Source organism: Bradyrhizobium sp. Kon69, assembly GCF_055807515.1.
Genome location: NZ_JBVVOS010000018.1, coordinates 56,682 through 114,204 on the forward strand (window position 1 = coordinate 56,682; position 57,523 = coordinate 114,204).

Genomic DNA, 57,523 nt, shown 5'->3' on the forward strand with positions numbered 1-57,523 from the left:
GCCAAGGTGAAGGACAAAAACTCTGAAGTCCGCCTGATGGGCTTCGGTCACCGCGTCTACAAGAACTATGATCCGCGCGCCAAGATCATGCAGAAGATGTGTCACGCCGTGCTCAAGGAGACCGGCCATGGCGACGATCCGATGCTGAAGGTGGCGCTCGAGCTCGAGAAGATCGCGCTCAGCGACCAGTACTTCATCGACCGCAAGCTCTACCCGAACGTCGACTTCTATTCGGGTATCACGCTGAAGGCGATGGGATTCCCGGTCTCGATGTTCACCGTGCTGTTCGCGGTCGCCCGCACCGTCGGCTGGATCAGCCAGTGGAGCGAGATGATCGAGGATCCGCAGCAGAAGATCGGCCGTCCGCGCCAGCTCTATACCGGCGTCACCAAGCGCGACTACGTCGCGATCAACAACCGGAAGTAAGGTCGAGCCATCACGGCCTTCGAAGCGGCGCCATCACAAGATGGCGCCGTTTTTGTTTTGCGCTGATACAATCTTGCTGCCGCGCACAACAACAAGTCGGCGCAATGCGTCGGCGATCGCTTGACAGCCGAAATGGTCCGCGCGCATTCTTACTCTAAGTAAGAATGACGACAGGGATGGAAATGCCGGAGCAGCCGAGAAGTCGGCGGCAGACGCGTGCTGCCATTTTGACTCATCTGCTTCAGTCAGGCGGGTCGTTTCGCCCGCCGCTGGCCAAGGCCGTGCGCCTGTCGGAAGCGAGCCTGTCGCGCATCCTGTTCGACCTGAAGGCTGAAGGCCTGATCGAGGAAGTACGGCGCCCTGCCCCCTATGTCGGTGGCCCGACCGGCCTCGTCTCGCTCGACGGGACGTTGGCGCTCGCGGCCTTCGAGCTAACCACCCAGCGGCTCAGCGTCGGCATCGGGGGCCTGTCGGGCGAACTGCACGACACCGGGCATGTGCCGCTGCCGAAGGCGCCGACCGCAGCGACCGTCGGCCGGGCGTTTCGCGAGGCGATGACATTGCTGCGCGACTGGACGCAGCGCCGGCGCATCTCCCTCGCGCAGATCGGCGTCTCCATTCCGGGCCTCGGCCGCTCGGGCGCGTCAAGCAATCCGATCATTCCCTGCGATGTCGGGCGGATCAGCGAGATGTTCGGCGGGACGTTTGCAGGCGTGCCGGTCGAGTTCACCAATTCGGTCGTCGCGCACGCCATTTTTCATCGCTGCCGCACGGAGAACTATCCGTTCAGCGGCGCGCATCTCTTCGTCTTCGTCGGTCAGGGCGTCGCGGGCACCTGGATGGATGATCCGGTCGAGGACGACGCCCTCCAGCCGGTCGAGCTCGGCCACATGGTGTTCGAAGCCGACGGTCCAATTTGCCGCTGCGGTCATCATGGTTGCGTCGAGGCCTATACGTCGCTTCCCGCCCTGGCCGACCTTCTTGGCGTCGCCGAAGCCGAGTTGCTTGAACTCGGCAGCGAATGGGTCGCCGCGATACCGCTCTCGTCGCGCGTGCGGCAGGAATTGCGCCGGCGGCTGTTCCGGCTGGGCCTTGCGATCGGCAACACGCTGAACGTGAAGCCTTGCAAGGGCGTCGCGATCAGCGGCTGGCCTTCGCTTCTCTCCGAGGACGATCGCAACGCGCTCGTCGCGGGGATCGACGCCTGCCTGTTGGGCGGCCGCAAGCACGCGCAAGTGTCGCTCGCTTTCGTGCCGCCATCGAATGGCAACGATCCGCGAGCGGCGCTGGCGTTCGCGGCTTTCTGCCTCGCTTGCCGCGGCGGCATGCCGACCGCATCGGCCGAGGCCGCCTGAGAAACCTGATGCCGCGCGGCTCTCGCGCGAAAGAGTTCACACCGGGAGGAACTTGCCATGCCGATCACGACAACAAGGCGCCAACTGCTCGCCGGATCTGCAGCCGCGCTCGCGCTGCCGGCATTTGCCCGCGCGCAAGGCGCGATCAAGCCGCGTCTGACTGCGATCTCGCAATGGTCCGCAGGCAGCGATGGTGCCGCCATCACGGCGCTCGGCAAGAAATTCGAGGAGAAAGGCGGGGTTTGGCAGCACTCCCCCGTCCCCGGCTTCACCACCGAGATGATGAACAAGCTGCGTGCCCAGATCATGGCCGGCGATCCACCGGCCTGCTCGCAGCTCAAGGGCCCCGAGATCGCGGCCTGGTCGAAGATTGCCCCAACCGTCGATCTCGATGCCGTCGTCGCTGCCGCCGGCTACGAAAAGGTTGTCGCGCCAGACCTTGCAAAATTGCACAAGCCGGGGGGCAAGTGGATTGCACTGCCGTTGCAGATCTACAGCACCAACATGCTGTTTCTCTCCAAACGCGCGATGGACAAGGCCAAGGCCGACAAGATCCCCGTCACATGGGCTGAATTCAACGACCTCGCCGAGAAGATGAAAGCAGGCGGCGTCCCCTATCCCATCGCCAACGGTGGCACCCGCGCGGACGACGGCCAAAAATTCGAGGCCGCTTTGGCAGGCATCAGTCCCACCGCATACCGCGCAGCCATCATGGACCTCGACAAGAAGGCCCTGGAAGGCCCCGAGATAAAGGCGGCCTTCGTACAGGTGCGCAAGATTGCCGACTGGATGGACCCCAACGTCGGCGCCCAGCACTTTTCGACCAACCTGAAGCGTTTCGTCGACGGCGACATGGGGATGATGATCATGGGCGGCTGGGCGCAGGGCGTCTTGCGCAACGCCGGCTTCAAGTTCGAGGACTTCATCATCGCCCCGGGCCCGAGCGACAATAGCAAGCCGGTCTTCCTGTTGAATGCCGATGCCTTCATATTCTGGCAGCGCAAGGAGCCCGACCTGCAAGCCGGCCAGACGCTGATGGCCCAGCTCGTCATGGATCCAGCGATCCAGACCATGTATTCGCAGATCACGGGATCGATCCCCGTGCGCACCGACGTCGATCTCTCCGGCGAAGGCTGGTCGGACGGTCAACGGCGGACCGCAGCAGCCCTGAAAGACGCGATCGCCAGCAATCAGGCCGTCCTCAGTCTTGCGCACAATATGGCGCAGGAAAACGGCATGACCGCAGCGATCATCGACGCGATCACGGAGTACGTGAAGAACAAGACGATCAAGCCGGAGCAAGCGGCCATACGCCTCGCCGACGCTGTCGAGAGCTCACGTTGACGATCGCCGTCTCGACAACACCGGGCCGGCCGGCGGCCCCTGACTGGGTACGCCGGCTGCCCGAATATTTGACGATCTGGGTGCCGCTGCTGTTGTCCGCCGCGCACCTCATTGCGTTTACGCTGTGGACGATCTGGATATCGTTCACGCCGTCCACTCTGGTCCCGGTCGCGGGGTGGGTCGGCTTGCGCAACTATTCTGCGGTTGCAGCATCGCGGAATTGGCAGATTGCCTTGGATAATCTGCTGCTGTTTGGCTGCGCCTTCGTGTTGCTGAGTTTAGCGGCCGGCCTCATCCTTGCAATCCTGCTCGATCAGCGCATTCGCGGCGAGAACCTGCTGCGGTCCATCTTCCTCTATCCCTTAGCGGTGTCATTCGTGGTCACCGGCACGGTCTGGAGTTGGCTGCTCAATCCTGGCCTCGGGATCCAGAAGCTGGTCCGCGACCTCGGCTGGATCTCCTTCCGGTTCGACTGGCTGATCGATCGCGACATGGCGATTTGGACCATTGTCATCGCTGCGATCTGGCAGTCCTCCGGTTTCGCCATGGCGCTGTTCCTCGCCGGCCTCCGCTCCGTCGACGCCGACCTGATCAAGGCCGCGCAGATCGACGGCGCCGGACCGATCCGAATGTACCGGCGGGTCATCCTGCCGACCCTTTGGCCGATCACCATCACCGTCATCGTCATCCAGCTGCAGTTCGCGATTTCGACCTTCGACCTCGTCCGCGCGCTCACCAATGGTGGGCCCGGGATCGCCACCCAGCTGCCTGCCCTCGTCGTCTATGATTTGATGTTCCAGCGCAGCCTGCTCGGACGGGGAGCGGCGGCGGCAGTGCTCATGTTGCTCATTCTTCTCGCGGTTCTGCTGCCCTATGCAGCGTGGCGTTATGTCCAGCGGCGGCGGGCGATCCATGCGTGAGCGAACATTCACGCCAGGCCGGATTCTGATCTATCTCGTCGTCTCGCTGGTCGCTGCAGCGTGGCTCGCGCCATTGGCTGTTGTCGTGCTGAACTCGCTGCGCACCAACGAGGAGATCGCGCAGGCCTCGATGATCGGCTGGCCGAAGCAATGGGCGTGGAGCAATTACGCTGCGGCCTGGAGCGGTTTCTGCGTCGCCGAGACCTGCGCCGGCATCCGGCCGTACATGCTGAACTCCGCGCTGGTCACCATCCCCGCGACGATTTTCTCGACCCTGCTCGGTGCTGTCGCCGGCTACGCCGTGTCGCTCTGGCGTTTTCGCGGCGATAGCTGGATCTACGGCATCGTGACCCTTGGCCTCTTCCTTCCCCAGCAGATGCGCTTGCTTCCCTGGACCATCGTGTTGCGCGATACGGGCCTGATGAACACGCTAACCGGCCTGGTCGTGATCCACACGATCCAGGGGCTCTCCTTTACCGTCTTGTTCTGCCGAAACTACTACACTGCCATCCCGCAGGATTTGATAAGAGCTGCGCGCATCGATGGTGCAGGGTTCTTTCGTATTTTCTGGCGCATTATCCTGCCGCTCTCGCCGCCTATTCTGGTCGTCACCGTGATCTGGCAGTTCACGCATATCTGGAACGAGTTTCTCTATGGCGTGACATTCACGACCGGTCAGCAGCAGCCGGTCACCGCCGCGCTGATCGCGCTATCCGCCGCGGTCGCCGACATCCCGCAGCATGGCGTGCAAAGCGCGGCGGTGATGATCGCCGCGCTGCCAACCCTGCTGATCTATCTGATCGGCGGCAAGTATTTCGTGCGCGGCCTCACCGCCGGGGCCGTGAAATGATCGGATCGTCATGGCAGCCCTAAGCATTCGTTCCCTGTCCAAGCGCTACGCCAATCTGGAGGTGCTGAAGGGCATCGATCTCGACATCGAGAGCGGTGAATTCACCGTGCTCGTCGGCCCATCCGGCTGCGGCAAGTCCACGCTGCTCAACATCATCGCCGGGCTCGACCTCCCGAGCGCCGGCACCGTGGAAATCGGCGGACGTGTCGTCAACGACATTCCGCCGAAAGACCGCGACATCGCCATGGTGTTCCAGTCCTACGCGCTCTATCCGTCGATGACGGTGCGCCAGAACATCACCTTCGGCATGGAATGCCGCCACGTACCAAAGGCGGAGCAGGAGAAGGCGCTGACGAATGTGGCCAGGCTGCTCCAGATCGAGCCGCTGCTCGGCCGCAAGCCGTCGCAGCTCTCCGGCGGCCAGCGCCAGCGTGTGGCGATGGGCCGGGCGCTGGTGCGCGATCCCCTGCTCTTCCTGTTCGACGAGCCGCTCTCCAATCTCGACGCCAAGCTGCGCGTCGAGATGCGGATGGAGATCAAGCGGCTGCACCAGCGCATCGGCGCCACCATCGTCTATGTCACCCACGACCAGATCGAGGCGATGACGATGGCGACGCGCATCGCCGTGATGCATCGGGGCGTGGTGCAGCAGTTTGCCGACCCTGACACCGTGTATCGCTATCCCGCCAATCTGTTCGTGGCCCGTTTCATGGGCTCGCCGCCGATGAACACGATGCCGGCACGGCTCGAGGCCGATGCCGGCGGCCCGGTGGTCGTGATCGGCGCGGGGCGGCCGGACGAGGTCCGCCTCCGCCTTGGCCAATACGACGCGGCGGCACCCTTCGTCGGCCGTGACGTGGTGGTCGGGATCAGGCCGGAATGCATTGCCGAGGGCAGCCGCGTATTTTCCGCGGACCCGCCCGTCGTCGTCAACGCGCCGGTGGAGATGGTCGAGCCGACGGGGGCCGAAACGATCGTGCTGCTGCGGCTTGGCGGCGAGCCTGCGCTGGCGCGCATCACGCCGGATATCCGCCCCACACCGGGTGCCGCCGCCCCGTTCGCGCTCGACACGCGCCGCATCTGCCTGTTCGACCCCGAGACGGAGCGACTGATCGCATGACAGCAACGAGCTATGCCGGTCTTAGGGACCGCGTGGTGTTGATCACCGGTGGCGCCAGCGGCATCGGTGCCGCCTTCGTGCGGGCGTTCGCGGCCCAAGGGGCGCGCGTCGCGTTCCTGGATCTCGATGAAGCAGCCGGCCGGGCGCTGGTCGCGGAAGTGAAGGCCGCGGCTGGAACCGCGCCCTTGTTCGTGCCCTGCGACCTGCTCGACATCGACGCCTTGCGCGGCGCCATGGCGCAGGTGCACAGATCGCTTGGCGATGCCGCGGTTCTCGTCAACAACGCCGCCAATGATCAGCGTCAGGTGCTGGCCGAGGTCACCCCGGCCGAGTTCGACTGGATGATCGGCGTCAACCTCAAGCACGTCTTCTTTGCCGCGCAAGCGGTGGTGCCGCAGATGCAGGCGCGCGGCGGCGGTTCGATCATCAACATGTCATCGATTGCCTGGATGCGCGGCGCGCCGGGGCTGCCGGTCTACGCCGCGGCGAAGGCCGCGATCGTCGGCTTCACCAACTCCCTGGCCCGGTCGCTCGGGCCCGACCGCATCCGCGTCAACGCGATCGCGCCGGGGATGGTGATCACGGAGCGTCAGCGCCGGCTGTGGTATCCAGACGACCAGGCGATCGCCGAGCTGCGCACGCGTCAGGCCATTCCCGACGCGGTGACGCCTGACGACATCGCCACCATGGCGCTGTTCCTCGCCTCCGATGAGAGCCAGCGCATCACACGCCAGTGCTTTCAGGTCGACGCTGGTCTCGGCTAGAGCGTGTACTCACACACCCGAGTGCCTCGCAGAGGTCCGCTCCTTATCCGCTAGCAGTCGGGTTGGCGTACCTGACCTTGGGTCCGAATTGGGCCAGTTGCGGAAGCCCCAAATTGGGCGCGGCACCGCACCGATCAGGGCGCGGCGGTGTCACTTCGTTTAATGATGCCGCGCTCAACGAAGTTCGCCGCATCCTGAGCAGTCATGTTCTGACCATAGAGCCGTCGCACTGCCGGGCTTAGCCGCTCGGCAAAGATAACGACCATCATGTTATCGCCGGTAACCTCCTGCTGGCCCATTTGCTCCGCGTGCGAGACAGCGCGCTGCATTACACGCTGAAACGCCGCCGTCGGGCGAGATTCGCCGGGGAACGTGCCGGTTTCGACCACGATGGCTATCAACTCATTGTCAATGTAGTCAGTCAGACTTCTCTGGAGCGCCGCAGGATCGACATCGCACGCTTGCATCACCTTCGAAGCATTCGCGTCATTTGTCAGCGCGAGCAGCAGGTGTTCTAGCGTCGTATACTGGTGTTTTCGCGCATCGGCATAGCCGAGGGCGCGCTGCAGAGTGATTTCAAGTTCAGTAGAAAACCGAGGTGCCCGAGGCCTAATCCCCGCATCGAGTGTGGTTGATGGCGTCGCATCCTTCATGCGCGGCGCGGTAACCTCGCCGCGAATTGCAGCCGCAAGTGTGTTCCAATCGGCAACGCCAAACGCCTTGGCAATCAGCTCAAGGCTTTGGCTATTGGTAATCTTCGCACCGTGGTCAGCGAGAAAGGCCCGAGCCGTTTGCGCCATGGCTTTGGCGTGGCGATAATCGCGCATCATCTTTCATCCCTTGCTTTGAACGAAACCGAGGTGTGCCAGGAGCTTGCGTTGCTGACCCGTTCGTTCGGGCAAAGGTCTATGAAAGACCTATGATACGTTTACCATCCCCACTGGGGCGCAAGCAGCAGGTCGTATCTACCTGAAGATAAAATGATCCAGATGAGAAACGCTGTCAACTGCCATGACCCGATAGATCATGTCCGGCTCGGGTCAAAATGCGAAGAACTCAACGTGAGAAAATCTGGTCCGCCATGCCTCACTGAGCGGACCTCACCCGGTGCGCTGCTACTTCGCCAATGGGCCATAAGCAGAAAGATTTTAATGGAAGTGGCGCATGAGGCTGGGCATCATTGGCTTTGCATGACCCGGCTCTTTTGCAACATATGGTCCAGAATTGTGATCGTCGAAGGGATCATGGGGTCCGGCAAGTCGACGACCGTGCTGCGACTTGCTGATCGCTTGAGGGCTTCCGGTGTGTCCGCCCTCGGCGTTACCGAGGGCATCAGGCCACATCCGATCCGCTTTGATTGGGACGCGCCATGGGAGGACATGCCAGCAACGCATCTGGCGAAGTCAGCCGCTGCGCGTTGGAGTGCCTACGCCAATTCTGCCGCGATGTCGGAGAGCATCACGGTTGTCGACGGACAGCTTTTCCACGGGAATTTAACGTCGCTGTTTCTACTTGATGCCGACATCGCCCTGATCCGCCGCTACCTTCGTGATGTGATAGCCACTATCAAGCCGCTACGTCCTTTGCTGATCTACTTTCACCAAGACGACGTTGATCGAGCGATCAGAACGGTTTCCGCAGAGCGAGGCGATTCATGGGTGACATATCAGGTCAATTGGAAGCTGACGTCGCCGTACGCCGTTAGGCATGGCTTCGCCGGTCTGGGGGGACTCATAGAGCTCTATCGTGATTACCGCCGGCTTACCGACCGGCTCTACGCGGAGCTCGATATCCCGAAGATCAGCATCGAGAACTCCCGAAAGGAATGGACGAAGTATGAAGAGACGATAGATTCCGTCTTGGTGAGCCAGGCGGGCGACGGAGGCAGCAATTCTTGATCGCTTTGTGACTGAGCTAGAGAAGATGCTTGCGTGCTGAGTCAGTGGCGACGGTCTGCGCTGGTCTGCTCCGGGTCATAAGCGGCCTTTCAGCACCCGGCTGCTTACTTCCGCTTGAGCACCGGGAGCGCGATCACCCGCGCCGGCACGGAGGTCTGAGATGGGCCAATAGGCGACATGGCCGGCTTGTTTGATATAAAAGGGTAACCAACTGAGGCTGTCTGAACCGTGGTTTCAATATGCACACGATTGGCATCGCAATTTGGATAGCTTGCGCCGTCGCGTTTGCGTATGGCGGGTACCACTACTGGGCTTTCCTCCAAAAGCTTGAGCAGGCCCAGATGGACGGAAGAATTCCGGTCAGTCTACAGGCGCCGCGCATGGATATTGTTTGGATGATTGCTAGCCCCGGCGTGGTGCCCGATGGGGCTGCCCACCGACGACGGGCAATGTATGGATTGGGGGCTTTTGTCGGCTTGTGGTTCGTATTCGCGCTCATGCCAATTTTGATACGCGCGTGAAAAAGTTACCTGTGACGCCGGCAGTCCCTGCTACTTGCCCCACGTCCGCATTGGGTCACAAGCCGCCGAGCACGACTAGGTTAGGAGACTTCCGCTTTGCGCTGGCAAGCCGACGTTTGGGAGTACACGTCCTAGCTAGCCTGCCTGCCCTTGCGCATCGTCGCCAGCACGATGTCGGCGGCGAGCACGCTCGGCGACTTGTTGCCGGTCGACATAATGGTGTCGAGCTGCGCGAACGCTTCCACCTGCTGTCGGCGCAGTGGTGAATCGGTCAGAAGGTCCGACAGCGCGGGCGCCAGCTTCTCCGGCGTGCAGTCTTCCTGCAGGAATTCGGGGATGACATCCTTGCCGATCACGAGATTGGCGAGGATCACCGAGGAGACGCGGATCGCGCGGCGCAGGATGAAGGCTTCGATCGCGCCGACGCGATAGGCGGTCACCATCGGAATGCCCGACAGCGCGAGCTCCAGCGTCACCGTGCCGGATTTTGCCAATGCCGCGCGCGCGATGCGGAAGGCGGCGCGCTTCTCGTTCTCGCCGACCACAATTTGAGGCTTGACCGGCCAGTTCGCGATGCCTTCGCGAATGGTGGCTTCGAGATGCGGCATGGTCGGCAGCATCAGTTCGAACGTGCGGCCTTCGGTCTGCAATCGACCGAGCGTCGCGCCGAACACGTCGAGATGGTGCCTGATCTCGCTGCGGCGGCTGCCGGGCAATACCAGCAAGACCGGCGGCTCGCCGTCGCGGCGCGCCTGCTCCTCCGCGTTCGGCCGCAGCGAGGACAATTGCTCGATCAGGGGATGGCCGACATAGCTGCATGGTGGCCCGCCGAGCTTGCGGTATTCGTCCGGCTCGAACGGCAACAGGCCGAGCACATGGTCGACATAGCCGAGCATGGTCCGCGCCCGTCCCGGCCGCCAGGCCCAGAGCTGCGGCGAGACGTAGTCGACGATGGGAATCGCCGGATTTCGCGCCCGCACGCGGCGGGCGACACGGTGAGTGAAGTCGGGACTGTCGATGATGACGAGCGCGTCCGGCGCGGCTTCGGTCACGGCCTCCGCGGTCTCGCGGATCAGCCGCAGGATCTTCGGCAATTGCTGCACGACCGCGGCGAAGCCGACGATCGAGAGCTCCTCGATCGGAAACAGCGTCTCAAGGCCCTGGCGCGCCATGGTGTGGCCACCGACACCCACGAACTGCACGCCGTCGCCGAGGCGCTGGCGCAGCACCTTCATCAAGGCGCTGCCGAGCCGGTCGCCGGATTCCTCCGTCGCAATCAGGAATATCTTGCGCTTGGGATCGCGGCCTTGCATCACGCCGGCAGGCCGATGACGAAGATATATTTGGCATCGGCGAGCGCGATCATCGCCTGCGGCTCGGCCGCGATGGTGTTGCCGGCGACGACGGCAATGCCGGCGAGCCCTGCGGCGGCGACGCCCTCGAGGGTGCGCGGGCCGATCGTCGGCAGGTCAAAGCGCAAATCCTGCCCGCTCTTTGGGACCTTCACCAGCACGCCCCGCCCGGAGGCGGCGCGGATGCGGCCCTCTTCGCGCAGCCGTGCCACGCGCGCGAGCAGCGCATCGGTGCCCTCGATATCCTCGACCGCCACCACATGGCCGTCGATCACGACCGCAGCCTGGCCGATGTCGAACGGACCGAGGGCGGTCAGCACCGCGCGTCCGCGCTCGATGTCGGTCTTGCCGGTGTCGCTCGGCCAGGCGCGGCTGATGCAGCCCTCGGGCATCAAGAGGTCGGGCGCGACATCCTTGATGCCGACCATCCGAAAGCCGCCCTGCTCGAGAATGCGCCCGACGCCGGACAACAAATGATCGTCGCCGCCGCGGAAGGCGCGGATGACATTGCCGAGCAGCCGGAGCGTCGTGAAGTCGACCCGGACCTCCGAGAGCGAAGGCCGCACCAGCGTGCCGATGAAGATCAGGTCGCGGCAGCCTTCTTCGCGAAACAGCCGCATGGCCCGGCCGAGTTGGCCGACCGAGATCCAGCGATGACGGAATTTTTCCACCCGTGCCGGATCGCAGGCCCCCCGAAGGGGAAATAGCACTGGCGTGATGCCGCGGGCAGCGAGCGAGTCGGCAACCGCGAACGGCATCGCGCCGCCGCCCGCGACCACGCCGACCGGCGATGAAATCTCCGAAGCCGCCGATGTCATGCCCGGGGCCATCGCATCATCACTTCGCGATGGCGGGAAGACAGAGCGGGCGCTTGCCCTTGCCGATGAAGTCGAGGATTTCGCCGATCGCCGGATCGTCACTGGCGAGCGGCCGCGCCGCCTCCAGGCGTTCGGCAAAGGTAGCGGGGCCATGGAAGAGCTTCTGGTAGAACGCGCGCACGGTCGCAAGCCGCTGCTTTGTGAACTTGCGCCGCTTCATGCCGATCAGGTTGAGGCTCTCAAGCACCGCATATTGGCCGTTGACCAGCCCATACGGGATGACGTCGTCGCGCACGCCGCAGACACCGCCAACCATGACATAAGGGCCGATGCGGGTGAACTGATGCACTGCGGACAGGCCGCCGATATAGACGGCGTCACCGATCTCGCAGTGGCCGCCGAGCGTCGCCGAGGTTGCGAAGATCACGTTGTTGCCGACCATGCAGTCATGCCCGACATGACTGTTGTTCATGAAATAGCCATCGTTGCCGACGCGCGTCAGGCCACCGCCCTTGATGGTGCCGACATTCATGGTCGCGCCCTCGCGGATGGTGCATCCAGAGCCGATCTCAAGCTTCGTAGGTTCGCCCTTGTAGCTGAGATCCTGGGGCGCGCCGCCCAGCACCACGAACGGCGAGATCACACAGCCGTCTCCGATCGAGGTGTGGCCGATGATCGTGACCTGTCCGATCAGCTTGCAGTTACTGCCGATCACGACATGCGGGCCGATGATGCAGAAGGGGCCGATCGCGGTGCCCTCGCCGATCACGGCGCCGTCCGCGATCCGTGCGGTGGGATCAATCTTACTCATCAAGCAATCTGACTCATCAAGAAGGTCTGATTAGGTGTTGAAGTCGCTCGGTTTTCCGCTGGTTAGCGCGACTATGCCCGATCTGTCCAGTGACGTATGATCTCTCCGTGTTTCAAGTGCCGGGTGAAGCAGCCTTCCCCGCTCATCAACAAGTTCACGCGGAGCTTCAGGTATCGTGGTCAGGGCCCTGGCACTTCTACTCGCACAGCTCGCCGCCGCGCCGATCGTGTCCGAGACGATCGAGACCGCCGAACACCGCCTCGTCGATCTCAAGACATTCGAATGCCGCGACATTACCCGCAGCACGGTGCTCCAGCGGGTCTGTTACGACCGGGCGCAGCAGGCCCTCGTCGTGGCAGTGGACGGCGTTTATGACCGCTATTGCGGCGTGCCAATCGACACGGTCGAGCGCCTGCTGGGCGCACCGTCCATGGGCCAGTTCTTCAAGCAGAACATCAAGCGCGAGGTCAGCGGAGGCCGCTACGCGTGTCCTGCACGCGAGCGCATCCAGAGGAGTTGATCCCGCTCAGTCGGTCAGCATGGCGCCGACATCGGCCTCCGCAACCACCTGGCCGTTGACCTTGGCGTCGCCGTGAAACCACCACATGGCCTTGCGGCGGCCGATCGAGCGCATGTGGTATTCGATGGTATCGCCGGGCAGCACCGGCTTGCGGAACTTGCACTTGTCGATGGTCAGGAAATACACAGCCCGCGGCTTATCGGTGCCCTCGACCGATTTGATGCCGATCACACCCGCGGTCTGCGCCATCGCTTCGATCATCATGACGCCGGGATAGACCGGGCGATCGGGAAAGTGGCCCTGGAACGGCGGCTCGTTGAAGGTGACGTTCTTGATGCCGATGCCGCTGTAATCGGTGCGGATGTTGATCACGCGATCGATCAGCAGCATCGGAAAGCGGTGCGGGAGCGTTTGCAGGATCATGTTGATGTCCACAAGCTCGAACCTGACCGGTGCTTCGTCCGTCACTCCCGTTCCTCCTGCTTCGGATCGGCCTTGCTGTCGCGCGCTAGGCGCTCCACCGCCAAAATTTCCTTGAACCACTGCCTGGTCGGCTTGGCGAAAAAACCACCCCAACGTCCGTTGGGAGGGACGTCGTCCTTGACGCCGCTCATGGCAGTCACCTGAGCTCCATCCCCGATCTTGACGTGATTGTTGATGCCCACCTTCGCTCCCAGCGCCACGTTGTCGCCGAGGGTGAGGCTGCCGGCAAGACCGATCTGGGCTGCCAGCAGGCAGTGCCGGCCAATGGTCACATTGTGGCCGATCTGGACCTGATTGTCGATTTTGGTCCCCTCGCCGATCACGGTGTCGCGCAAGGACCCGCGATCAATGGTGGTGCCGGCGCCGACCTCCACGTTGTTCTGGATCAGCACGCGGCCGGTCTGAGGCACCTTCAGGTGGCCCTCGGGGCCGAAGAAGATGAAGCCGTAGCCGTCCTGGCCGATCGAGCAGCCGGGGTGGATCAGCACGTCGTTGCCGATCAGCGCGCACTGGATGGCGGTGCGTGCCCCGACATTGCAGTCCCGGCCGATCTTGACGCCGGGGCCGATCACGGCCCCCACGCCGACCACCGTGCCGCTGCCGATCTCCACGTCGGGGCCGATCACGGCCAGGGGATCGACGATCACGCCGTCCTCCAGCCTGGCCGTTGGATCGATGATGGCCGACGGCGCGATGCCGTCGTTGCCGGTCCAGGATTGCGGCCGGAGCGCGTCGCCATGCCACTCCCGCGCGATCCTGACGAAGGCGCGGAACGGCTGTGGCGCCCGCAGCACGGCCACGTGCGCGGGCACCCGGGCCTCGAAGCGTGGGCTCACCAGGCAAGCACCGGCCTTGGTCGCCTTGAGCTCATCGGCATATTTGAGATTGTCGAAGAACGTCAGGTGCATCGGGCCGGCTTCGTCGAGCGAAGCAAGGCCCTTGATGATTTGGCCGCCCCTGGCGGGATCGACCAGCTCCGCCTTGGTCAGCGTGGCTATGTCAGCCAGCGCTGAGGCGGGCGGCTGTATGAAGAAGGTCGGCTGCGCCATTCCACCCCGTCGCGGTCCGGCTTCGGCATGAAGCGGCCAAGCCGCATCATGCCTGATCTCCTGGATTGGCACGATCCCTTTCGGAAACCGGCTCCGTAGTCCGGATCGTGCCGTGCTGTTCGAATTAGAACGAGGTGCCGCCGCCGAACCGGAACTCCTGCGTACGGTCGTTCTTGCCCTTGGTCAGCGGCACGGCGTAGTCGAAGCGCAGTGGACCGAACGGCGAGGCCCAGATCAAGCCGACACCGACCGACGACCGGACGGCATTGCCGTTGTCATACACCAAGCCGGTGCAGGTTCCAGCCGAGGCTGGATTGACGGTCGACGGCGTGCAGCTCGAATTCTTGGTCGTGGTCATTTCGTTGGTCACAGACCATGTCGTCGGGCCCTGATAGTCGAACAGACCGCCGGCGTCGGCGTAGACGGCGCCCTTCAGACCCACTTCCTTCGGCAGGAACCAGAACGGCATCTGCAATTCGAGCGAAGCACCCCAATATTTGGTGCCGCCAAGCGCGTCCTGCGTGCCGAAGGGGTTCAAATCGCGCGGTCCGATGCCGTTCGGGGCAAAGCCGCGGACGAGGTTCGGGCCCATCTGGAAGTGGTCGAGCATGCGCAGATCGCTGCCCATCTTGTTCAGCATGCCGCCCTGCAACCGGACCAGGCCGACGATGTCCGAGACGAGCGGAGTGTAGTACTTCGCATCGACAACCGACTTCAGGTAGGAGACGTCGCCGCCGACACCGGCGAAGTCCTGCCGGAAATCGACCAGGAGACCGTCGGTGGGGTTCTTGTTGTTGTCGAGCGTGTTGTAGGTCAGCGTGTAGCCGAGCGCCGAGGTCAACGTCTTGCCGTTCGCAAGCTCCTTGCGGACCGGCAGCGAGGCCTCGCCGTCGCTATAGCAGCCGAGGCCGTTGGTCGAGGCATCCAGAGGAATACCGCTCGCCGCCGAGAAAGCCGGGCTTGGATTGAAGGCCGCCGACCCAACTACGTTGTTACAGTTCGCCAGGTACGACGGCAGCGTGATTTCCTGCCTGTAGATCGAGTAGCGCACCTGCAGCGACAGATCTTCACGCAGGGAGAAGCCGAGGCGCGGCGAGAAGCCGAGCGTCTTGGTGCCGTAGGAGATGTAGCTGTTGGACCTCTGCTCGCGCTGATAGAGGTCGAGACCCAGCGCGACCCGGTAGTCGAGCAGATACGGTTCGACGAAGGACAGCGAGTAGCCGCGGGCATACTGACCGTATGTCACCGCCGCCTTGGCGAACAGGCCGCGGCCGAGCAAATTGCGTTCGGACACCGAGACTTCGGCCAGCGCACCGTCGGTGGTGGAGTAACCACCCGAGACCGAGAAGTCGCCGGTCGATTTCTCTTCCATGTCCACGAGCAGGATCACGCGGTCGCTCGACGAGCCGGGCTCCGTCGTGATCTTCACGCTCTTGAAATAGTCGAGGTTCTTCAAGCGGCGCTCGGCACGATCGACCAGCGCGCGGTTGTAGGCATCGCCCTCGGAGACGTCGAACTCGCGACGAATCACGTAGTCGCGCGTGCGGGTGTTGCCGCGGAGGTTGATGCGCTCGATATAGGTGCGCGGACCCTCGTCGATGTTGAACACGACCGACACGGTGTGCGCCTCGAAGTTGCGGTCGCCGCCGGGACGGACCACGGCGAAGGCATAACCGCGCCGCGAGGCTTCGATCTGCATCTCCTCGACCGACTTCTCGACCGATTCGACGTTGTAGAGCGAACCGACATTGACGCGCGAATAGTTGCGCATCGAGGTGGCATCGAAGTTCGGAATGCTGGAGCGGAAGTCAATCGAGCCGACCCGGTATTGCGAGCCTTCCTCGATCTTGAAGGTGACGTTGAAGCCCTTCTTCTCCGGATCGTATTCCGTGAGCGCGGCCACGACCTGGACGTCGGCGAAACCGTTCTTGAGATAGAAGCGGCGGATCAGGTCGCGGTCGGCCTCGACCCGATCGGGATCGTAGATGTCGCTGCTGGCGAGGAAGCTCAGCAGGTTCGATTCGTGCGTCTTGATGACGTCGCGCAGGCGGTACGACGAGTACGCGTTGTTGCCGACGAACTCGATCGACTTGACGCCGGTCTTGGCGCCCTCCTCGACCGTGAAGATGAGATCGACGCGGTTGTTCGGCTGCTCGATCACTTCAGGCGTGACGCGGACGTCGTAGCGGCCGGAACGGCGATAGATTTCGGCGATTCGCAGCGTGTCGGACTGCACCATGGCGCGGGAGAAGGTGCCGCGCGCCTTGGACTGGACTTCACCGGTGAGCTGCTCGTCCTTGATCTTCTTGTTGCCCTCGAAGGCAATGCGGCCGATCACCGGGTTTTCCACCACGGAGACGACGATCTGGCCACCGGCACCGCGGTTGATCCGGACGTCCTGGAACAGGCCGGTCTCGATCAGCGCCTTGAGGCCGTCGTCGATGGCACCCTGATCCAGGCGACCGCCGGGACCCGGCTTGAAGTAGGAGCGGATCGTCTCCACCTCGACCCGGCGATTTCCCTCGACGGAAATCGACTGCACGGTCTGAGCAAGCGCAGACGAAGACACAAAGGCAGCCCCAACCGGGGCAAGCACCGGCGCGCCGAACATGATCAGGGTTGCGAGCAAGCCCCCCCGGAGTCGCAGTCCAAACTTCATTGCGCAACGCGCCCTTATCATTCCGTACCAGACCCAACCCCAACGCCGGTCTGGAGATTCCCCAAGTTCAAGCCGCTTGTAGACAATTTCACCGACGCCGCAAACGGTCGAGCGCGCCGTAATTTCATTTTCATTCCAAGACGTTGCCCAAGAGCAACGCCCGGGCAACGCCACAAAAAAGCCCCTATCAGGATGCGGCCATCCGCAGGATGTCGTTGTAGGTCGCAAACACCATCAACATCAGCACCAAGCCCAGCCCGATTCGGAACCCCATCTCCTGAGTCCGCTCGGACAGGGGCCGACCACGGGCAACCTCCGCCGCATAGAACATAAGGTGACCGCCATCGAGCAGCGGGATCGGGAACAGATTCAGCAGGCCGATCGACACCGATAGCACCGCGCAGAGGTTGATCACGAACTGGAACCCGGCGCTGGCCGCCTGCCCCGACATCTTGGCAATGCCGAGCACGCCGCTGACCTCGTTCGGATTGCCGTTCCCGACGAACAACGAGCCCAGGAACTTGAAGGTGCTGGTGATGATGAACCAGACCTGCTCAACCCCGATCTTGAGCGCTTCGCCGACACCGACCGGCGACGTCGAGGCTTCACCGGCCTGAGACTTGTGCTCGACGCCGAGCACGCCGAGACGGTGGCTGTTGCCGAACGGATCCTTGCGCTCGAGCAGCGCCGGCGTCGCGGTCAGCGACACGATGGCGCCGTCGCGCTTGACCTGGAAGGCAAGCGGCGAACCGGCATTCATCGCAACCATGCGCTGCATGTCGGCAAAGCTTTCGATCGGCTTGCCGTCGATCTGGACGACGACGTCGCCAATCTTGAAGCCGGCTGCCGCCGCAGCGCCGTCGGCGACGACACCGTCGACGCGCGCGATCGTGCTCGGCTTGCCGTAATACAGCGCCATGCCGGCGAAGATCAGCGCGCCCAGGATGAAATTGGCGATCGGTCCGGCGGCAACGATGGCGGCGCGCGGGCCGACCTTCTTGTGATGGAAGCTGCCGGCGCGCTCCTCGGCCGTCATGGCCGCGAGCTTCTCGGACGACGGGGTCGAAGCCTCGCTCTCGTCGCCGAAGAACTTGACGTAGCCGCCGAGCGGGATCGCCGAGATCTTCCAGCGGGTGCCATGGCGATCGTTGAAGCCGACCAGCTCAGGTCCGAAACCGAGCGAAAAAGTTAACACGCGAACGCCGGCCCAGCGCGCGACCAGAAAATGGCCGAGCTCATGGAAGAACACGACGATGGTCAGGACGAACAGGAAGGGAACCGCGTAGCCGAGGAGCCCATGGCTCAACGTATTGAAACTATGGACGAAAAAGTCGATCATCGAATTCCCTCATCCAGCGCCGCAAGGCCCTGGCCCCGAACCATCTAGGATGCCTTTAAGGCAATTTGAGGCAATAGGGCGGCAGCCCTATTTCGCGCAACATGGTCAACAGCGATTGCATCGTCCGCTGACGTCAGCGGGGCCTGGTTCCCGCTCCGGATCCAGTCGTCCAGCGTCGCCTCCACCAGCCGGGCAATCGCGCCGAACCGGATCTTGCCCGCGATGAAGGCGGCGACCGCGACCTCGTTGGCGGCGTTGTAGACGGTGGTCGCCCCCTTCCCGGTCCGGAGCGAATCGAAGGCCAGGCGCAGGCCGGGGAAGCGCTCGAAATCCGGCGCCTCGAAGGTCAATTGGCCGATCTTGGCCAGATCGAGCTTGGCGGCCGGACCCTTGATGCGGTCGGGCCAGCCGAGGCAATGCGCGATCGGCGTGCGCATGTCGGGTGAGCCGAGCTGGGCCATGACTGAGCGGTCGGAGAACTCGACCATGCCGTGGATGATCGACTGCGGATGAACGAGGACGTCGATCTCGTCCGGCGCGAGCGCGAACAGATAGGAGGCCTCGATCACCTCGAGCCCCTTGTTCATCATCGAGGCGGAATCGATCGTGATCTTCTGGCCCATGCTCCAGTTCGGATGCTTCAGGGCTTGCGCGAGTGTCGCCTGCTCGATGTCGGCAGGCTTCCAGGTCCGGAACGGACCGCCGGAGGCCGTGATGATGACACGGACGAGCTCGTCGCGATTGCCCGAGGCGAGCGCCTGGAACAGCGCGTTGTGCTCGGAATCCGCAGGCAGGATGCAGGCGCCCGCTTTCGCCGCGCGCTGCATGAAGAAATCACCGGCGCAGACGAGACATTCCTTGTTGGCGAGCGCGACATGCGCGCCGCGATCGACCGCCGCCAGTGCCGGCTTCAGCCCGGCCGCGCCACTCACGGCGGCCATCACCCAATCGGCCGGACGCGCGCCGGCCTCGATCACCGCGCTTTCGCCGGCGCCGCATTCGGTGCCGGTGCCCGCGAGCGCGGCCTTGAGCTCGGCAAACTTGGAAGTGTCGGCGATCGCGACGTAGCGCGCGGAAAACTCTTTCGCGAGTTTTGCCAGCGCCTCGACATTGCTGTTCGCCGTCAGCGCCTCGACGCGGTAGCGCTCGGGAGAGGCGCGCAGCAGATCCATCGTGCTGTCGCCGATCGAGCCGGTGGCGCCGAGAACCGTGACACTGCGGACGGTCGATGCCGCAGCCTTGTTGTTACGCAATGGAACCGCGCTCATATCTTCACCAAACCATAAGACCGCTTCCGGCGCTATGCACACCATGGCGGAGGAAGCCGATAATCCATGCCACCAGGATGGCAGCGACAAAACCGTCCAGACGGTCCAATAGCCCGCCGTGGCCGGGAATTAAGTGACTGGAATCCTTGACATCGAAGCGCCGCTTGACCGCGGATTCGAACAGATCGCCGCAGGCCGACACGACCGACAGGACCGCGCTGACGAGCAGCAATGGAACTATCTTTCCAAGCCCGCAAGCGGCAAAGGCGACCGCGACCAAAAGGCTCGCGGCAAAGCCGCCGAACGCCCCTGACCAGGTCTTCTTCGGGCTGACGCGCGGCCACAGCTTCGGTCCGCCGATGCCGCGGCCTGCGAAATAGCCGCCGATATCGGTCGCCCACACCACGAGCAGCACGAACATCAGCGCGGCGAAGCCGTTCACGAGATCCTTCCGCAGCAGGATCGAGGCCAGTAGCGCCGCCGACGCATAGGCGAATCCGGAGGCAGCCCAGACGAACTTGCCCCGCGCGATCACCGTCACGATCGCGCCGCCAATCAGGCCCGTGATGATTGCGGTCTTCAGCGCGCCGAAGGCAACGCACAAGCCCATCGTGGCGATGACGATCGTCCCTGCCCCGGTCAGCGCGGTCGAGCCTGCGCCCACCACCATCAGCCATTCCGCGAACAGTCCGATCGACACCAGGGTGACGAGCAGCGCCCACATCCAGCCGCCGGCATAAGCGAGCGCAATGGCGAGCGGCGCCAGCACCAGCGCTGCGAGGATTCGCATCACAAGATTGCTCGGGGCAGGCTGAGAGCCGGCCGGCGCGGGATCGGGTTCGCTCACGAGGCGGTTTTCGCGACCAGGCCGCCGAAACGGCGCTCGCGCCTGGCGAATTCGGCGATTGCGCCTTCCAGCGCCGCCTTGTCGAAATCGGGCCAGTGAATCGGCACGAAGACGAGCTCGCTATAGGCGGCCTGCCACATCAGGAAGTTGGACAGCCGCTGCTCGCCGCTGGTGCGGATGATGAGATCGGGATCGGGAATGTCGGGTGCGTCGAGATGCGCCCCGAGGGTCTCGGCATCGATCGTATCAGGATTACGCCGGCCCTCGGCGACTTCGCGCGCGAGCTTCTGCGCCGCCTTCGCGATCTCCTGCCGGGATCCGTAATTGAAGGCGACGACGAGCGTGAGGCGCGTGTTATCGCGCGTCAGTTCCTCCGCCTCGTTGAGAAGTGCGCAGATGTCGCCCTCCAGCCCGTCCCGCTCGCCGATGATGCGGACCTTGACGCCGTCGCGATGCAGGCTTGCCAGATCATTGCGGATGAAGCGGCGCAACAGGCCGAACAGATCGCCGATCTCGCTCGCCGGACGCGACCAGTTTTCCGAACTGAAGGAGAAGATGGTGAGATAGCGGATGCCAAGCTCATGCGACGCGCGAACCACGCGGCGCAGGGCCTCGACGCCGCGGCGATGGCCTTCCGCCCGTGGCAAGCCGCGCGCGGCCGCCCAACGTCCGTTGCCATCCATGATGATGGCGACATGCGCAGGCGCATCGGACCGATCGGGTCCTTCCGTTGCGGGCGCGGCGGCGTTGGACATGAGGCTGCCTTAAAGCATGATCCGGAAGAGGGCGAAGCGGCTTTCCGAAACGATCACGCGCGAACAATAACCTAAAGCGCGATCCAGCGCGCTTTAAACGGTGAGGATTTCTTTTTCCTTGGCGGCCAGCAACTGGTCGATCTCGGAGATCGTGCCGTCGGTCGCCTTCTGCACGTCGTCGGCGTGGCGCTTCTGATCGTCCTCGGACATCTCGTGATTCTTCTCGAGCTTCTTGAGGACGTCGAGACCGTCGCGGCGGACATGGCGCGCGGCGACCTTGGCGGCTTCCGCGTATTTGTGCGCGACCTTGACGAGCTCCTTGCGGCGCTCCTCATTGAGCTCGGGGATGCGCAGGCGCAGCACCTGGCCTTCGGTCGCCGGCGACAGGCCGAGATTGGAATCGACGATCGCCTTCTCCACCGCCTTGACCATCGACTTGTCCCAGACCTGCACCGAGATCAGGCGCGGCTCCGGCACGCTGACGGTGGCGAGCTGGTTCAGCGGCATGTGGCTGCCATAGGCGTCGACCTGCACCGGATCGAGCATCGAGGCTGAGGCGCGACCGGTGCGCAGGCCGCCAAGCTCGTGCTTGAGCGACTGGATCGCGCCCTGCATGCGGCGTTTGACTTCGTTGAGATCGAAATTATCCGTGGCCATCACGTTTCTCCTTCAAAATCCCGGCGACCTCTCCGCACCCTTCCCTCGAGGGCGCAACGACAAGCCGTCAGCCGGCGACAATGGTTCCGTGGCCGCCGCCACGCAGTACAGCGCCGATCGAACCCGGCTCCGCGATCGAGAACACAATGATAGGCAGCGACGTCTCGCGGGCAAGCGCGAAGGCGGTCGCATCCATCACCTTGTAGCCGCCCTCGATCGCCTGCGAATGGGTCAGACGGTCGAATCGCGTCGCCGTCGGGTCTTTCTTCGGGTCGGCCGAGTAGACACCGTCGACATTGGTCGCCTTCAGCACCGCCTGGGCGCCGATCTCGGCTGCGCGCAGCACCGCGGTCGTGTCGGTGGTGAAGAACGGATTACCGGTTCCGCCGCCGAGCAGCACGATCCGACCCTCGGCGAGGTATTTGTGTGCCGCGGTGCGGGTGAACAGCTCGGAAATCTCGGGCATGACGAAGGCCGACAGCGTGCGCGCAGGCGTGCCCTTGCGCTCGATCGTGGCTTCGAGCGCGAGGCAGTTCATCATCGTGGCGAGCATGCCCATGGTGTCGCCGGTCGGGCGCGACACCCCGCGCGAGGAGACCTCGACGCCGCGAAAGAGGTTGCCGCCGCCGATCACGACGGCGACTTCGGTGCCGAGATGGCGGGCTGCGATCAGATCGTCGGCGACCCGGTCGATGGTCGGTTGATCAATGCCAAAACCCTGCGGTCCCGCGAGATATTCGCCGGACAGCTTGATCACGACGCGACGATAGACCGGATCAGTCATGAGCACTTTCCTTGTCCGGGCGCCGCTTCCGGCGGCACGCCGGAAGGAACGTTCCGGCGCTTACTTCTTGCCGCTGGCGGCCGCGACCTCGGCCGCGAAGTCGCTTTCCTGCTTCTCGATTCCCTCACCGAGAGCATAGCGCACAAAGCCCGCGATCTTCACCGCGCCGCCGACTTTGCCTTCGGCTTCCTTCACCGCCTGCGCCACCGACTTGCCGGTGTCGTGGATGAAGGCCTGCTCGAGCAGGCAGACTTCCTTGTAATAGGTCTTCAGGCCGGACTCGACGATCTTCTCGATCACGTTCTCGGGCTTGCCCTGCTGGCGATATTTGTCGGCGAGCACGTCCTTCTCGCGCTTGACGACCGCCGGATCGAGACCGGACGGATCGAGCGCCAGGGGGTTGGCGGCCGCGACATGCATCGCGATCTGGCGGCCAAGCGTTGCGAGTTCGTCCGCCTTGCCCGGCGATTCCAGCGCCACGATCACGCCCATCTTGCCGGCGCCCTCGACGACGGCGCCGTGGACGTAGCTCGACACCACGCCCTGGCTGACTTCGAGCGAAGCTGCGCGGCGCAGCGTCATGTTCTCGCCGATGGTGGCGATCGCGTCATTGATCGCAGTTTCGATCGTGACGTCGCCGACCTTGGCGGCCTTGATCGTCTCGACATCAGCGCCGACGTTGAATGCGACCTGGGCGATCATCTTGACGAGGCCCTGAAACTGGCCGTTGCGCGCGACGAAATCGGTCTCGGAATTGACCTCGACCACGACGCCCTTGTTGCCCTTGATGAGCGCACCGATCAGACCCTCGGCGGCGACGCGGCCCGACTTCTTGGCGGCCTTCGACAGGCCCTTCTTGCGCAGCCAATCCTGCGCCGCTTCCATGTTGCCGTCGTTTTCGGTCAGCGCGGCCTTGCAGTCCATCATGCCTGCGCCGGTCGACTCGCGCAGGTCCTTGACCATCGCAGCTGTGATCGTTGCCATCGTTCAAAATCCTTTTTGCCTGCCGGTTTGCCGCGGCGCGGCCAGATCGCCTCGCCGCGGTCCATCTCAGGAATTCGCGTCAACTGAAATGGTGGCCGGAGCTTGTCCGGCCAACCCATCGCTCTTTTTGACTATTCCGCTTCCGCGGTCAGCGCCTTGGCCTTGGCCACCCAGGCGTCCGCGCGGCTCGGCAGGCCGACTTCTTCGCCGATCTTGTGCGCGGTGTCGTGATCGAGCTCGGCCAGCTGCCAGAAGTGGAAGATGCCGAGGTCGTTGAACTTCTTCTCGATCGCGCCCGACACGCCCGGGAGCTTCTTGAGGTCGTCGGAGGTCCCGCGCGGACCGGCGAGGCCCTGGAAGCCGCTCGTGGCGGCCGGCAGCTCTTCTGCGACCGGCCGAACCGAAGCGCCGACGTCGATGCCGGAATCGCCCTGGGCGCGCGAAATGCCGTCAATCGCTGCACGCGCGATCAGATCGCAATAAAGCGCAATCGCGCGGCCGGCGTCGTCATTTCCCGGGACCACATAGGTGATGCCCTTCGGATCCGAATTGGTGTCGACGATCGCCGCGACCGGGATGTTGAGCCGCTGGGCTTCCTGGATCGCGATGTCTTCCTTGTTGGTGTCGATCACGAAGATCAGGTCGGGCAGACCGCCCATGTCCTTGATGCCGCCGAGCGAGCGGTCGAGCTTGTCGCGCTCGCGCTGAAGCGTCAGGCGCTCCTTCTTGGTGTAGGAGGAGGCATCGCCGCCGGCCAGCACGTCGTCGAGATGACGCAGGCGCTTGATCGAGCCCGAGATCGTCTTCCAGTTGGTCAGCGTGCCGCCGAGCCAGCGCGAATTGACGAAGTACTGAGCGCAGCGCTTGGCCGCGTCGGCAACGCCGTGCTGCGCCTGGCGCTTGGTGCCGACGAACAGGATGCGGCCGCCCTTGGCGACGGTGTCGCTGACCGCCTGCAAGGCGTTGTGCAGCAACGGCACGGTCTGCGCGAGGTCGACGATGTGGATGTTGTTGCGAGCGCCGAAAATGAACGGCGCCATTTTCGGATTCCAGCGGTGAGACTGGTGACCAAAGTGCACGCCGGCTTCGAGGAGCTGACGCATAGTGAAATCGGGTAGTGCCATCGTTCTAATTCTCCGGTTGGTTCCTCCGGAAGCGTGTGAGCAGGACAGAGCGTTGTCGCCCCGGCTGCCACCGGACGGCCTTGTGAGCCATGCTTCCGTGTGAGATGGCGCGGTGTATAGCGCGATTTCGACCAGAAGCAAGGAAATAAGGGCCTTTCGGGGCGGCTTTCGCCCGCGAGAGGCCCCCTTCCGTAAAGACCACGCTGCGGCCTAGCCCCTGCCTAGCATCTGGGCTGGTTCGGCGGGCACTTCTTTGCCGCCGGCGGCGGAGCCGGAGGACGCGGTGGGGGTGCTGCCGGGCGCGGCGGCGGCGGTGGCGCGACGGCCATCCGGGGCGGCGGAGGTGGCGCCGGCCGGGCGACCGGCGGCGGCGGCGCGGGTCGCGCCATTGGCGGCGGCGCCGGCCGAGCGACCGCGACGGGCGGAGCCGCCCGTGGCGGTGGCGGCGGCGCAATACGCGGCGGAGGCGGAGGCGCCGGCCGGGCCACGGCCTGAGGCCGCGGTGGTGGTGCCGACGGCCGGGCAGCTTGGGCGGGAGCAGCGGTCGGCTGATGCTGCGGCCGGATCGGCTCCCGCGCCGCCGAGGGCGGCGTAACCGGTCGTCCAACCGGGCCAGGAGGCGGAGGCGTGCGGGCAGCCGGCGGCGAACCAGCTGGCTCGCGGGTCGCGGACTTGCCATGGTCCCCAGGCCCGGTCCCGGGCGGGCCCTGGGCCACCGGCGGCTTCGGCGGTTGGCCGGGGACAGCGGCCGGGTTTGTCGCCGTGGGCGCAGTCGCCGACGCGCCGGTCGGCGCACCGGGATGGGCTGGCGGCGTGGTGCCGGGAGCAGCAGTGGTCGGCGCCCCCGGATGGTTCGGCAGCGGCGCGCCGGGTGCAGTGGCCGTGGGCAGCCCGGGTCTGCCGCCCGGCAGCGGCCCGGCTCCCGTTGGCGGTACGGGCGGACCGCCATGGGTGCCGGGAACCGGCAGCGTGTTGGCTTGGGGCAGCTTGGCCGGTGGCGTGGCAGATGGAATGGCAGATGGAGTGGGAGATGGCGTACCGGTCGGCGCGACATTGGCGGGCGTCGTCGGAAGCGTTCCTGGCCTCGCCGTCGGCCGCATCGTCGCGCTCGGCGGCATCGGCGCCTTGCCCTGCTGAATCAGGGCGGCGCGCTGCACGACCGCCTGCGGCATGGCTGGACTAGCCGGATTGGTGCGCCCGGCAATGGTCGGCGTGAGATTGCCCGGTCCCGCTCCGGTACCCGCACCCGCCGCCGCCGGCGGTGCCGGCGGCTGGTTGATCACCGTGTTGATGACCGTCCTATTATGGATGTTCTGATAGATGATGTTGTTCGGCGGGGGTGCAACATAGAGCGGCGGCCTGACGAACACAGGAATCGGCACGAACATCGGCTGCGGCAGCACGAACAGGCCGATCACCGGCATCGGCGGCGACAGCACGACGAAATCCGGCGGCGGCGGCGGCAGATAGTAGACCGGCGGCGGCGGTGGCGGCGCGAAGCCAAAATCCGGATCGCTGAAATACAGCACGGGACGATCGACATAGACCACCTCCTCTGGCGGCGGTGGCGGCACGTCGTAGTCGATCATCGCGAAGCTCGGCGGCGGCTCGGCCGGCGCGGTGAGAATCGCCAGGCGCCGGCGCGCATCTGCCGCATGCGGACCGCGCGAATAGCGACGCAGATACGACCAATAGGCTTCCGGCGTGTCGGTACGATAGGTTCGCCGCCAGGTGATGGCCTCACGGCGCGCCGCGACGATCGCCATCACGCGCTTCGACAGCGGGTCGCCGGGATAGGCGGTGAGAAACTCTTCATAGGCCGGCAGCGTGTCGCGCGTGAGCGCGGCGGCATAGGCATCCTGCACGCCGAGATCGCGGATCGGCTTGTTGCGGATCGCGGCGACCTGGTCGGGTGCGGCCTCCGGCGGCGGCGCGTCGGGCCCGCGCTCGAAGAACGAGAATTGAGCGGAAATCTTCTGCTCGTTCCAGGGCACTTGCGCGCCCTTGCTGGCCTCGTTGACGCGCAGGCGAACGCGGTCGAACACCTCGGGCAGCGGCAGGCCGCCGGTGCGGATCATCTCCGCCAGCGACTGCGCATAGATGCCGTAAGGTCCAGGCTCCTCGGGCGCCACCGTGCCGGGCGCGGCATTGAACGCGATCAGCATGTTGGCGTCGGGCTCGACCAGCGCAAGTCCGCTCGCGATCTGCTGGCCGCCCTCCACGAAGGGCTGCGCCCGCGCGGCGTCGAGCACGACGATGTTGGCCTTGAGCGGAACGGAAGCCAGCTGGCGGAGATAGTCGCCGATGCGCAGGCCTTCGGTCGGAATGTCGGTGTCGCGGGTGATGTTGGAATCGACCGGGATGAAATAGTTCTCACCCGCAAGCTGCACGCCATAGCCGGCGAGATAGACCATTGCGACGGTGCCCGGGCCTGAGGCCTGCGCCTTCTGGATGAAATCGCGAAAGCTCTTGCGCAGCGTGTCGCCGTCGAGATCGCGGGCGCCGACGACGTCGAAGCCCGCCGCCTGCAGCGTCTGCGCGATCAGGCCGGCATCGTTTGCCGTCGTCGCCAGCGGCGACTTGGCATAGGCGCCGTTGCCGACCACGAGCGCGATACGCTTTTCCTGCTGCTGCGCATGCGCCGGATCCAGCGCGCCTGCGGCAAGGACCGCGATCGGCAGGAGGAGGCAAATGAAGGCTCTGAGCGTCCCACGCATGGCTTGCTTGCCCGTTATTGTTGTTGAGGTGCCGCCACGCATCAGACGCGCGGCCAGCTGAATGGCACTTGAACGAAAGGCTTCCAAATAACGAAGGCTTGGATTGAGGCGGCGGCATGGCCACCCCGCTCCGGTGTCAGCTCCGCGTAAGTGACGCGGCGACGCACCGGCGCGAGGCGAAGTCAGCCGGTTCAGCCCTGCGCAATCAGGTCGACCGTTCCCGTCGTGAGCCGATAGATGCCGCCGACGACCTTCAGCTTGCCCTGCTCCACGGCCGCATTGAGGATCGGCGTTGCCGATTTCAGCTTCGCGACGTTGTCGATGACGTTCTGCCGGATCGCCTTGTCGAGGACGTCCCCACCCTGCTGCATCGCAGCCTTGGCGGCGGGCGCGATCGCATCGACCAGCGAGGGGATATGGCCCGGCGGCGGCTTGTTGTCCTTGATCGCCTTCAGCGTCGCGTCGACCGCGCCGCAAGCGTCATGGCCGAGCACGAGGATCAGCGGCGTATTCAGCACGGCCACCGCGTATTCCATGCTGGCGACAGTTTCGGTGCCGGCGAAGTTTCCTGCGACGCGGCAAACGAACAGATCGCCGCGGCCGGTGTCGAAGGCATATTCCGGCGCGATGCGCGAATCGGCACAGCTCAGCACGGCCGCGAACGGATTCTGTCCGCCGACCAGCGCCTCGCGCTCGTGCTTGAAATCGTGCCGCCGCGACACGCCGTCGACATAGCGCGCATTGCCTTCCGTCAGGCGCTTCAATGATGCGTCGGGCGACAGCACGTTCTGCGGCTTGGGCGGCGTTTTCGTCTCCTTGGCGAAGGCCCTGCCGGTCAGGGCCAGGCCGAGCGCCGAGGCGCCCAACAACATCGCGGACCGCCGCGACGGCGCGATCCTCTCATGTGGGGATTCATTGCACTTGTCGCACATGTCACGTTCCCTCCCGGCGCGATGGACGAACGGCCTTACTGCGATCATAGCCGCCACGCTGTGACGACACCACAAATGACAGTGCGGGCGGGACCGAATTCGCGCGGGGCTATTCCGCCAACCGAAGCTCTGCGATCGTCGTCCGGGCGGCCGGTTCATCCAAAGGCAGGAAATCCAGAGGTCCCTGGTTTTTATAGCCGGACGTCATCGCAAGCGTGAGACCCCAGCCCAGCACCCCAGTGCTCGCATTCGCGATCATGGCGCTCTTGCGCTGACTGAAGCGCGCTACGAAGAACACGGTCTGGCCCGACTGGGCCGAGAAGTCCACGCGCGTGACACCGAGCGCCGCTTCCTCTGCTACGAACTGGTGCTGGCCTGCCGGGCGATCGACATAGACATATGTCCCGGTCTTCAGGCCCTTGATCGGCGTACCGTCGAGGGAAAATTCCCAGTCCGGATCGCCGATGCCGCCGAATCCTTTCTCGCGAAACACGACGACGCGGGCCTGGCCGGCTTTCGGCGGACCCAGCTTTCGCACCGTCTCCGAATATCCGAGCCCGCTCCTCGCCGTCTCACAGCCGCACAGCAGTGCCGCGGCCACGAGCAATACCAGCCCACGCAATAGCATCACGCCCCCAGATTTTCCCCGAGTGCATGCTAACCGAAAACAGCGACAGGTTGCAACAGGGCGGCAGCATCCCCCACGCAAAACATGCAACCGCCTGCAACACCGTGGCTACAGCTGCTGCACGTCCACCACGCCCGCGACCGCCTTGATGGCGCCGGCGATCTGCGGCGAGACCTTGAAGCGCCCGGGCAGCTTCATCTCGACCTCGGTCTCAAGGTCGAGCATCATGACCAGCGAGACCTCGCCGTCGCCGTTGGAGCGCGGCGCGGTGCCGGGACTGCCGACCTTCGGCACGGCGCCGTTCGAAGCGGCCATGTCGGGACCGGCGAGACGCTTGGCGATCGATTCCAGCGGCTTGGTGTCGCGCACGAAGATGCGCAGGCCCTTCTGCGTCTTGGCCGCGGCCTCGTCCAGCGGCTCGGCGTGGAGCACGCGCGCGCGGACGTCCTCGCCCTGGAGCTCGGCGCCGAGCTGGAGCAGCACCGCGGCGCCCGGTTCCAGGACGTCGCGATATTGCGCAAGGCCTTCGGAGAACAGCACCGCCTCGAAGTGCCCCGTGGGATCAGAGAGCCCCATGATGCCCATCTTGTTGCCGGTCTTGGTGCGCCGCTCCATGCGCGACACCACGGTGGCCGCGACCTTGCCTGCCGTGGCGCCGGTCTTCACCGCGCGCGAGAACTCGGCCCAGGACTGTACTCGCAGCCGCTTCAGCACGGTGGCGTAATCGTCGAGCGGATGTCCCGACAGGAAGAAGCCGATCGCATCATATTCGCGGCGCAGCCGCTCGGCCGGCAACCAGGGCTCGATCTGCGGCAGCATGATGGTCGGCGCGTCGGCCGAGCTGCCGAACATGTCGTTCTGGCCGATGGTTGCAGCTTCGTTCGCCCGCTGGCACGCGGCGAGAATCGAGTCGGCGCCGGCGAAGACCCGCGCCCGGTTCGGCTCCAGCGTGTCGAAGGCGCCCGCGGCGGCGAGGCTTTCGATGATGCGCTTGTTGATCGCGCGCGGCGACACCCGCGCGGCAAAGTCGGCGAGCGAGGTGAACAGGCCGTTTTTGGTCCGCTCCGCGATGATCTGCTCGACGGCCGCGATGCCGACGCCCTTCAGCGCCGCGAGCGCGTAGTAGATGGTCTTGTCGCCGACCTCGAAAGTCGCGCCGGAACGGTTGACGTTGGGCGGCTCGACCTTGATGCCGAGGCGCTGCGCCTCGGCGCGGAATTCGGAGAGCTTGTCGGTATTGTTGAGATCGAGCGTCATCGACGCCGCGATGAACTCCACCGGGTAATGCGCTTTCATGTAGGCGGTGTGGTAGGACACCAGCGCATAGGCCGCCGCGTGGCTCTTGTTGAAGCCGTAGTCGGCGAATTTCGCCAGCAGCTCGAAGATGGTGTCGGCCTGCCCCTTTGGCACGCCGTTCTTCACCGCACCTGCGACGAAGATCTCGCGCTGCTTCTCCATCTCGGCGCGGATCTTCTTGCCCATGGCGCGGCGCAACAGGTCGGCGTCGCCGAGCGAATAGCCCGACATCACCTGCGCGATCTGCATCACCTGTTCCTGGTAGATGATGACGCCGAAGGTCTCCTTGAGAATCGGCTCCAGCACGGGGTGGAGGTATTCCGGCTCCTCGTCGCCGTGCTTGCGCGCGCAATAGGTCGGGATGTTCGCCATCGGGCCCGGTCGATAGAGCGCGACCAGCGCGATGATGTCCTCGAAGCGGTCGGGGCGCATGTCGACCAGCGCGCGCCGCATGCCCTGGCTTTCAACCTGGAACACGCCGACCACCTCGCCGCGCGCCAGCATCTGGTAGCTTTCGACATCGTCGATCGGCAGCGTCGCGAGATCGACATGAATGTCGCGCGGCTTGAGCAGTTTGCACGCGACGTCGAGCACGGTCAGCGTCTTCAGGCCGAGGAAGTCGAACTTCACGAGGCCGGCCGGCTCGACCCATTTCATGTTGAACTGGGTCACCGGCATGTCGGATTTGGGATCGCGATACATCGGCACGAGTTCGCTCAGCGGGCGATCGCCGATCACGATGCCGGCCGCATGCGTCGAGGCGTGGCGGGTCAGGCCTTCGAGGCGCTGGGCGATGTCGAAGGCGCGCGCCACCACCGGGTCCTCGTCGCGGAATGCCTGGAGCTTCGGCTCGCTCTCGATCGCCGCCGCAAGCGTCACCGGCGCGGCCGGATTCTGCGGCACGAGTTTTGTGAGCTTGTCGACCTGGCCATAGGGCATCTGCAGCACCCGGCCGACGTCGCGGAGCACGCCGCGGGCCTGCAGCGTACCGAAGGTGATGATCTGCGCGACCTGGTCGCGGCCGTAGCGCTCCTGGACGTACCTGATCACCTCGCCGCGGCGGTCCTGGCAGAAGTCGATGTCGAAGTCCGGCATCGAGACACGTTCCGGATTGAGGAAGCGCTCGAACAGCAGGCCGAACTTGATCGGGTCGAGGTCGGTGATGGTCAGCGCCCACGCAACCAGCGAGCCTGCGCCGGAGCCGCGGCCCGGCCCGACCGGGATGCCCTGTCCCTTCGCCCATTTGATGAAGTCGGAGACGATCAGGAAGTAGCCCGCGTATTTCATGCGCATGATGACGTCGAGCTCGAACGCAAGCCGCGCGTTGTAATCTTCTTCCGTCGTGCCTTGCGACAGCCCGTGCACGCGCAGGCGGTTGGCGAGCCCCTCCTCTGCCTGCCGCTTCAATTCGGCCGCCTCGACCGCGGCGGCATCGGAGCTTGCGGCAGCGCCGACCGTGAAGAACGGCAGGATCGGCTTGCGCGTCATCGGTCGGAACGAGCAGCGCTCGGCGATCTCCACCGTCGAGGCCAGCGCCTCCGGAATGTCGGCGAACAGCACCGCCATCTCGGCGCGGGTCTTGAAGCGATGATCGGGCGTGAGCTGCTCGCGCTCGGTCTCCGCGATCAGCCGGCCGCCGGCGATGCAGAGCAGCGCGTCATGGGCTTCGTAATCGTCGCTCGCGGCGAAATACGGCTCGTTGGTCGCAACCAGCGGCAGGCCCTTGGTGTAGGCGATGTCGATCAGGCTGCTTTCGACCCGCCGCTCCTTCTCGGTGTTGTGGCGCTGCAATTCGATGTAGAGGCGGTCCCCGAACAGGCTGGCCAGACGCTCGCAGCGCGCCGCCGCGAGCTCGCTATAACCGCCGGCAAGCGCCAGCGAGATCGGCCCGTCCGGACCGCCCGTCAGCGCGATCAGGCCTTCGGTCTCGCCTTCGAGCCAGTCGAACTTGATGTGGGGAGCATGAGTGTCGGGCGTCTCCAGGAACGCGCGCGAGTTCAGCCGCATCAGGCTGCGGTAGCCACGCTCCTGCGCGGCCAGCAACACCACGCGCGAGGGCAGAAGCGCGTTGCGGGCAGTGGGATCCTGGTCGCCGAATTCGATCGCGAGTTCGCAGCCGACGATCGGCTGGATGCCGGAGCCCGCCATCTTGTCGGAGAACTCCAGCGCACCGAACATGTTGTCGGTGTCGGTCAGCGCCAGCGCCGGCTGATGATCTTTCTTCGCTAGCTCGGCGAGCTTGGCGATCTTGATCGAGCCCTTGAGCAGCGAATAGGCCGAGTGAACGTGAAGGTGGACAAATCCGGCGCTCGGCATGGTCGCGTGACGGCCTCTTGCAGATGAGATGGAGCGGTCGCCGGCACCGGAGGCATCCTGCACTCGCCTGGCCGACTCGCCTCACAATGGTGGGGCGCCACGCTGCCAGAGTCCACGCCGGAGCGGCCGATCAGCCGCCTCATCCTGCTTTTCCCCAACCTGGGCCCGGGCCTAGAGCTGCGGGAGCACCTGGGCCCAGATCGCGATCATCCCGACAAACAGCGCGATCGAGGCTAGCGCGGCGGCTTCTTCGACGAAAATCCTGAACATGGCCTGCTCCATGGCGAGAACGTATGAAGAACATTGTTCTCATTTCGTTCTCAGGAGTCAAGCCATCTTCGCCACCTCGAAACCGAATGGTTAACCCGCTGAACTTGAACAACAAAAAAGCCCCGGCCGATGGCCGGGGCTTTCGCCGACCGCTCGAAGTCGAGCAATCGATATCAGGCTTCTGCTCAGTAACGGCCGAGGCTCGGGCCGCCGAACTTGTAGTTCAGGCGGACGAGACCCATGTCGACGTCCTGACGGATGCGGTCGGTCGAGGGCACCAGCGCGAAGGTGACGTTCTTGTCCTGCAGGAAGATGTGGTTGTACTCGACGCCAACCGACCAGTTCGGCGCGAAGCCGTACTCGAGGCCTGCACCGATCGTACCACCCCAGCGGGTCTGGTCTGCCGACGAGAGCAGCGCGCCGCCAATGGTCGAGACTTCATACTTGCTGCCGACGACAGCCGCACCGCCCTTGGCGTAAAGGAGGACGTTGTTCCAGGCGTAGCCGATCTGACCGGTAATCAGGCCGAACGAATCGATCTTCGTGCGGTTGCGAGTCCCGAACCCCGGGATCGCGCTGACGTTGTCACCCGAGAAGTCGGCCCAGTTGCCCTGACCTTCGATGCCGAACACCCACTGGCCCGACTGCATGCGATAGCCGATCTGGCCGCCGACCGTGCCGCCGGTCGCATCGTGGGAACCCTCGCGGCCACCGCCAACGAGATCCCAGGTCGAATGGGCGGAACCGCCGCCGCCGTTGATGCCGATATAGAAGCCGCTCCAGTCGTAGATCGCGGCAACCATCGCCGGCGCCTTGGTGTAAGGCCGCGCAGCGAGGTCAGCAGCCACCGCCGGTGCAGCCGCGCCGAGCGCGACAAGGCTCACAGCAGCGAGCAACAGATTCTTGTTCATTTGATTCCCGTTCCAGTTTCGTCGTTAGGCCCCCGGGCCGTGGCGTCGTCATAACAGCGCTCGACGGAATTGCTGTAACCTCGACGCCACAGTCCGCGCCAAAGGATCGCGCTTCGTTAATGAAGATTTACCAGCGCGTACGGGAAACCCTTTGAAACAAGTGTTTTCATGAGTTCCATCGTCGGCTACACGACATCTGCAGCACGTGCGCGTGACAACGTCGCGCGCACGTTCGCGTGATTGGAGAATTGAATGCGCAGACGAATTGCTCTCCCCATTGTCGCCACATTTTCGCTCGTACTCGCCACATTTGCGCTCACGCTCGGCGCAAGCACGCCTGCGCACGCGTTCGGGACCCACCATGCCTTCTGCCTGACCGGCGATGAATGGCCGGGGCTGAGCAATTGCACGTTCGATACTTACGCGCAGTGCCAGGCGAGTTCGTCGGGCCGCGCCCTCACCTGTATCGCGAACCCGTATTTCGCAGGCCAGAGCGACGATCCCTATGCATATCAGAACAGGCCGAGCGCGCCGGTGCCGGGTTATTCACCCGGTTACTACGTGCCGCGTTGAGATGCGTCGCGCTCGTCTCGCGCTCCTCGCCATCGGCCTGCTCCTCGCGGGCGCGCCTGCGCACGCGCAGACCTACGATCCGAGCTATCCGGTCTGTATGCAGATCTACGGACCCGTCGGCTATTTCGATTGCCGCTACGCCTCGCTCGAGCAGTGCAGATTTTTGGCCGTCGGTCGGTCGGCGACGTGCGTGGCCAACCCGTATTTTGCGCAGAAGAAACCCCCTCGCCGCCCGCGGCGGGTCAACTAAATCGGGACGCTGATATGCGGCCTGCCCTGCGTTGAGATTGCAGCGTTGACGCCGACCGATCCGGGTTTAACTACGACAGACAAATCTTGCAGGGGTGGCGACGTTCGCTGGGCTGGTTCCCGTTAACGCCACCATTGCAGGACATATGACGACATCGAAGCAAGCGACATCGCAGCAAGCGACCTCGCCCCGCGCGACCGCGGCATCCACGCCCCCTCATCTCGCCATCGTCCTGTTCTCGCTCGCGATGGGCGGCTTTGCGATCGGAACCACCGAATTCGCATCGATGAGCCTGTTGCCGTTTTTCGCCGCCGACCTCGGGGTCGACGAGCCGACCGCGGGACACGCGATCAGCGTCTACGCGCTCGGCGTCGTGCTGGGCGCGCCGCTGATCGCCGTGCTCGGCGCACGGTTGGCGCGGCGCGCGCAGCTATTGATCTTGATGGCCGTGTTCGCGCTCGGCAATGCCCTCACTGCGCTGGCGCCGGGCTTTGGCTCGATGATCGCGGCGCGTTTTCTCTCGGGATTGCCGCATGGCGCCTATTTCGGCATCGCCGCGCTGGTCGCAGCCTCGCTGGTCCCTCAACATCGTCGCTCGCAGGCGATCGGCCAGGTGATGCTGGGCCTGACCGGCGCCACCATCGTCGGTGTGCCCCTGGCCAATCTGATTGGGCAGGCGATCGGCTGGCGCGCGAGCTTCGGCCTCGTGTCGGTGCTGGCGTTGCTCACGGTGCTGCTGTGCGCCTTGTTCGCGCCGCGCGACAAGGCTGGCCGGTCCGATCCGCTGCGAGAGCTCGGCGCGCTGCGAAGCGGCCGCGTCTGGATCACGCTGGCAATCGGCGCCATCGGCTTCGGCGGCATGTTCGCCGTCTACACTTATCTCGCGACGACGCTGATCGAGGTGACCAAGGTCAGCCCCGCGCTCATACCTGTTTTTCTGGCCGTGTTTGGCATCGGCGCGACGCTCGGCAATCTGTTCGTGCCGCGCTTTGCCGACCGCGCGCTGATGCCGACGGCGGGAGGCATCCTGCTGTTCTCAGCGGTCGCCCTCTCAGTGTTTCCGCTCGCCGCCGGCAATCCCTGGGCGCTGGCGGCAGACGTCTTCGCCATCGGCGCCGGCGTCTCGCTCGGAGCCATCCTCCAGACGCGGCTGATGGACGTCGCCGGCGACGCGCAGGCGCTCGCCGCCGCACTCAACCATTCGGCGTTCAACACCGCCAATGCGCTCGGCCCGTTCCTCGGCGGCATCGCCATTCGCGAGGGGCTGGGCTGGACCTCCACGGGCTCCGTTGGCGCCGCGCTGGCGGTTCTGGGTTTCCTGATCTGGATCGTCGCCTATCGCGACGCCAGATCTGTTCCGGTCGATATCAGCTCAGGAAGCAAGACCGCCCCATCGGAGAATCCTCCGGCGAGACGTGCACCGCCGCTGGCGCCGGATGATCGAAGCCGTTCGGATGCTGCCCGAGATCCGGTGGCTTGAGGACGCCTCCTTATCCAGCCATCGTCACGATCAACGGTCCGCTTCGCGTGGCGATCACCGTGTGCTCGTATTGAACGGTCGGCGCCTCGGGGCTGCTGTAGAGCGTCCACGGATCGTCGCCATCCTGTGCCCATTCGGCGCCAAGAGACAGGAACGGCTCGACGGTGAACACCAGGCCTTCGCTCATGACGCGGCGTTCGGAGCGGTCGGGCCACGTTGCGATCTCCGTCGGCTCCTCGTGGAGCGACAGGCCGACGCCGTGGCTGGCAAGGTTCCTGACCAGGCTGTAACCGTTCTTCCGCGCAAAAGTCCCGATGGCTTGACCGATACCGGCAATCGGTTTGCCGGCTCCAACCTGCTGCAGGCCGGTCCACATCGCGCGCCGGCCATCTCTGCAAAGACGTTCGACGGCGCGGGTTGCGGGCGGAACGGCGAACGAGGCTCCCGTATCCGCAAAGAAGCCGTTCTTCTCGGCTGACACGTCGATGTTCACGAGATCCCCGCGCGCGATCCGCCGATCGCCGGGGATGCCATGAGCGATCTCCTCGTTCACGCTGATGCAGGTCGCGCCCGGAAAGTCGTAGGCCAGCTCCGGAGCCGAACGTGCGCCGGCAGCCTCCAGCAAGCTTCGCCCGATCCGGTCGAGCTCGGAGGTGGTCATGCCCGGCTCGAGCGCCTTCCCCATTGCTTCCAGGATATTGGCGACGATGCGCCCGATCTCTTTCAGGCGCGCGAGGTCCTCGTCATCCGAGATTGTCATGTCATGCTCTTCCGAAAGCCGGGACATAGCCCTTGTTACGACGGCTTGCAAACGGAAGAGATCGTTTCCAAGCCGCGTTCAGATCTCGTCGAGCAAGCTGCGGACCTTGGCAGCGAGGTCTTCGATCGCGAAGGGTTTCGGAAGCAGATGCCTGCCGGCATCGAGCACGCCATTGTGAACGATTGCGTTACGCGTGTAGCCGGTGGTGAACAGCACTTTCAGCGCCGGGTATCGTTTCGAGAGCTCGGCCGCAAGCTCCGCGCCGGTCATGTCGGGCATGACGACATCCGTGAACAGCAGATCCGGAACGAAGCCATTTTCGATTGTCCTGATCGCCTCTTTGGCACTGCCTGCCTCGATGACGGTGTAGCCAAGTTCGCGCAGGCTTTCGGACGACATGCTGCGGACGCGCTCGTCGTCTTCCACGACGAGAATGGTTTCATTCTGATGGCTTGCACCGGCGGGTATCTCTTCCTGCGACAGATCTGAGCCCGCCTCCTCGCCGGCGAAGCGTGGAAGGTAGATCTTCACGGTCGTGCCAACGTCAACTTCCGAGTCAATTTTGACATGACCGCCCGACTGCCGCACGAAACCATAGACTTGGCTAAGGCCGAGGCCGGTGCCCTTGCCCACGACCTTGGTCGTGAAAAACGGATCGAACACCTTGCCGAGCACATCAGCCGGAATTCCCGTGCCGTTGTCGGTCACGGCCACGAGAACGTACTGCCCGGGTGCGAGCGCGTACTCGCGAGCATATTTTCGATCGATCGAGGCGTTGCTGGTTTCTATCGTCAGCCTGCCGCCCTTTGGCATGGCATCGCGCGCATTGACCGCGAGATTGATCATGGCGCTTTCAAGCTGGGCCGGGTCTGCCTTGACCCGCCAAAGGCCATCCGCCAGCACCGTTTCGAGGCGGATCAGCTCGCCAAGTGACCGCTCGAGCAGCTCGCTCATCCCGCCGACCATCTTGTTGATGTCCACGACCTCAGGCGCGAGCGGCTGTTGGCGCGAGAATGCGAGCAGTCGCTGCGTCAACGTAGCGGCGCGATTTGCACCGTCGATGGCGCCCTCGATGAAGCGGTCTATGCTGACCTCTCCCCTGCCGAGCCGCCGCTTGGCAAGATTCAGGCTGCCGAGAATCACGGCCAGCATATTGTTGAAGTCGTGGGCAATACCGCCGGTCAATTGCCCGACGGCTTCCATCTTCTGGGATTGCCGCAATTGCTCTTCGGCTTTCATGCGCTCGGCAATTTCGTCGGCAACACGTTGCTCCAATCCGGCATTGAGCGCCTCAAGCCGGGTCAAGAGCTGGGCGTTGTCGATAGCGGTGGCGGCATGGCCGGCAATACCAAGCAAGGCGGCCTCATGCTCTGCCTGGAATTTACCCGTCTCGGCGTGGCCGAAGAAAAGTCCGCCGAGGACTTCGCCGGTTCGCGAGGTCACGGGGACCGCCAGGTAGGATCGGACCGGAAGATGACCCTCCGGCATGCCTTTCCGTGGCGCGTTTTTGCCGTACCGCGGGTCCTGCAGGATGTCGTCGGACCTCATCGCACCCGTGCCCTTGAACGTCGGCTCGAACACGGCGGTGTTGCGTGGCATCGGGAAGTTTTCAAACGCGGATCGCGGGGCACCCGACAGCGAATACAACATGTAGCTGCCGCCATCCGGCGCAACGACATTGTAGAAGAAGGCCCCGAACTGAGCGCCAGTCAGCTCGACGCCGGCATCCGTGACGATCTGGACGATCTTCTCGAGATCGCGCTCGCGAGACACCGAGGCCCCGGTATCATTCAGTAGTCTGAGATGACGCTCGGTTTTCTTTTGCGCGGTGATGTCCAGAACCGTTCCGATGAACCGAACAGCCTGGCCGTTGACGAAGATGGCTTGACCGGTCGCGGCGATCCAGCGCTCGACCCCATCCTCGATGCCGATGGTTCGGTATTCCATATTGTAGCTTGTCGGCGCGTGCGGCGTCAGGGCTGCGGACACGGCCTCGTGGGCGCGCTGCCTGTCCTCGGGATGAAGGCCCTTCAGGAACGACCCTTCATAGCTGACTTCGGCATCGGCCGGTAAACCGAACACCTCCCTGCAGCGGTTATCCCATCGAAGAACGTTGTTGACCGGGTCGTAGTCCCAGGTGCCGATACCAGCCGCCTTGTTCGCAAGCGTCAGTCGTTCGGCAGCCTCCCGCGCTGCCTGTTCCGATCGGACGCGCTCGATGTGGGCCCATGATCGCTCGGTCACTTCGGCGAGCAAGGCGAGTTCGCGCGGCGTCCACTGGTGCGGGCCGCGGTGATGAATCGCCATCAAGGCGGTCAGTCGCCCTTCTTTCACCAAGGGCATGCAAATCGTCGAGCCGATCCCGATGTTCTGGAAAGTAGCGGCTTCGTCCGGCGCAATCTCCCTTAGATTGTCATTAATGATGAGCGGCCTGCCGGCGCCCAACTCTCGCACCGCCTTCTTGCCGAAGTCGGCCAGACTGTAGTGCCCGATGATATGCATTGCGCCGGGCGCGGCCCAATCGCCGCGTATCGTGAAGCCGTCCTGGTCCGGGTCCATGTCGGCATAGGCGCAGTTCGAGACGTCGAGATGCTCGCCAAGCATCCTGGTCGTCACCGCCATCACGCCGTCGGCATCACGGGTCCTGGCCGTCTCCTTGTTGAGTGCGTCCAGGAAAACCAGCCGGGCTTCGTTCTCCCGCACAGCCGTCTCCGCACGGCGACGCTCGACGGCCGTGCGCGTGCGCTCGGCAACATCGCGAATAAGCTCCAGCTCTTCGGGGCTCCATTCGCGCGGCCTGGCATTGTTCAAATACAGCAGCGCCACGACCCCATTGGGCTCCGAGATCGGCATGTTGACGAGCGCGCGCGCAGAGATCGCCTCGAGAGCCTCGGCACGATCGCCGACGCGAGGGTCTTTTTCCGCATCGGCACAGATGACGGTCTCGCCCCGCTTGAGGTCTTCGATGTAGCTGCCATAGTCGCGGAAGCGCAGCACGCCTGCGAGGCTCAGGATGCCTGGTGCGTTCCAGTCGCGAACAATGGTGATGGTCTCGGCTGAGGTGTCGACCGTGCCATAGCCCGCCCGGCTGACGTTGAGGCTGCGGCCAAGCAGCTCTGCCGCGGCATAGGCGAGGTCGTCGGGATTGCTGATCTCCCGGATGTAGTCGCCGAGTGTGGCTAAGACGGAATTGCGATCGGCCGAGCGGACCCCGGTCGCTGTCGTCATTGGTCTTCCCCTGCCACTTTCCTGGCTCCACGATGAGCCAGCTGTTTGATCGTCCCGCTGCTGTTGACGTCGACCACAGGTAGCCCGCCTGAACTTCGAGTGATGCAGACGGTCGCGCAAATTGTCTGCGCGATAACCGCATGATGGCATTTAGGTTCCCGCCATCACCGCCCCCTGGGAGATGCCGTTCTGCCTGCTCCCACCTGGCCGCCAGATTACCAATCCAGACGTGGCGGACGGACCCGCGCGGATGCGCCACCGCAAGTTGTGGCAGCGCGGATCGTCGTGTAGCATCGATCTCTGCTTTTCACCGCGCGTGGTCCCGATCGTTTCATGCTCGCCCGTCGTCTGCTTGTCCTGGCCTTGCTGTTGCTTCCCGGCGCATTGCATGCCGAAGGGACGCCGGCCGAGAAGACTGGATTTGCGTCCAGGCTGACGATCTATCTTGCCAAGGGACCACCCGACGCATGCGGACCGGGCTGCGACCGCTGGATCGCCATCGAGGGCGATATCGACCAGGACGCTGCGCCGCGCATTCGCCGCTTCCTCACCGGCGTCAAGGACACGCAGCGTCCGATCTACCTCTATTCACCGGGCGGAAACGTGGAGCAGTCCTATGTCATCGGGCGGTTGTTGCGCAGCCGCAAGGCGATCGCCCGGGTTGGCCGGAGCATCGCGACGGCGTGCGCCGCAGGCACGCAGGTGGACTCCGCGTGCCTGAAGATCAAGAACGCGGGCGGCGAGGTGGAAGCCGAACTCACCACCTACCATGCGATGTGCAACTCGGCCTGCGGTTACCTGTTGCTCGGGGCGACGTCGCGTGAGGTTGCCCCCGACGCCGCGCTGGCGGTCCATAATTCCAGGCTGGTCCTTGCCTTTCACGGGCATCCCCCTCCGGCGGCCGTCGCGGAATACAGACAGCGCCGGATGGCGAGGGCCGATCGGGATCGCGCTGCGTTCATCGCGGCGATGGGGATCAGCCGCGAGCTTGACGATCTGATCCGGACGGTGAAGTTCGAAAACCTGCACATGCTGACGCGCGCCGAGCTCTATCGTTTCGGCATCGACACGCGTTCGCTTGCCGAAACGGCGTGGAAGCTGGAAAAGGAAGCGCGCCCCTTCGTCCGCAAGTTCGCGATGCTGAAGAAGGAGAACGGCGCGTCGTTCCGGCCCATGGAATGGCGTCTGTCCTGCGAAAGCGGGAAACGCGTGCCGCTGACATTCGCGGGCGAGATCGACGAGACAGCCGTCGGCAAAAGCACCATCCTGGTGACGGCCGACGCCGCTCCGGACAAGACGGCCGGAGGGTCTGCGTTGCGGGCCGAAAAATATGAAGTCTGGCGCGGCAGCATCGATCCCGACATGGTCAAGGCGATACTGGCGTCCCGCTCCCTGCATGTCCGCGAGACCACGCTGATATCCGACGACAAGGCGGACATCACGAAATTCGACATCGACTTGACGGGCCTGACGTCAGTGTGGCCGCAGCTTGCGGCTTCATGCGCGGCGGCGACGCCGGCTCCGAAGAGCCCGTGGCCAGCCCTTCCGCGGCCGAACGCCGGCGTAACGCTCCCGGCCGCCCCGTCGCCGTAAGTTCAACGAGGCAAAACTCGAAGACCGCGCCGAAGGGGCTCAGCTCTGCCAGGGTGTGTTGCGAATGCGCGTGCACGCGTTCGGCTTGTGAAATGTGGGATCGTGATCTTCGATGTAATCGAAATTGACCGTCCCGAACGTGGTCTGCGGCTTCTTCAAGGCCGAGCAGGTTTGGATCTGAAGGAACTCGTTCTTGAAATCACCGCGCGGAAATGCGGTGGTCACCTGGTCGCGCTGCTCTGGCGTGTATTCATCATAGCCAATCCCCACGACGTCGACCAAAACACCCGCATTCGTGAGAGCTATTTCCGGTCGCATGTATTGTGGAATTCCAGGTGTCGTATGTAACGCGATCGCCTCCCAAACCAGATCGGCTTTTGGCTCGTCAATGCCGTGCCCCCTCAGAAATTCGCGGGCGGCATCGGCGCCATCGACTTCAAACCGCTTGGTCTGCGTGTGGTAATGGTCGACGAGTCCGAGATCGTGGAACAGCGCCGCGATGTAGAGCAGCTCGGAATCGAATTTTAGATTTTGCCGATGTCCCTTGATCGCGCCGAATACAAAGACGCGGACCGAGTGGTTGAACAACATGTCGTTTTCGTACTGGCGCACCAGCTCGGCGGCCTCCCGTGCGATCTTGCTGTCGGGAATCTTCACGCCGGAAATTGCGATGGTCATATCAAGCTCCTGCCTTGCATCGCCGAGATCTCAGGGCATGCCGTCGCAGTCGACGGCATGCGTTTACCCTCCTGCCGTCGGGCACCGTGGTCAGGCTGCCATCTCCTCCTTCGCGGCCTGCGGCGTATTCCGGAAGCTGATTGCCATGCGATTGTAGGCGTTCATCAGGCCGATCGCGATGGTGAGATCGACGAGCTCGCGCTCCTCGAAGACGGCGCGGGCAGCCTCGTAAGCTTGATCCGGGGTGCCGGTTTCGGCCACGCGGGTCACCGTTTCGGCCCATGCGAGGGCGGCACGCTCCCGCTCGTCGAACAGATGCCCGCCTTCCGCCCAGGCCTGCACCAGCGCGATCTTTTCGATCTTCTGTCCGCTCTTCAGCAGATCGCGCGTGTGCATGTCGAGGCAGTAGGCGCAATTGTTGATCTGCGAAATGCGCAGATAGACCAGAGTGACGAGCGTTGCCGGAAGATTGCTCTGCATGACATAGCCGTAAACGCCGCCGAGCGCTTTCATGCCTGCGGGTGCGATGCGGTCGTAATCGAGACGCTTAGCCATTTTCATACTCCATGATCGGTTCTGTTCGGCGGCTGTCGCCGGATACTTTCCTTGTCCGATAAATGTCTCTGCGTTGGTCCACAAAAAAGCACCAAGAATGGACAAAAACCGTGTACCACGGAGGCATGGTCAAACCGCTGCGGCTGGAGCTCGATCGATCTGCGAAGACGCCATTGGCGGAACAGATTCGCAGAGGTATCGGAGCTGCCATCGAGAGCGGCGTGCTCGCGCCGGGAGCTCGTCTGCCGTCCTGGCAGGATTTGGCGGCTCAGCTGGGTGTCGCGCGCGGCACCGTGCGATCGGCTTACGAAAAACTCTCATCCGCGCAACTGGTCGTCGCGTCGCGCGCGACCGGAACGCACGTCGCGGATCGACCCGCCTTTCCCCCTCGGCAGGAAGCAGCTCCCCACCCCGGCTCGTTCATGGAGATGTACCAGGAGCTCACTGCGGGACCGGCCGTTTTCCAGATGGGTGTGCCCGCTCACGAGACCTTTCCTGCCAAGCTGTTCGCGAGGATGCGCACACGGGCGGTGCGCGCGGAAACCAGCGCACCGGCCATGTATCGGGATCCGCGCGGCGAGCTGGAATTGAGGCGCGACATTGCGGCGTATCTCGCGCTGGCGCGGGGGATCGAATGTGCACCGTCGCAGATCATTATCACCGGCGGCTTCAGCAGCGGGCTCGGACTGGCACTCCGGGTTCTCGGCCTCGAGCAGACGAAGGTCTGGATGGAGGACCCGGGCTTCCCCTTCACAAGACACGGCCTTGAGCTTGCAAGGTTGTCGATCACGCCGATCCCGGTCGACGCGGACGGCATTGACGTGGGTTACGGCCTGAAACACGCTCCTGATGCGGCATTGGTCGTCGTGACCCCGGGACAGCAGGCACCGCTTGGCTCCACCTTGTCGCTGGCACGACGTTCGCGTCTTCTCGACTGGGCAGCCCAGCAACGGGTGTGGGTGATCGAGGACGACTATCTGAGCGAGCTTCAGCTGAGGGGGCGGGCCACACCGGCGCTCGCCTCTCTCGATCGTTTCGGGCGCGTTATTCACATCGGGTCTTTCAGCAAGACCCTGACTCCTGCCTTGCGGCTGGGCTTCGTCGTTGCACCCGCCTCACTGGCTTCCCGATTTGCCGAGGTTGCGGCATGCCTCGCTCCGGCGCCCGGGCCGTCCGTACAGATCGCTACCGCCGAATTCATCCGCGACGGCCACTATCTACGGCATCTTCGACGCACGAAGCGGGCCTATGCCGCGCAAGGCGATGCGCTGCTGAAATGCCTCAAGGCGCGCGCCAAGGACGTTGCGATCGCCGGATTGGCCGCGGTCCTGAGACTGCCGGACGGAACCTCCGACGTCGCGATCGCGCGGGAAGCGGCATCGTTTGGATTGGCGCCCACGCCCCTGTCGCTATGGCATGCATCTGCGGCCTCGGCGCGATCCGGCCTGTTGCTGGGCGTCGCCACATCTCCCCACAAGAGGATCGAGGCATCCTGCGACCGGCTGCTTCAGATCATCGACCGTCATACGTGACGAGCTTGGGCCTTATGCTTCCGCAACTAAACCGGCGTGTAGATCACGAGCTTCAGCGCCGGATCGTCATTGGCCTGAAAGCTCGTGTGCTCGAACCGGAGCACGCCCTTGGTCGGATGGTTCATGGTCTTGAGGCCCGCGGCAGTGCTGCGGATCTCGTGCGCTTCCCACCATTTGACGAATTCCGGACTGCCCTGGCGCAGCCGCGTCAGCAATTCCGTAAAGGCAGGATCGCCGGCCCAGACGTCGTGAGTGGCGCGAAACATCGCAACCATGCTCTTCGCGACATCCGCCCAGCCGGCACCGTAGAACTTTCGCGTCTGCTTGTTCGTCAGCACCAGCAGCAGCGTGTTGCGGTCCTGTTCGGGCAATTGTCCGAACCCGAATATCTCCTCGGCCGCCGCGTTCCAGGCCAGCACGTCCCAGCGCCGCCCCGTGATGTAGGCCGGCTGCTTCAGGCTTTCGATCATCCGCCGAATTGGCGGCGGCACGATCTCGCGCGTGAACGCGCGCCTGTCGCCATCGCGCGCCAGCGCCTTGAGATGAGCGTGCTCGGTCTTGGTCAAGCGTAGCGCACGCGCCAGCGCGTCGATGGTGGTGACCGAGGGGCTGACGGTGCGGCCCTGCTCGAGGCGGATGTACCAATCGACGCCGATGCCGGCGAGCTGCGCCACCTCTTCGCGGCGCAGGCCCGCGGTGCGGCGCCGCCGGCCGGCGGGCAGCCCGACCGTCTTCGGCGACAGCTTTTCGCGGCGGGACCTGAGAAAGTCGCCGAATTCGACGCGGCGGGGGTCGGCCATGGTGACGTGCCTCGATGGAGGGCCTAGAGAATACTAGGATAATACCAGGCCTTCCTGGACCTGGGAAGGCGGTGCATATGGGCATCACCCGAATATGAGGTGACCACCATGAAAGCCGCCGTACTCAAATCCCTGGGATCTCCGCTCGTCATCGAGAATGCACCCGAACCGGTGCTCGGCACGGGCGAGGTCATCGTCGACGTCATCGCAACGCGGGTGCTGTCCTACATGAACGAGGTCTTCAGCGGCGAGCGCAACTATGCGCTCGAGCTGCCGATCATCCCCGGGCCTGGCGGCATCGGCCGGGTCCGCGCCATCGGCCCGGACGCGACGAAGCTCAGCGTCGGCGACTGGGTGTTCTGCGACCCGACGGTGCGCTCGCGCGACAACGCCGCAGCGCCCGACATTGCCCTGCAAGGACTCACCGCCCCCGGTGCCGGCGCGATGCGCCTGCAACAGCATTTTCGCGACGGCTCGTTTGCCGAGCAGATGCGAGTGCCGACTGAGAACGTAAAGCCCCTAGGCCAAATCACGTCCGACGAAGCCACGCGATGGTGCGCGCTGGGGACGCTGCTGGTGCCCTATGGCGGTTTCCTCGCCGCCAACCTTCAGCCCGGCGAGACCGTGCTGGTGAGCGGGGCCACCGGCAATTTCGGCAGCGCAGCCGTCTCGGTCGCGCTCGCGATGGGCGCGGCCTGCGTGGTCGCGCCCGGCCGCAACGACAAGATCCTGGCCGACCTCGTCCGGCGTTTTGGCGACCGCGTCAAGCCGGTCAGGCTCTCCGGCAACGAGGACGACGACCGCGAGAGCATGAAGCGCGCGGCGCGAGGGCCGATCGACTGCGTGCTCGACATCATGCCGCCCTCGGTGAGCACGAATGTGGTGCGCGCGGCGATCATGACGGTGCGCGCTTACGGCCGCGTCGTGCTGATGGGTGGCGTCGGCATGGCGGGCGGCGCGGGGCTCGAACTGGCCTATCCCTGGATCATGCGCAACTGCATCAGCATCCACGGCGTCTGGATGTACCCGCCGGATGCGGCAGGCCGCCTGATCGCTCTGGTGCGCGCGGGACTGCTCAAGCTGGAGGAGTACGAGGCCACCGCCTTCGATCTCGACCACGCCAACGAGGCGGTGGACCATGCCGCCGCCAATGGCGGACCGTTCAAATTGACGGTGATCCGGCCTTGAGCGCCCCGGGCGTGCTGTCGACCATTTTTTTCGTCAGTCCGGCCAAGCACTTGGCTACTGTGCATGGGGTTGTTTTCAAGGGTTTTTACTCGAGCTCGACCACCTGGCCGTTCGACAGCGACACGCGGCGGTCCATGCGGCCGGCGAGCTCCATGTTGTGGGTCGCGATCAGCATGGAGACCTTGGTCGCCTTGACGAGCTGCATCAGGGCCTGGAAGACGTGGTCGGCGGTGTGCGGATCGAGATTGCCGGTCGGCTCGTCCGCAAACAGCACCCGCGGAGCATTGGCCACGGCGCGCGCGATTGCAACGCGCTGCTGCTCGCCGCCCGACAGCTCGGACGGACGGTGCGTGATGCGCTCGCCGAGGCCGAGATAGCCGAGGATCTCCTTGGCGCGCTTGACGCTCTCGGATTTCTTGAGGCCGCGGATCATCTGCGGCATCATCACGTTCTCCAGCGCCGAGAACTCCGGCAGCAGCCGGTGGGACTGGTAGACGAAGCCGATATCGGTGCGGCGAAGCTGGGTGCGCTCGATGTCGGGCAGTTGCGAGGTCGGCGCGCCATTGACGTAGACCTCGCCGGAATCGGGCGCTTCCAACAGCCCCGCAATGTGCAGCAGCGTCGACTTGCCCGAGCCGGACGGCGCCACCAGCGCGACGGACTGGCCTGCCCACAGCGCGAGCTTGGCGCCGTCGAGGATCGTCAGCGGCACCTCGCCCTGCAAGTATTGCCGCTTTATCTCGTGGAGATAAATGACCGGTACATCTTCCGCCCCCTGGCTCTCCATCAGCCCCTCACTCGTACCGCAGCGCTTCGACGGGATCGAGGCGCGCAGCGCGCCAGGACGGATACAGCGTCGCCAGGAACGACAGTGTCAGCGCCATGATGACGACGGCCGAGGTTTCGCCGATGTCGATCTCGGCGGGCAGCTTCGACAGGAAATAAAGCTCTGGCGAAAACAGTTCGGTGCTGGTCAGCCAGGACAGGAATTGCCGGATCGACTCGATGTTGAGGCAGATCACCAGCCCGACGATGAAGCCGACCATCGTACCGACCACGCCGATCGAGGCGCCCGTGATCAGGAAGATGCGCATGATCGAACCTTGCGAGGCTCCCATCGTGCGCAGGATCGCGATGTCGCTGCCCTTGTCCTTCACCAGCATGATCAGGCCGGACACGATGTTGAGCGCGGCGACTAGCACAATCATGGTGAGGATCAGGAACATCACGTTGCGCTCGACCTGCAGCGCGTTGAAGAAGGTCGAGTTGCGCTGGCGCCAGTCCACCAGGAACACCGGCCGGCCCGCCGCCTCCGTCACGGCCTGGCGGAACGCGACGATCTGGTCCGGATTGGTGGTGAAGACCTCGATCGAGGTGACGTCGTTGCTGCGGTTGAAATAGGCCTGCGCCTCCGCCAGCGGCATGAACACGAAGCCGAGATCATACTCCGACATGCCGATCTCGAACACCGCGGCGATCTTGTACGGCTTGATGCGCGGCGTCGTGCCCATCGGGGTGACTGCGCCCTTCGGCGCCACCAGCGTGATGCTGTCGCCGGCGTGCAGCGACAGCTGGTCAGCAAGGCGGCGGCCGATCGCGACCCCCTGCCCGTCGTCAAAGCCCTCGAGCGAGCCCTGCTTGATGTTCTTGGCGATCGAGGTGAGGTTGTTGAGGTCGTCGGAGCGGATGCCGCGCACCAGCACGCCGGAGGCGTTCCAGGGCGATGACGCCAGCGCCTGGCCATCCACCACGGGCGCTGCGAGCCGGATGCCCTGGACCTGGCTGAGGCGGTCGGCGACGTCCTTCCAGTCCGTGAGCGGCGATTCCAGCGGCTGGACCAGGATGTGGCCGTTGAGCCCGAGGATCTTGTCGAGCAGCTCCTTGCGGAAGCCGTTCATGACGGCCATGACGATGATCAGCGTCGCCACGCCCAGCATGATACCGAGGAAGGAGAACCCGGCGATGACCGAGATGAATCCCTCCTTGCGGCGCGCCCGTAAGTAGCGCGCCGACAGCATCCACTCGAATGGCGCAAAAGGCGCGGTTTGAACGGTTTCGGTCATGGTCTCATCCATCGCTCGATAGTCCCATGATTCGGGGTCAAATGTGGCCGGATTGGCGGCCGCGATCTCGGGCGATGAACAATATTCAGCCGACCAGCCTTATCAGCCCACAAGTCTTGCGACCGCGTCCGCAGGCGACATGGTCTCGCGGGCGCCATCACTTCGCCGCTTGAGCTCGACCTTGCCGTCGGCGAGCCCTTTCGGCCCGATCATGATCTGCCAGGGGATCCCGATCAGGTCGGCGGCGGCGAATTTGGCTCCGGCCCGCTGGTCGGTGTCGTCGTAGAGCACGTCGACGCCCTTGGCGGACAGCTCCCCATAGAGCTTCTCGCAGGCCGCATCGACCGCGGCATCGCCCTGCTTGAGGTTGAGAATCGACACCCGGAACGGGGCGACGGCCTCCGGCCATTTGATGCCGGCATCGTCATGGCAGGCCTCGATGATGGCGCCGAGCAGGCGCGAGACGCCGACGCCGTAGGAGCCGCCATGGATCGGCACGTCGACACCATCGGGGCCCGCCACCAGCGCCTTCATCGCGTCGGAATATTTCGTGCCGAAATAGAAGATCTGCCCGACCTCGATACCGCGGGTGTTCACCCGCTTGTCCGCGGGCACTTCCTGCTCGAAGCGCGCGGCGTCGTGAACGTCTTCCGTCGCCGCATAGACCGAGGTCCATTGCTTGATGATCGGCGTCAAATCGCTCTCATAATCGACGTCCTCGCCCGGCACCGGCAGGTCCAGCACGTCGCGATTGATGAACACGCCGGATTCGCCGGTCTCGGCGAGCACGATGAACTCGTGGCTGAGGTCGCCGCCGATCGGGCCGGTTTCGGCGCGCATCGGGATCGCCTTCAGCCCCATCCGCGCGAAGGTGCGCAAATACGCCACGAACATCTTGTTGTAGGCGACGCGCGCCGCCGCCTCGTTGAGGTCGAACGAATAGGCGTCCTTCATCAGGAACTCGCGGCCGCGCATCACGCCGAAGCGCGGACGCTGCTCGTCGCGGAATTTCCATTGAATATGATAGAGATTCAGCGGCAGGCTCTTGTAGGACTTCACATAGGCGCGGAAGATCTCGGTGATCATTTCCTCGTTGGTCGGCCCGTACAGCAGCTCACGCTTGTGCCGGTCGGCGATGCGCAGCATCTCGGGGCCATAGGCATCGTAGCGGCCACTCTCGCGCCAGAGATCGGCAAGCTGAAGCGTCGGCATCAACAGTTCCAGCGCGCCGGAGCGGTCCTGCTCCTCGCGCACGATCTGCTCGATCTTCTTCAAGACGCGGAAGCCGAGCGGCAGCCAGGCATAGATGCCGGCGGCCTCCTGCCGGATCATGCCGGCACGCAGCATCAGCCGATGCGAGACGATCTCCGCCTCTTTCGGATTTTCCTTCAGGATGGGCAGAAAGAACCGCGACAACCGCATGGCAATACTCGAGGAATCAGTGATGGCTTGCAGTGAAACCGGATTGGGAGCCAAAACACAAGACCAGGAATGAGGAAAACCCGCTAACACAGCGGAATTCCTGTCATTTTTCCGTCGACTTCAGATTCGACGCGAGGTGCCGAAGAGCCGGTTTCAGGGCGCCGCCACCTCGAACTCGTCCTCCAGCGTGATCTTCTCGAAATCGGTCACGAGCGCGTCGATCCGCACATGCCAACGGCCGGCAAAGGGCAGCTCGACCTTGCGCACGTGCCAGTAGCGGTCCGGCCCGAGCGAGGCGTTCCGCTCCATCGGCTCAATGCCGCGTTCGGGCAGGCTCAGCGTCAGCGTCACCTCCTTGGCCTCGAGCACCGCCCCCTCGCCAGTCATGAGCTGCAGGACGAAATCGTCGATGCCCGCCTTGCCCGGCGAGACCAGGACCTGAAACATCGCCCTGTCGGTGTGGATGTGGATCGCCAGCGGCGTCTCCGGAACGATCGTTCGCGGCGGCGGCGTGAAGCGCCAACCGGCCACGACAGCGAAGATGCTGAGCGCGATGGCGCATTCGAGCACGATCGAGCGCTTCAGGCTCTGCGCGGCGTTGTGATCCCCCGCCAGAGCCGGGGTCAGACGGAAGCGGTTGAGCGCGGCAAGCGCCAGCAGCACGAGCACCAGCACAAGCTTGATCGAGAGGATCAATCCATAGCGGGTCTCGACCAATGCAGACGGCTTTTCAAGCTGGACGATGGCGAGCGCGAGGCCCGTCAATGCGAGAACGCCAACGGCCGGCGCGGCGATGCGAGCAAAGCGGTTCACGACGGGCAATGTCGCGGCAGGTCGCTTTGACAACAGGGCGACCAGCGGCGCGAGGGCCCCAATCCAAAAGGCGACACCGAGGCCATGGAGAAAGATTGCCGGCCGCGTCAACAGTTCGGGCGGTGCCGTAGCAGCGTGCCCGGTCATGGCCAGCGACGAGCCGACGCCGACGAAGGCAATGATCGCCAGAGCGCGCGCGCACCACGCGCTGCCTAGCGCCAGCAATGCGAACAGCATTGCAGCGACGGCCACGAGCAAGGCCGGGCCCGCGCTGGTTCCGGATGCGACTTTCCAGGGAGCCATCGTCGCGAGAGCGGATAGCGGTAGGCCGAGGAGATCCAGCCCCAACACACCAAGGGAGACCACCGCGCTCGGGACGCCGATGGCGAGCGCCACGCACGGAATGGTTATGCCGGTTATCGACCATGCAACCCACCGTGCAAAGAACACGCCGCCGACGCCGACGAACAGGCCAAGATAGAGACCGACCCGCGCCAGCCAGATCAGCACATTCAATCCGCCGTCGGCGTTTGCGGGAGGTTGCGTCCCCGTCGGCATGCCGATCGAGAAGATCACCGATCCAGCGACGGGATGGCCATCCTGCGAGATCACGCGATAGCTGACGACCGCCGTGCCCTGCGGCAGGTCCGCCGGCATCGCAACCGAGATGGTCTCGCCCGATGCGTTGACGCGCAAATCATCCCGCGCCCTGCCCGCGCCGTCGATCAATTGGATCGCGCCCGGCGTCACCGTCTCGCTGAAGCGCAACTCCACCATCTTTGGCGCGCTCGCGAGCATGCTGCCGCTCGCCGGCTCGACCGCGACGAGCGCCGCGTGCGCCGAGGCGCCGGTCGCGACACCGACAACGAGGAGCAGCGTCGCGAGCGCGGCGAGCAGGCGCATCAGGGTTTTGGCAGGAGTTTTACGCCCGGCGCCGGCGATTTGCTCTCATGCGAATGCCCTGCCCCCTCAGCTGGAATTTCGATCCAGCGGCTGACGCCGGTCTCGCATTCCTGGACGACGGGGAAGTACAGGATCGTGTTCGGCTTGAGCGTGTCGGTCAGGGCCGTGTGCATGACGAACTCATCATAGTTCTTGTCCGGCAGCTTGCCGCCAGACCAAGTCACCTCCTTGACGCCGGACGAGAGCTTGTTGCCGTGATAGTCGTATTCGCCGGCGTATTTGCCCTCGACCACGTCAACACTCCAGCCCGCCTTCGGCATCGGTTTCACCGCGATCACGCCTTCCGGGATCTGCACCCGGATTTTCACCGTGGGCGAGCCCGCGCAACCGTGCGGGACGGCGAAGACGGCCTTGTAGGAAGCACCGACCGTGGCTTGCTTGCCTTCGAGAAAGACGTGCGCAGTCGCGGGCGTTGCCGCAAAGACGCTCAGAACAATCAGCCAGGTTCGCTTCGACATATTAGGTCTCCCGAAGGTCCAGATCATGCTCGTCACATCTTCATTCCCGAATGATCAGGCATTTTCTTCATCATGTGTCCGCTATCGCCGGGCGCCTGCGCGCCGACGCCCTGGACGTCGAGGGAGACGGCGACCTTGCCGGCCTTCTCGAACTGAAGCGTCACCGGCACCTTGTCGCCCTGCTTGAAGGGGCCCTTCAGCTCCTGGAGCATCAGGTGGTAGCCGCCGGGGGCGAACTTCACCGTCTTACCGGGATCGATCACGAGTCCCTTGTCGAGCAGGCGCATCTTCATCACGCCATTGTCCATCGCCATCTCGTGAACCTCGGCCTTCCCCGCGATATCGGCGGAAACGCCGACCAGTCTGTCGGCCACTGTGCCCTTGTTCTCGATGGTGAGATAGCCGCCGGCAACCTTGGCGCCGCCTGGTGTCGCCCGGCTCCACGCCTGCGAGATGACGAGATCGCCGGCCTTGACGTCCTCGGCCTGCGCGACGGCATAGCCGGTCAGCAACAGTGAAATTGCAAGGAGAGCTCGTCCGATATTCTTCATGTTGATTGCCTCTTTCTCGATTGATCGGGCCGAGAACGGCCCTGCATTCTTCCACGACGACCTTCCGCCGCCGTCAGCATCGGCATTCGGAACGCCGGCCTGCCGCGGAGCCGAACATAGACTCGAGTGCCATTTGCACGTCACCATCGATACCTCATTCCAGCATACACTGCCCGTCCCGTACCCGGCTCAAACAATGCCGACGTCGCCGTCGCTCGATCGATGATGCTCGCGCTGGCTATGTAGGTCTTGTTGGTGAGATTGCGCCCCTCGATGTAGGCAGACATCGGGCCGCCATTGTCGAAGCCGGCTTTCAATCCCAACAGGGCGTAAGGCTCTGTCGTCAGCGTGTTCATGCTGTCGACGAAGTAGGCCTGTGGCACCCATTCGACGTTGGGTCCAACATAGAACCCGAAAGGGTGCTTGTAGAGAAGCTCCGCGCGCAGGTAGTGATTTGGAGCTCCCGGCAATCGATTGTTTCCGAAGGTCGGATCTTGGTCGAAGCGGAAGTCGTTGAAGGAATAAGCGACATTCAGCCAGATCTTGTCCGGCGCCGGGCCGTTGACGAAGATGTCACGAAAGATTGCTGCGCTCGCGCCGGCCTCGATGCCTTGATGGATGGTGCGATCGGCATTGGTCACATTGCAATTGCCGAAAGCACTATAGAGGCATTGCAATTCGTCGCGAATGTTGGCCCGGTAGGCCGTCAGTTCCCAGGCGTAATCAGATCGCTTCATGCGAGTCCCGATTTCGTACGTGGTCGCGATCTGCGGACGAATGCTGGTGAACGGGATCGTCGGAATGCCGGGACCAATCGCGCTTTCGCCAAAGCTCGGCACCTCGGCACTCCGCGAGACATTGGCGAAGGCCTGCCAGCTCGGATCGATTTGCCACAACAGGCCGCCTTTCGGCGACCAGAGATTAAAGCGCGTTGCCCCCGATTGATCCCCATCACTGAGGAAACGATCCTGCCGATTGCGGGTCGCGTACAGAAATTGCGTGCCGCCGATCACTGCAAGATTTGGAAGGACGTAGAAGCTGTCTTCGACATAGGCGGAGGTATTCTCCGACCGATCGATCGAGGAAGAAAGCAGCGCGCCCTTCTGCCCGCCAATGTTGGCGAACTGCTGGTTGTCGATGCTGCCGTTCAGCACATTTACGCCTGCGACCAACTTGTTGCGGAAGCCGCCAATGGTGCGGTCATCCGTGATCTTCGCGAATCCGCCGTAGTCCTTGTAACGGTAGTCCAGCCACTGGAAGATCGGATGCATCAAATGGCGATCGACGCCAAAGGCGCCGAACTCGACTTTGGTGTCATCGAAACGAACGGTGGTTTTGTTGGCGAGCCTGACAGTATCGATGTTGCGCTGCTGATCCATCGCAACATTCGCGGGTGCAGCAGCTTCCGGATCGGTCAAAGCGGATGTCTTGGTCACGGTACCCGGGATTCGCTGCCGCACTTCGTTGGCATTGAGGTAGAACCGTGTCTCGACATCCGGCGAGAACTGGTACCCAACATTGCCGCTCAAACGGTTGCTCGAGCCAAAACTGTGATCGCGAAATCCGTCTGCGGCCTGCGTGGAAGCGGTCACGAAACCATCCCACGGCCCGTTGACGCCGCCTGCGTTCGCCTGAAGTCGCTTGTAGCCGAATCCTCCGACATCGAAGGACACACCATTCGGAAACGAGTCGCGGCCGGTCGGGGTCACGAAGTTGATCGCGCCTCCGAGCGAATTGGCGCCAAACTGAAGCGCGTTGCCGCCCTTGAAGACTTCGACATATTTATAGGCGCTCGGATCGATCTCCTGGAAATCGCCGTAGCCATCCGCAGTGTTGATCGGAATGCCGTCCATATAGAGCTGAACGCCGCGCAGATGAAAATTGCGCGACAGGCCGGACCCGCGGATCGAAAGACGAGTGTCGTCGCCCCATTTGGGCTGGGCGTACACGCCGGGCACGTAATCCAGAACATCCTTGATCGTGTTGGAAGGCGTCGAGTTCCTGTACGCCTCGGCCGACACGAGCGCCACGCCGCCCGGAGTCTGGTTAATCTCCGCCAGCGCTTGTTGCGCAGTCAGAACCGCCAGGGCACCCGGAGCCCCTGCACTCTGGTCGCTCGCGGTTTGCTGCGGCGATGGGGCCGTTCGCGGGCTTCGCGTGACGCGCGCCGATCGCGCCGTATTGCGTGGCGGGCGGACCGTCGACGCGCGCTTCTGCTGAGGCGCCTCTACGGTGATTGGCGGCAGCACAGCGCTGCTGCTTTGGGCAAAGGCTCCGCTCGACGATGCAAGCAGCGCGGCCTGAATGGCAACGACGCTCACACCACGGCGGGCATGACAACGTAACATGGGGCATTCCTGACGCCGGGCTTTCTCTCCGGCCATTCGACAGCATCAATCGCCTACGGCGGACCGCGGCGATCACGAGAGTCGTCAGGAAAATTGAGGCGGGGCGCGCGCCTGGGCACTCGAGCCCTTATGGACGGCGCCAGCGGATGCCTCCGCCGCATGCCACACCACGTGCTCCGCGTGGCGGAAGGGAACGGAGAGCGCGGCGTACGGCGGCGAATCGAGCGACGCGCCCATCTGCGCCAGGCAACAGAGGGCGCACGCACCGGCATGTGCGACCGGCGTACCCGCCGGATCGTTCAGGCCGCCCTGCTCGCTCGCGCTATGGCAGATGACGGCAGCAGAAAGCGGATCGGCCACGGCCTGGCCGGCCGCCAGACAGGCGGCAATCGGCGCCAGCACCTGCATCACCAAAGCGAGCAGGACCAGGGGGAGGAATTTTTGCAGCCGTGCGCGCATCCGCCGAACCGTTTGTTCGTCTACTAACTAAACACCGGCGGATGGCCGAGTCGAGCCCGGTTCCGCCGCCTCCTTAATCCAGCGCAAACTTCCCGGAAAACTGTGGTCCGGCTGCCCGGGGGAGGGAACCTCCGGCATTTGAGGCAGTCGAGCACCCGGCCCCATCCACAGATTTCTTATATTTGTCATATGCTTACAGAGCCGAAAGCCCGATCATTTCGTCAATTGCTCGAATTTTGAACATTCGTTGCCGAAAATGATGACAAGTGAGAAAAGTTGATCTAGCATCCTCTTGCTCAGGCTGGCCGCGAGGTCGAAGTCTGGTGGTCCAAGTCTCGGGAGGAGCCCCTGACGCGCAAAATGCAGCGTCGCCCCGCCAATCAAGATCAAATCTTAGAATCGGGGATAATAGGGTCGACACAATTTTCGAGCGGGGCTAGGGCCCCGCTCTTTTTTTGTCTGCGGGGCTAAAGCACCGATGAATGCTTCTCCCAATTCGATCGAACAGAGCTTTGAACTTGCAGCTTCGCGCTGCATCGATCTCGCGCCACTCGTCTATCGACGGCTGTTCGAACAGCATCCCGAAACGCGGGCGATGTTCCGCACGCAGGGCTGCGAACTCGTGATGGGATCGATGCTGGCGCTCACGATCGAGGCGATTCTCGACTTCGCCGGTGATCGCCGTGGGCAATTCCGGCTGATCGCGTGCGAGGTCGCCTCGCACGATGGCTACGGCACGCCGCGCGAGCTGTTCACCGCCTTCTTCGCCGTCATCAGGGACACACTGCGCGATTTCCTTCGCGATGAATGGTCGCCGAACATCGCGCAGGCCTGGGATCGACTGCTCATCGAGATCGACGCGTTCGCGGGTGTCCCGGCCTGACGCTTTGCGCTGCACCAACGCGGGCTCGCGGCGACCCCGCCGTTGATTGCGGATTGAGTGGCACCAACTCTTGTGAGACACTTTCGGACATCGGTCGCGCAATCAATGACGCGCCGAAGCAAAATTGTATGGGAGCGAGCGATGTCCGGGACGAAAGATTTCTCGACGACGAGGCGCGATCTTCTTCAGGCGGCGGCAACCGCCGGCGCCGCGACTGCCATCCTCGGCAGCATGGGCATAAACCCCGCCCTTGCAGCCGAAGTCGGACGAAGCGAGAAGCCGCTGAAGGCGGCGTTCTCCAACGCAGGCCTCCAGGCCACCTGGTGCGCGCAGGGCAAGCAGGCCGCGGAATTCTGGGGCAAGCTGTTCAATGTCGAGGTCACCTGGTTCGACGGCCAGCTCGATGCCGTGAAGCAACGCGCGGCGATCGACAACATGGCTTCGCAGAAGTGGGACTTCGTCGCGATCCAGGCTTTTGGCATCGGCACCCTCACCCAGCCGGTGCAGAAGATGATCGACGCCGGCACGCCCGTGATCGACATGGATACGCTGATTGCGCCGCTCGACCAGATCAACGTCCACTCCTTCCTCGCCCCCGACAACGAGTTCATGGGCGCCTCGGTGACGCAGGCGCTTTGCAACGCGATGGGCGGCAAGGGCAAGATCATCATGACGCAAGGAGCCCTCGGCCACACCGGCGCGCAGGGCCGCGCCAAGGGCTTCAACAATGTCGTGAAGCAATTCCCCGGGATCGAGGTGCTCGACACCCAGCCGGCCGACTGGGACGTGTCGAAGACCGCACGTCTCTGGGAAACCTACCTGACGAAGTATCCGCAGATCGACGCGGCGTTCTTCCACAATGACGACATGGCGCTCGCCGCCGCCAATATCATGAAGGCGCGGGGCCGCACCAACATCCTGATCGGCGGTGTCGATGCGATGCCGCCGGCGATCCAGGCGGTCAGCGAAGGCCGCATGTTCGCCACCGTTCGCAATCCGTCCTGCCGGATTCATGGCGGCGCCGTCATCGCGGGCGTTTCCGCCGTGGTCGGCGGCGAAAAGAGTGGACAGGGCATTCCCAAGAACGTGGTCACCGACGGTCCGGTCGTCACCAAGGCCAATGCCGCCGGCATGCAGTGGATGCAGGATCATTTCCTGATCTGAGCCTCCAAGATCTGAAATTCCATGCGAGAGGATCGTTCGCCCAT

At 64.0% G+C, this 57,523-nt stretch carries 51 protein-coding genes (2 of these 51 only partly in view); 18 read left to right on the top strand and 33 right to left on the bottom strand.

What is annotated here, in order from left to right; all coding sequences use genetic code 11:
• The 7 genes from gltA to AC0L3U_RS23445 all read left to right on the top strand — a co-directional run.
• Positions 1–426, top strand: partial view of a citrate synthase gene (gene gltA, locus AC0L3U_RS23415; RefSeq protein WP_473349793.1) — the 3' portion only. Its footprint begins 879 nt before the window's first position; 426 of the gene's 1,305 nt are visible here — the last part of the coding sequence; its start codon lies off the left edge, out of view; it ends in the stop codon at positions 424–426.
• A 176-nt stretch (positions 427–602) separates the two neighbouring features.
• On the top strand, positions 603–1,781 hold the full coding sequence (locus tag AC0L3U_RS23420) for an ROK family transcriptional regulator (RefSeq protein WP_473363378.1): 1,179 nt from the start codon (positions 603–605) through the stop codon (positions 1,779–1,781).
• A 57-nt stretch (positions 1,782–1,838) separates the two neighbouring features.
• Positions 1,839–3,125: an ABC transporter substrate-binding protein gene (locus AC0L3U_RS23425; protein ID WP_473363379.1), complete on the top strand. Its 1,287-nt coding sequence runs from the start codon at positions 1,839–1,841 to the stop codon at positions 3,123–3,125.
• Positions 3,122–4,045, top strand: coding sequence for a carbohydrate ABC transporter permease (locus AC0L3U_RS23430; protein WP_473363380.1), 924 nt, complete (start codon positions 3,122–3,124; stop codon positions 4,043–4,045). Before AC0L3U_RS23425 ends, AC0L3U_RS23430 begins: the two co-directional genes overlap by 4 nt.
• Complete coding sequence (locus AC0L3U_RS23435; protein WP_473363381.1) at positions 4,038–4,895, top strand: carbohydrate ABC transporter permease; 858 nt, start codon at positions 4,038–4,040, stop codon at positions 4,893–4,895. The genes AC0L3U_RS23430 and AC0L3U_RS23435 overlap by 8 nt, the downstream gene beginning before the upstream one ends.
• 10 nt (positions 4,896–4,905) lie before the next feature.
• Entirely contained in the window at positions 4,906–6,015 is a 1,110-nt protein-coding gene (locus AC0L3U_RS23440) for an ABC transporter ATP-binding protein (protein ID WP_473363382.1), read from the top strand.
• Positions 6,012–6,779: an SDR family NAD(P)-dependent oxidoreductase gene (locus tag AC0L3U_RS23445; RefSeq protein ID WP_473363383.1), complete on the top strand. Its 768-nt coding sequence runs from the start codon at positions 6,012–6,014 to the stop codon at positions 6,777–6,779. Before AC0L3U_RS23440 ends, AC0L3U_RS23445 begins: the two co-directional genes overlap by 4 nt.
• Positions 6,780–6,913: 134 nt before the next feature.
• Here the strand turns inward: AC0L3U_RS23445 and AC0L3U_RS23450 are convergent, their stop codons facing one another.
• Positions 6,914–7,609 carry a Clp protease N-terminal domain-containing protein gene (locus AC0L3U_RS23450; protein WP_473363384.1) on the bottom strand — a complete coding sequence of 232 codons (696 nt, stop codon included), beginning with the start codon at positions 7,607–7,609 and terminating at the stop codon, positions 6,914–6,916.
• A 321-nt stretch (positions 7,610–7,930) separates the two neighbouring features.
• On the opposite strand from AC0L3U_RS23450, the gene AC0L3U_RS23455 reads away from it, so the two are divergent.
• Positions 7,931–8,677, top strand: a complete 747-nt coding sequence (locus tag AC0L3U_RS23455) for a P-loop NTPase family protein (protein WP_473363385.1) — start codon at positions 7,931–7,933, stop codon at positions 8,675–8,677.
• Positions 8,678–9,329: 652 nt separating this feature from the next.
• Here AC0L3U_RS23455 and lpxB read toward each other — a convergent pair.
• Genes lpxB through lpxA form a run of 3 tightly spaced genes read right to left on the bottom strand, consistent with a single transcriptional unit; the run spans position 9,330 to position 12,179 of the window.
• Complete coding sequence (lpxB, locus tag AC0L3U_RS23460) at positions 9,330–10,514, bottom strand: lipid-A-disaccharide synthase (RefSeq protein ID WP_473363386.1); 1,185 nt, start codon at positions 10,512–10,514, stop codon at positions 9,330–9,332.
• Entirely contained in the window at positions 10,511–11,368 is an 858-nt protein-coding gene (locus AC0L3U_RS23465; protein ID WP_473363449.1) for an LpxI family protein, read from the bottom strand. The genes lpxB and AC0L3U_RS23465 overlap by 4 nt, the downstream gene beginning before the upstream one ends.
• 19 nt (positions 11,369–11,387) lie before the next feature.
• The gene (gene lpxA, locus AC0L3U_RS23470) at positions 11,388–12,179 is read right to left on the bottom strand and encodes an acyl-ACP--UDP-N-acetylglucosamine O-acyltransferase (RefSeq protein WP_473363387.1); all 792 of its coding nucleotides are present in this window, start codon (positions 12,177–12,179) and stop codon (positions 11,388–11,390) included.
• Between the two features lie 175 nt (positions 12,180–12,354).
• Between lpxA and AC0L3U_RS23475 the strand changes: the two genes are divergently transcribed.
• Entirely contained in the window at positions 12,355–12,699 is a 345-nt protein-coding gene (locus AC0L3U_RS23475; RefSeq protein ID WP_473363388.1) for a KTSC domain-containing protein, read from the top strand.
• 6 nt (positions 12,700–12,705) lie between these two features.
• Here the strand turns inward: AC0L3U_RS23475 and fabZ are convergent, their stop codons facing one another.
• From fabZ to AC0L3U_RS23555, 16 genes are all read right to left on the bottom strand, one after another.
• Positions 12,706–13,122, bottom strand: coding sequence for a 3-hydroxyacyl-ACP dehydratase FabZ (gene fabZ, locus AC0L3U_RS23480; RefSeq protein ID WP_051058562.1), 417 nt, complete (start codon positions 13,120–13,122; stop codon positions 12,706–12,708).
• Between the two features lie 41 nt (positions 13,123–13,163).
• A complete protein-coding gene (gene lpxD / locus AC0L3U_RS23485; RefSeq protein WP_473289250.1) occupies positions 13,164–14,231 on the bottom strand; it encodes a UDP-3-O-(3-hydroxymyristoyl)glucosamine N-acyltransferase in 1,068 nt (355 codons plus the stop codon).
• Positions 14,232–14,355: 124 nt separating this feature from the next.
• Positions 14,356–16,890, bottom strand: coding sequence for an outer membrane protein assembly factor BamA (bamA, locus tag AC0L3U_RS23490; protein ID WP_473289252.1), 2,535 nt, complete (start codon positions 16,888–16,890; stop codon positions 14,356–14,358).
• Positions 16,891–17,077: 187 nt separating this feature from the next.
• Positions 17,078–18,229 (bottom strand): RIP metalloprotease RseP, encoded by a 1,152-nt coding sequence (rseP, locus tag AC0L3U_RS23495; RefSeq protein ID WP_027567151.1) that lies wholly within the window; start codon positions 18,227–18,229, stop codon positions 17,078–17,080.
• Positions 18,230–18,273: 44 nt separating this feature from the next.
• On the bottom strand, positions 18,274–19,497 hold the full coding sequence (dxr, locus tag AC0L3U_RS23500; RefSeq protein WP_473363389.1) for a 1-deoxy-D-xylulose-5-phosphate reductoisomerase: 1,224 nt from the start codon (positions 19,495–19,497) through the stop codon (positions 18,274–18,276).
• Positions 19,498–19,501: 4 nt separating this feature from the next.
• Positions 19,502–20,287, bottom strand: coding sequence for a phosphatidate cytidylyltransferase (locus AC0L3U_RS23505; RefSeq protein WP_473363390.1), 786 nt, complete (start codon positions 20,285–20,287; stop codon positions 19,502–19,504).
• 53 nt (positions 20,288–20,340) lie between these two features.
• A complete protein-coding gene (locus AC0L3U_RS23510) occupies positions 20,341–21,099 on the bottom strand; it encodes an isoprenyl transferase (RefSeq protein WP_027518195.1) in 759 nt (252 codons plus the stop codon).
• 93 nt (positions 21,100–21,192) lie between these two features.
• Positions 21,193–21,756, bottom strand: a complete 564-nt coding sequence (gene frr / locus AC0L3U_RS23515) for a ribosome recycling factor (protein ID WP_027518196.1) — start codon at positions 21,754–21,756, stop codon at positions 21,193–21,195.
• A 67-nt stretch (positions 21,757–21,823) separates the two neighbouring features.
• The gene (pyrH, locus tag AC0L3U_RS23520; RefSeq protein WP_018455040.1) at positions 21,824–22,540 is read right to left on the bottom strand and encodes a UMP kinase; all 717 of its coding nucleotides are present in this window, start codon (positions 22,538–22,540) and stop codon (positions 21,824–21,826) included.
• Positions 22,541–22,600: 60 nt separating this feature from the next.
• A complete protein-coding gene (tsf, locus tag AC0L3U_RS23525) occupies positions 22,601–23,524 on the bottom strand; it encodes a translation elongation factor Ts (RefSeq protein ID WP_473363391.1) in 924 nt (307 codons plus the stop codon).
• Positions 23,525–23,655: 131 nt separating this feature from the next.
• Positions 23,656–24,648 carry a 30S ribosomal protein S2 gene (locus AC0L3U_RS23530; RefSeq protein WP_473363392.1) on the bottom strand — a complete coding sequence of 331 codons (993 nt, stop codon included), beginning with the start codon at positions 24,646–24,648 and terminating at the stop codon, positions 23,656–23,658.
• A 221-nt stretch (positions 24,649–24,869) separates the two neighbouring features.
• Positions 24,870–27,365: a caspase family protein gene (locus tag AC0L3U_RS23535; protein ID WP_473363393.1), complete on the bottom strand. Its 2,496-nt coding sequence runs from the start codon at positions 27,363–27,365 to the stop codon at positions 24,870–24,872.
• Positions 27,366–27,556: 191 nt separating this feature from the next.
• A complete protein-coding gene (locus tag AC0L3U_RS23540; RefSeq protein ID WP_473363394.1) occupies positions 27,557–28,297 on the bottom strand; it encodes a carbonic anhydrase in 741 nt (246 codons plus the stop codon).
• A 109-nt stretch (positions 28,298–28,406) separates the two neighbouring features.
• Positions 28,407–28,925: a hypothetical protein gene (locus AC0L3U_RS23545; protein WP_027518200.1), complete on the bottom strand. Its 519-nt coding sequence runs from the start codon at positions 28,923–28,925 to the stop codon at positions 28,407–28,409.
• Between the two features lie 108 nt (positions 28,926–29,033).
• A complete protein-coding gene (dnaE, locus tag AC0L3U_RS23550) occupies positions 29,034–32,537 on the bottom strand; it encodes a DNA polymerase III subunit alpha (RefSeq protein WP_473363450.1) in 3,504 nt (1,167 codons plus the stop codon).
• A 455-nt stretch (positions 32,538–32,992) separates the two neighbouring features.
• On the bottom strand, positions 32,993–33,718 hold the full coding sequence (locus AC0L3U_RS23555) for an outer membrane protein (RefSeq protein WP_473363395.1): 726 nt from the start codon (positions 33,716–33,718) through the stop codon (positions 32,993–32,995).
• 252 nt (positions 33,719–33,970) lie between these two features.
• Here AC0L3U_RS23555 and AC0L3U_RS23560 point away from each other — a divergent pair, with 252 nt between their 5' ends.
• The 3 genes from AC0L3U_RS23560 (at position 33,971) to AC0L3U_RS23570 (ending at position 36,021) form a co-directional block, all read left to right on the top strand.
• On the top strand, positions 33,971–34,291 hold the full coding sequence (locus AC0L3U_RS23560; protein WP_473363396.1) for a DUF3551 domain-containing protein: 321 nt from the start codon (positions 33,971–33,973) through the stop codon (positions 34,289–34,291).
• A 1-nt stretch (position 34,292) separates the two neighbouring features.
• Entirely contained in the window at positions 34,293–34,541 is a 249-nt protein-coding gene (locus AC0L3U_RS23565) for a DUF3551 domain-containing protein (protein WP_456764131.1), read from the top strand.
• 145 nt (positions 34,542–34,686) lie between these two features.
• Positions 34,687–36,021: an MFS transporter gene (locus AC0L3U_RS23570; RefSeq protein ID WP_473363397.1), complete on the top strand. Its 1,335-nt coding sequence runs from the start codon at positions 34,687–34,689 to the stop codon at positions 36,019–36,021.
• Between the two features lie 10 nt (positions 36,022–36,031).
• Here AC0L3U_RS23570 and map read toward each other — a convergent pair whose 3' ends face one another.
• Together map and AC0L3U_RS23580 are read right to left on the bottom strand one after the other, a co-directional pair.
• On the bottom strand, positions 36,032–36,781 hold the full coding sequence (gene map / locus AC0L3U_RS23575) for a type I methionyl aminopeptidase (RefSeq protein WP_473363398.1): 750 nt from the start codon (positions 36,779–36,781) through the stop codon (positions 36,032–36,034).
• A 78-nt stretch (positions 36,782–36,859) separates the two neighbouring features.
• Positions 36,860–40,009 carry a GAF domain-containing protein gene (locus tag AC0L3U_RS23580; RefSeq protein WP_473363399.1) on the bottom strand — a complete coding sequence of 1,050 codons (3,150 nt, stop codon included), beginning with the start codon at positions 40,007–40,009 and terminating at the stop codon, positions 36,860–36,862.
• 333 nt (positions 40,010–40,342) lie between these two features.
• On the opposite strand from AC0L3U_RS23580, the gene AC0L3U_RS23585 reads away from it, so the two are divergent.
• Positions 40,343–41,602, top strand: coding sequence for a hypothetical protein (locus AC0L3U_RS23585; RefSeq protein WP_473363400.1), 1,260 nt, complete (start codon positions 40,343–40,345; stop codon positions 41,600–41,602).
• Between the two features lie 39 nt (positions 41,603–41,641).
• Here the strand turns inward: AC0L3U_RS23585 and AC0L3U_RS23590 are convergent, their stop codons facing one another.
• Positions 41,642–42,280, bottom strand: coding sequence for an HD domain-containing protein (locus AC0L3U_RS23590; RefSeq protein WP_456764126.1), 639 nt, complete (start codon positions 42,278–42,280; stop codon positions 41,642–41,644).
• A gap of 90 nt (positions 42,281–42,370) precedes the next feature.
• Entirely contained in the window at positions 42,371–42,835 is a 465-nt protein-coding gene (locus tag AC0L3U_RS23595) for a carboxymuconolactone decarboxylase family protein (protein WP_473363401.1), read from the bottom strand.
• Positions 42,836–42,960: 125 nt separating this feature from the next.
• Here AC0L3U_RS23595 and pdxR point away from each other — a divergent pair, with 125 nt between their 5' ends.
• Positions 42,961–44,367, top strand: a complete 1,407-nt coding sequence (pdxR, locus tag AC0L3U_RS23600) for a MocR-like pyridoxine biosynthesis transcription factor PdxR (protein ID WP_473363402.1) — start codon at positions 42,961–42,963, stop codon at positions 44,365–44,367.
• Between the two features lie 26 nt (positions 44,368–44,393).
• Here the strand turns inward: pdxR and AC0L3U_RS23605 are convergent, their stop codons facing one another.
• The gene (locus AC0L3U_RS23605; RefSeq protein ID WP_473289276.1) at positions 44,394–45,167 is read right to left on the bottom strand and encodes a helix-turn-helix transcriptional regulator; all 774 of its coding nucleotides are present in this window, start codon (positions 45,165–45,167) and stop codon (positions 44,394–44,396) included.
• 108 nt (positions 45,168–45,275) lie between these two features.
• Here AC0L3U_RS23605 and AC0L3U_RS23610 point away from each other — a divergent pair, with 108 nt between their 5' ends.
• Positions 45,276–46,355 (top strand): alcohol dehydrogenase catalytic domain-containing protein, encoded by a 1,080-nt coding sequence (locus tag AC0L3U_RS23610; RefSeq protein ID WP_473363403.1) that lies wholly within the window; start codon positions 45,276–45,278, stop codon positions 46,353–46,355.
• Between the two features lie 85 nt (positions 46,356–46,440).
• Here AC0L3U_RS23610 and AC0L3U_RS23615 read toward each other — a convergent pair whose 3' ends face one another.
• The 8 genes from AC0L3U_RS23615 to AC0L3U_RS23650 form a co-directional block, all read right to left on the bottom strand.
• Complete coding sequence (locus tag AC0L3U_RS23615; protein ID WP_007603608.1) at positions 46,441–47,142, bottom strand: ABC transporter ATP-binding protein; 702 nt, start codon at positions 47,140–47,142, stop codon at positions 46,441–46,443.
• Between the two features lie 7 nt (positions 47,143–47,149).
• On the bottom strand, positions 47,150–48,430 hold the full coding sequence (locus AC0L3U_RS23620; RefSeq protein ID WP_007603606.1) for a lipoprotein-releasing ABC transporter permease subunit: 1,281 nt from the start codon (positions 48,428–48,430) through the stop codon (positions 47,150–47,152).
• Positions 48,431–48,520: 90 nt separating this feature from the next.
• Positions 48,521–49,840 carry a proline--tRNA ligase gene (gene proS / locus AC0L3U_RS23625; RefSeq protein ID WP_473363404.1) on the bottom strand — a complete coding sequence of 440 codons (1,320 nt, stop codon included), beginning with the start codon at positions 49,838–49,840 and terminating at the stop codon, positions 48,521–48,523.
• 153 nt (positions 49,841–49,993) lie between these two features.
• Positions 49,994–51,556 carry a copper resistance CopC/CopD family protein gene (locus AC0L3U_RS23630; RefSeq protein ID WP_473363405.1) on the bottom strand — a complete coding sequence of 521 codons (1,563 nt, stop codon included), beginning with the start codon at positions 51,554–51,556 and terminating at the stop codon, positions 49,994–49,996.
• Positions 51,556–52,074, bottom strand: a complete 519-nt coding sequence (locus AC0L3U_RS23635) for a YcnI family copper-binding membrane protein (protein WP_473363406.1) — start codon at positions 52,072–52,074, stop codon at positions 51,556–51,558. The genes AC0L3U_RS23630 and AC0L3U_RS23635 overlap by 1 nt, the downstream gene beginning before the upstream one ends.
• Before the next feature lie 32 nt (positions 52,075–52,106).
• Positions 52,107–52,625, bottom strand: coding sequence for a copper chaperone PCu(A)C (locus AC0L3U_RS23640; protein ID WP_473363407.1), 519 nt, complete (start codon positions 52,623–52,625; stop codon positions 52,107–52,109).
• A 140-nt stretch (positions 52,626–52,765) separates the two neighbouring features.
• On the bottom strand, positions 52,766–54,973 hold the full coding sequence (locus tag AC0L3U_RS23645; RefSeq protein WP_473363451.1) for a TonB-dependent receptor family protein: 2,208 nt from the start codon (positions 54,971–54,973) through the stop codon (positions 52,766–52,768).
• 84 nt (positions 54,974–55,057) lie between these two features.
• A complete protein-coding gene (locus AC0L3U_RS23650) occupies positions 55,058–55,432 on the bottom strand; it encodes a DUF2946 domain-containing protein (RefSeq protein ID WP_473363408.1) in 375 nt (124 codons plus the stop codon).
• A 478-nt stretch (positions 55,433–55,910) separates the two neighbouring features.
• On the opposite strand from AC0L3U_RS23650, the gene AC0L3U_RS23655 reads away from it, so the two are divergent.
• The 3 genes from AC0L3U_RS23655 to AC0L3U_RS23665 form a co-directional block, all read left to right on the top strand.
• Positions 55,911–56,315 carry a globin gene (locus tag AC0L3U_RS23655; RefSeq protein WP_473363409.1) on the top strand — a complete coding sequence of 135 codons (405 nt, stop codon included), beginning with the start codon at positions 55,911–55,913 and terminating at the stop codon, positions 56,313–56,315.
• A 141-nt stretch (positions 56,316–56,456) separates the two neighbouring features.
• Positions 56,457–57,479, top strand: a complete 1,023-nt coding sequence (locus AC0L3U_RS23660; RefSeq protein ID WP_199198585.1) for a sugar ABC transporter substrate-binding protein — start codon at positions 56,457–56,459, stop codon at positions 57,477–57,479.
• Positions 57,480–57,500: 21 nt separating this feature from the next.
• Positions 57,501–57,523: the 5' portion of a sugar ABC transporter ATP-binding protein gene (locus AC0L3U_RS23665; protein ID WP_473363410.1), read on the top strand. Its footprint extends 1,480 nt past the window's final position; the window shows 23 of its 1,503 coding nt (coding positions 1–23); it begins with the start codon at positions 57,501–57,503; its stop codon lies off the right edge, out of view.

Coding starts and splice junctions, on each gene's coding strand:
- AC0L3U_RS23420 (WP_473363378.1), top strand. CDS start 603: ATGGAAATGCCGGAGCAGCCGAGAAGTCGGCGGCAGACGCGTGCTGCC.
- AC0L3U_RS23425 (WP_473363379.1), top strand. CDS start 1,839: ATGCCGATCACGACAACAAGGCGCCAACTGCTCGCCGGATCTGCAGCC.
- AC0L3U_RS23435 (WP_473363381.1), top strand. CDS start 4,038: ATGCGTGAGCGAACATTCACGCCAGGCCGGATTCTGATCTATCTCGTC.
- AC0L3U_RS23440 (WP_473363382.1), top strand. CDS start 4,906: ATGGCAGCCCTAAGCATTCGTTCCCTGTCCAAGCGCTACGCCAATCTG.
- AC0L3U_RS23445 (WP_473363383.1), top strand. CDS start 6,012: ATGACAGCAACGAGCTATGCCGGTCTTAGGGACCGCGTGGTGTTGATC.
- AC0L3U_RS23450 (WP_473363384.1), bottom strand. CDS start 7,609: ATGATGCGCGATTATCGCCACGCCAAAGCCATGGCGCAAACGGCTCGG.
- AC0L3U_RS23455 (WP_473363385.1), top strand. CDS start 7,931: ATGGAAGTGGCGCATGAGGCTGGGCATCATTGGCTTTGCATGACCCGG.
- AC0L3U_RS23465 (WP_473363449.1), bottom strand. CDS start 11,368: ATGACATCGGCGGCTTCGGAGATTTCATCGCCGGTCGGCGTGGTCGCG.
- lpxA (WP_473363387.1), bottom strand. CDS start 12,179: ATGAGTAAGATTGATCCCACCGCACGGATCGCGGACGGCGCCGTGATC.
- fabZ (WP_051058562.1), bottom strand. CDS start 13,122: ATGATCCTGCAAACGCTCCCGCACCGCTTTCCGATGCTGCTGATCGAT.
- lpxD (WP_473289250.1), bottom strand. CDS start 14,231: ATGGCGCAGCCGACCTTCTTCATACAGCCGCCCGCCTCAGCGCTGGCT.
- bamA (WP_473289252.1), bottom strand. CDS start 16,890: ATGAAGTTTGGACTGCGACTCCGGGGGGGCTTGCTCGCAACCCTGATC.
- rseP (WP_027567151.1), bottom strand. CDS start 18,229: ATGATCGACTTTTTCGTCCATAGTTTCAATACGTTGAGCCATGGGCTC.
- dxr (WP_473363389.1), bottom strand. CDS start 19,497: ATGAGCGCGGTTCCATTGCGTAACAACAAGGCTGCGGCATCGACCGTC.
- AC0L3U_RS23505 (WP_473363390.1), bottom strand. CDS start 20,287: ATGCGAATCCTCGCAGCGCTGGTGCTGGCGCCGCTCGCCATTGCGCTC.
- AC0L3U_RS23510 (WP_027518195.1), bottom strand. CDS start 21,099: ATGTCCAACGCCGCCGCGCCCGCAACGGAAGGACCCGATCGGTCCGAT.
- frr (WP_027518196.1), bottom strand. CDS start 21,756: ATGGCCACGGATAATTTCGATCTCAACGAAGTCAAACGCCGCATGCAG.
- pyrH (WP_018455040.1), bottom strand. CDS start 22,540: ATGACTGATCCGGTCTATCGTCGCGTCGTGATCAAGCTGTCCGGCGAA.
- tsf (WP_473363391.1), bottom strand. CDS start 23,524: ATGGCAACGATCACAGCTGCGATGGTCAAGGACCTGCGCGAGTCGACC.
- AC0L3U_RS23530 (WP_473363392.1), bottom strand. CDS start 24,648: ATGGCACTACCCGATTTCACTATGCGTCAGCTCCTCGAAGCCGGCGTG.
- AC0L3U_RS23535 (WP_473363393.1), bottom strand. CDS start 27,365: ATGCGTGGGACGCTCAGAGCCTTCATTTGCCTCCTCCTGCCGATCGCG.
- AC0L3U_RS23540 (WP_473363394.1), bottom strand. CDS start 28,297: ATGTGCGACAAGTGCAATGAATCCCCACATGAGAGGATCGCGCCGTCG.
- AC0L3U_RS23545 (WP_027518200.1), bottom strand. CDS start 28,925: ATGCTATTGCGTGGGCTGGTATTGCTCGTGGCCGCGGCACTGCTGTGC.
- dnaE (WP_473363450.1), bottom strand. CDS start 32,537: ATGCCGAGCGCCGGATTTGTCCACCTTCACGTTCACTCGGCCTATTCG.
- AC0L3U_RS23555 (WP_473363395.1), bottom strand. CDS start 33,718: ATGAACAAGAATCTGTTGCTCGCTGCTGTGAGCCTTGTCGCGCTCGGC.
- AC0L3U_RS23560 (WP_473363396.1), top strand. CDS start 33,971: ATGCGCAGACGAATTGCTCTCCCCATTGTCGCCACATTTTCGCTCGTA.
- AC0L3U_RS23565 (WP_456764131.1), top strand. CDS start 34,293: ATGCGTCGCGCTCGTCTCGCGCTCCTCGCCATCGGCCTGCTCCTCGCG.
- AC0L3U_RS23570 (WP_473363397.1), top strand. CDS start 34,687: ATGACGACATCGAAGCAAGCGACATCGCAGCAAGCGACCTCGCCCCGC.
- map (WP_473363398.1), bottom strand. CDS start 36,781: ATGACAATCTCGGATGACGAGGACCTCGCGCGCCTGAAAGAGATCGGG.
- AC0L3U_RS23580 (WP_473363399.1), bottom strand. CDS start 40,009: ATGACGACAGCGACCGGGGTCCGCTCGGCCGATCGCAATTCCGTCTTA.
- AC0L3U_RS23585 (WP_473363400.1), top strand. CDS start 40,343: ATGCTCGCCCGTCGTCTGCTTGTCCTGGCCTTGCTGTTGCTTCCCGGC.
- AC0L3U_RS23590 (WP_456764126.1), bottom strand. CDS start 42,280: ATGACCATCGCAATTTCCGGCGTGAAGATTCCCGACAGCAAGATCGCA.
- AC0L3U_RS23595 (WP_473363401.1), bottom strand. CDS start 42,835: ATGGCTAAGCGTCTCGATTACGACCGCATCGCACCCGCAGGCATGAAA.
- pdxR (WP_473363402.1), top strand. CDS start 42,961: ATGGTCAAACCGCTGCGGCTGGAGCTCGATCGATCTGCGAAGACGCCA.
- AC0L3U_RS23605 (WP_473289276.1), bottom strand. CDS start 45,167: ATGGCCGACCCCCGCCGCGTCGAATTCGGCGACTTTCTCAGGTCCCGC.
- AC0L3U_RS23610 (WP_473363403.1), top strand. CDS start 45,276: ATGAAAGCCGCCGTACTCAAATCCCTGGGATCTCCGCTCGTCATCGAG.
- AC0L3U_RS23615 (WP_007603608.1), bottom strand. CDS start 47,142: ATGGAGAGCCAGGGGGCGGAAGATGTACCGGTCATTTATCTCCACGAG.
- AC0L3U_RS23620 (WP_007603606.1), bottom strand. CDS start 48,430: ATGGATGAGACCATGACCGAAACCGTTCAAACCGCGCCTTTTGCGCCA.
- proS (WP_473363404.1), bottom strand. CDS start 49,840: ATGCGGTTGTCGCGGTTCTTTCTGCCCATCCTGAAGGAAAATCCGAAA.
- AC0L3U_RS23630 (WP_473363405.1), bottom strand. CDS start 51,556: ATGCGCCTGCTCGCCGCGCTCGCGACGCTGCTCCTCGTTGTCGGTGTC.
- AC0L3U_RS23635 (WP_473363406.1), bottom strand. CDS start 52,074: ATGTCGAAGCGAACCTGGCTGATTGTTCTGAGCGTCTTTGCGGCAACG.
- AC0L3U_RS23640 (WP_473363407.1), bottom strand. CDS start 52,625: ATGAAGAATATCGGACGAGCTCTCCTTGCAATTTCACTGTTGCTGACC.
- AC0L3U_RS23645 (WP_473363451.1), bottom strand. CDS start 54,973: ATGTTACGTTGTCATGCCCGCCGTGGTGTGAGCGTCGTTGCCATTCAG.
- AC0L3U_RS23650 (WP_473363408.1), bottom strand. CDS start 55,432: ATGCGCGCACGGCTGCAAAAATTCCTCCCCCTGGTCCTGCTCGCTTTG.
- AC0L3U_RS23655 (WP_473363409.1), top strand. CDS start 55,911: ATGAATGCTTCTCCCAATTCGATCGAACAGAGCTTTGAACTTGCAGCT.
- AC0L3U_RS23660 (WP_199198585.1), top strand. CDS start 56,457: ATGTCCGGGACGAAAGATTTCTCGACGACGAGGCGCGATCTTCTTCAG.